Origin of the sequence: Pseudomonas sp. Fl4BN1 (assembly GCF_009908285.1) — a bacterium.
GTDB lineage: Bacteria > Pseudomonadota > Gammaproteobacteria > Pseudomonadales > Pseudomonadaceae > Aquipseudomonas.
On record NZ_JAAARM010000032.1, the window covers coordinates 1 to 57,671 of the forward strand.

Below are 57,671 nucleotides of genomic sequence, written 5' to 3' on the forward strand. Positions count from 1 at the left end.
GCCCACCCCGGTCGCCACGGGCAGCGGTGTAGAACATGTCGAAGATCTTCGCTCGTTCGTCCTCGGGGATTCCCGGACCTTCATCGCTGACGGCAAAGCTCAACGCCTGCTCATCGGCACTGACCTTGAGTTGCAGGCGGCCCTGGGGCGGTGAGAAACGTGCGGCATTCTCCAGCACATTGACCAGGGCCTGCTCGATCAAAGCCGCGTGCACATAAAGCAATGGCAGGTTTGGCGGTAGCTCGGTGCTCACCTGCAACGGTGCCAGCACCGCACGCAGGCGGTTCAGGGCACTGCCGACGATGTCCCCCGGCGCGACCCAGTCGCGGGCCAGCTTCAACGCACCATGGCCAAGCCGGGTCATGTCCAGCAGGTTCTGGATATAGCGATCCAAGCGTTCGGCCTCATCGCGAGTGCCTTCGAGCAGTTCACGACGGTCCTCCAGAGGAATCGCCTCCCCCAGCGCCAGCAAGCTGTCGATACTGCCGCGCATCGAAGTCAGTGGCGTGCGCAGGTCGTGGGACACCGAAGCTAGCAAGGCGCTACGCAATTGCTCAGTTTCACCGTGCAGCCGCGCCGCCTCCAGGTCTTCGGCCAGACGTGCCCGGGCCAACGCCTGGGCCAGTGGCTGGCTGAGTGCGGTGAGCAGGCGCCGACGCTGGCCGCTGAACTCTTCGCCTTCCCTAGGGCAGACCCCCAGCAAGCCCAGGGGGCCATCATCCACCGACAAAGGCCACCACCACCAACGACCCAAAGGCAAAGTCCCGGTGCCAAGCCCCGCAGGCTGATCATGCTGCCAGGCCCAGTCGGCCGCGGCACGCTCGGCCTCGGAAAACTGCGGCGAGCTGCCGGTTTCAACTTTCCAGCCGCCCTGCGCGTCACGATTGAGCAGGCAAATACGCAGTTCATCACGACCATTCAAATGCTGGGCCGCGGCACTGATCACTGCTTGGCGGTCGGTGGCAGCGGTGAGCTTGCGCGACAGGTCCAGCAGTTCGTTGGTTTCCTCCTGGGTATCGCGCAGGGCCTGCAACTGCCGACGCTGACGCGCAGCCAAATTGCCGGTAAGCGCGGCCATAAGCAGGAAGAACAACAGGGTCAGTACATCTTCTTCGCGCTGAATGGCGAAGGAGAAACTCGGCGGGATAAACAGAAAGTCATAGCTCAAGAACGACAACGCAGCACAGACCAGAGACGGTCCGAGGCTACTGCGCACTGCCACCAGCAACACCGCGGCAAGAAACACCAGGGAGATGTTCGGCAACGGCAGGACACTGGCCACGCCCCAAGCCAGGGCACTGGCCAGCACCGTTGCCACCAACGCCAGGGCATAGTCGAACCATACCAGCGAACGCTTGGCCCGCAAGCCCGGCTGATGAGGCTGCGGCTCGCTGTCCAGGACGTTGATTTCCAAGCCATCGGCATTGCGCAGCAAGCGCGCCGCCAGGCCGCCACCCAACCAGCGCCGACGCCAGCCGCGACTGGACTGACCCACCAGCAACAGGCTGGCGCGACGCTCAGCAGCATGCCGGATCAGGGTCTTGGCCACCTCACCGGCCCGTAGCAGGACCACCTCCCCGCCCAGGCGCTCGGCCAGTTGCTGGGCCGCCTGCAAGCGCAAGCGCGACTGCTCATCACGCACGCTCCCGTTGTCTACGTGGACCAGGCTCCAGGGCAGGTGCCGGCGCTGTGCCACTCGGCTGGCATGGCGCACCAGGCGTTCGGCCTGGGCATCGCCATCGATCCCCACCAGCAAACGCCCGCGCACCGCCGGCGCCGCCTGCCCCAACTGGCGATAGCCCAGGGCCAGATCGTTATCCACCTGGGCCGCAGCGGCCTGCATCGCCAACTCGCGCAGAGCGGTGAGATTGGTCTGGGTGAAAAAAGCATCGATGGCCGCCCGCGCCTGCTCCGGCACATAGACCTTGCCGTCGCGCAGCCGCTCCAGTAATTCGCGCGGTGGCAAGTCCACCAGCAGCAGTTCATAGGCTTCCTGCAGCACCCAGTCGGGCAACGTCTCGCGCACCTGGACCCCAGTGATACCGCGCACCTGATCGTTGAAGCTCTCCAGGTGCTGGACATTGACTGTGGTGAACACGTCGACTCCCGCCGCCAGCAGCTCCTGAATATCCTGCCAGCGCTTGGCATGCCGGCTGCCCGGTGCATTGCTGTGAGCCAGTTCATCCACCAGCACCAACTTGGGCTTGGCCTTGAGCAGACCGTCCAGGTCCATCTCTTCCAGCATCACCCCGCGGTACTCCGAACGCACCAGGGGTTGCTGCGGCAGCCCCCCCAGCAGCGCCTCGGTCTCGGCACGGCCATGGGTTTCCACGACCCCGGCGAGCACCTTGACCCCTTGGCGCAATTGCGTATGGGCAGCCTGGAGCATGGCGTACGTCTTGCCGACACCGGGAGCGGCACCGAGGAAGACCTTGAGCCGGCCACGGCCATCCCGAGGCAGATCAGCGAGCAGCGCGTCGGCGCGGCCGGAATCACTCATGGGTTATCTCTCTGCAACAAAATATTCAGTTCAATTCGCACTTTAGCTGCTGCGACAGGCCATGCGCTCCGTTGAAGGAAACGCCATTCTTGAGGGCCGCAAAAGCCGCATTGGCCTTATCGCAGCCTCGCAGACCCAGCACCGGCTACAGACGCTCCAGGGCCATATTCAGGGACAGTACGTTGACCACCGGCGGCCCTACCAGCGGACGCTCGACATGGGCCTGAACCAGTGCCTCCAACTTGGCTGGCGGCAGATTGCGCGCCGCCGCGACACGCGCCAGTTGATAGTCAATTGCTTCGGGTGGCAAGTGCGGATCAAGACCACTGCCCGAGGTGGTCAGCAATGCCAGGGGCACCGCTCCTTGCCCCGGAACCTGGAGCTTGTTGGCATCGTCAATCACCCGTGTTGCCAGCGCCGGGTTGCTCGGCGCCAGGTTGCTGGCGGCGCTGGAAACCGTGGCAAAGGCACCCGCCGATGGACGCGGATGGAACCAGGCATCACCGACAAAATCCTGGGCGATCAGTGCCGAGCCGCGCACCTTGCCGTCGGCATCACGCACCAGGCTGCCATTGGCCTGGTCCGCAAACGCCAACTGGGCCACTCCGGTGACCACCAGCGGATAGGCCACACCGGTGATCAGGGTCATCAATACAATCAGGCTCAAGGCCGGACGCAATACGCTAGACATCTCTCAATCCTCGATTCGTTCAATCCCGGCAGGAACCAGCATGGACGCCTTCATCGGCGAGCCGGCTCCTGCAAGAGGGGCTTTACACCAGATGCAGCGCGGTCAACAGCATGTCGATCAGCTTGATCCCGACAAAGGGCACGACTATCCCGCCCACGCCGTAGATCAGCAGGTTGCGCCGCAGCAAGTGGGCGGCGCTCGCCGCCTGGACCCGGACCCCGCGCAGAGCCAGGGGGATCAGCACCACAATGATCAGGGCGTTGAACACGATCGCCGAGAGGATCGCGCTCTGCGGGCTGGTCAGGTGCATGATGTTGAGCACGCCAAGCTGTGGATAAATCACCGCGAACAGCGCCGGCAGAATGGCGAAATACTTGGCCACGTCGTTGGCGATGGAGAACGTGGTCAGGGCACCGCGGGTCACCAGCAGCTCCTTGCCGATCTGCACCACATCCAGCAGCTTGGTCGGGTCGCTGTCCAGGTCAACCATATTGGCCGCCTCGCGAGCCGCCTGGGTGCCGTCGTTCATCGCCATGCCGACGTCGGCCTGGGCCAGTGCCGGGGCATCGTTGGCGCCATCACCACACATGGCCACCAGACGCCCGTCGTTCTGCTCATGACGGATACGCGCCAGTTTCTTTTCCGGTGTGGCTTCGGCCAGCACATCATCGACCCCGGCTTCGGCAGCAATGGCGGCGGCGGTCAGCGGGTTGTCGCCGGTCACCATGACGGTGCGGATCCCCAGTTTGCGCAACTCGGCAAAACGCTCGCGGATACCTGGCTTGACCACGTCCTTGAGGTGAATGGCGCCGAGCATCCGGCCTTCGGCGCAGACCAATAATGGGGTGCCACCGCTCTGGGCGATCTTGTCGATTTCCCGGGACAGGGCCGGGGCCAGGTCACTGCGCTTCAGACCGACGAAGTTCAGCACTGAATCCACCGCGCCCTTGCGATAGATCCGGCCCTGGTAGTCAACGCCGGAAAGACGGGTTTCCGCGCTGAAGGGCACTGCAGTCAACACCGCACTGCCCGGTTCAGGCTGTGGATAAAGTTCGCGCAGGTACTCGACGATGGATTTGCCCTCAGCGGTATCGTCCGCCAGGGAGGCTAGCAGTGCCGCCTCGGCCAGTTCCTTGGCGCTGACACCCGGGGCCGGATGAATGGCGCTGCAGCGGCGATTGCCGAACGTGATAGTGCCGGTCTTGTCCAGCAGCAGCACATGCACGTCGCCCGCGGCCTCTACCGCGCGACCGGACTTGGCGATTACATTCAGGCGCACCAGGCGATCCATCCCGGCAATCCCGATGGCCGACAGCAGACCGCCGATGGTGGTGGGAATCAGGGTCACCAGCAACGCCACCAGGAACACCAGCGGCAGGCTGCCGTTGGCGAAGTGGGCGAAGGGCTGCAGGGTTACCACTACCAGCAGGAAGATCAGGGTCAGACCGATCAGCAGGATATCCAGGGCCACTTCGTTCGGCGTCTTCTGCCGCTTGGCGCCCTCCACCAGGGCGATCATGCGATCCAGGGTCGACTCACCAGGGTTACTGGTGATGCGCACCAACAACCAGTCGGAGACCAGACGGGTATTGCCGGTGACCGCCGAGCGATCACCACCGGACTCACGAATCACCGGCGCCGACTCACCGGTGATTGCCGCCTCGTTGACGGCGGCAATGCCTTCGATGACCTCGCCATCTCCGGGAATCATCTCCCCGGCCTCGACCCGCACCACATCACCTTTGCGCAGGTTGGCCGCAGGCACCATTTGATAGCTACCGTCGGCGGTCCTGCGGCGAGCGCTCAAGCCTTCGCTACCAGCCTTGAGGCTGTCGGCACGGGCCTTGCCACGACCTTCTGCAAGAGCCTCGGCAAAGTTGGCGAAGAGCACGGTGAACCACAGCCACAGGGCGATCTGTGCGGCGACGAAAGTCGGTACCGCAGGGTCCGGAATGAAACACAGCACGGTGGTCAGGATCGCCGTCAACTCGACCACCAGCATCACCGGCGAGCGCTGCAACTGGCGCGGGTCGAGCTTGACGAATGCCTGGATCAGCGCCGGGCGCCACAAGGCCGAGATCGCAGTGCTCGAGGCCTCGCCATGTGTGTGTTTGCCCTTGGTGGCCGCGTCAACGGCCTTGTTGGAGGCAGGAACATGCATATTCATCATCAGGTCCTCAGAAGCCCATGCTCAGTTGTTCGGCAATAGGGCCCAACGCCAGGGTCGGCAGGAAGGTCAGGCCACCCACCAGCAAAATGGTCACGGTCAGCAAAGCCACGAACAATGGACCGTGGGTGGGGAAGCTGTTCTGGCCGATAGGTGCGATCTTCTTCAGCCCCAGGCTGCCAGCCAGGGCCAGCACCGGCAGAATGTAGCCGAAGCGTCCAATCAGCATGCCCAGGCCCAGCATCAGGTTGTGGAACGGGGTGTTGGCACTGAAGCCGCCAAACGCCGAGCCGTTGTTGGCACTGGCCGAGGTGTAGGCATACAACAGCTGGCTGAAGCCGTGAGGTCCCGGGTTGCTGATGGCACCTGCAGGGCCAGGCAAGCTGGCGGCCAGGGCGCCCAGGACCAGAACGCCGATCGGCATTACCATCAGGGTCACCACCAGCAGTTGCACCTCCTTGGCCTGGAGCTTCTTGCCCAGGTACTCCGGAGTGCGGCCGATCATCAACCCGGCCAGGAACACCGCGATCAACACGTTCAGCAGCATGCCGTAGAGGCCAGCGCCAACCCCCCCGAAGATCACTTCACCGACCATCATATTGATCAGCGCCACCATGCCGCTCAGAGGGTTCAGGCTGTCGTGCATGCCGTTTACCGAACCATTGGAAGCTGCGGTGGTAGTGACCGACCAGAGCACCGTGGCGGTAGTACCAAAGCGTGTTTCCTTGCCCTCCAGCGGCGCCGTCTGTTCCACCGCGGCATTCTGCAGCGCCGGGTTCGGCTGGTACTCCGCCCACAGCGAGGTAGCGCCACCAATCAGGAACAAGGCAAACATGCAGGCAATGATCGCGCGGCTCTGGCGCAAGTCCTTGACGTAGTGACCGAAGGTGAACACCAGGGCCACCGGAATCAGGATGATCGACACCAACTCGAACAAATTGCTCCAGGCCGTCGGGTTCTCGAACGGGTGCGCCGAGTTAGCGCCGAAGAAACCGCCACCGTTGGTACCCAGTTGCTTGATCGCAATCTGGCTGGCCGCCGGGCCCAGGGGAATCACCTGGTCATTGCCTTGCACAGTCAGCGCATCCACGTAGTGGGCAAAGGTCTGGGGCACACCCTGCCAGACCAGGAACAGAGCCAGCAGCAGGCACAGCGGCAACAGGCCATAGAGGGTGGCGCGGGTCATGTCGACCCAGAAGTTGCCCAGGGTACGCGCCGAACGGCGGCCGATACCCCGGCACAGGGCAACCAGCACAGCCAGGCCGGTGGCGGCACTGACGAAGTTTTGCACAGTCAGCCCAACCATCTGGCTGAGGTAGCTCAGGGAAGCCTCGCCGCTGTAGGACTGCCAGTTGGTATTGGTAACGAAGCTAACGGCAGTGTTGAACGCCAGGGTCCATTCCTGCCCTGGAAGATTCTGCGGGTTGAGGGGCAAGTGGTCTTGAAAAAGGAGGATAGCGAACAGCAGGACAAATCCGGCCAGGTTGAAGACCAGCAAAGCCAGGGTGTACTTCTGCCAGCTCTGCTCCACCTGCGGGTCGACACCGGAAATCCGATAACAGATGCGCTCCACTGGCCCCAGTATCGGGCTCAGCCAGGTGCGCTGACCTTCCATCACCTTGTAGTAGAAACGTCCAAGCCAGGGCGCGGGCAACAGCACCAGCGCAAAGAAGGCAAGGATCAGCCAATAGTCATAACTGTGCATAGCCGCAGCTCCTAGTTCCGATCCGCGCGCAACAGCGCAACCAGTAGATAAACGAACAGGCCCACTGCTAGCAGCAGCGACACCGCGTCCAGAATGTTCATGGAATGTCTCCGAGGTACGGCGCTTGCCGCGAATGCAGACATTGTCCGCAGGGTGCCTGTAAAGGAACGAGATCGACGGGGTGGGCGACTCATAAAGAAAGCGTAAAGACTGGCTTTATGCGGCGTTTACGCGGGCGGCGATAGGACGGGGCCAGGGATGCGAACGGCCGCCCTGCCCTAATGGGAGGCGCAGCCATGCACCAGGTTGAACGCCATCAGCGGTAAAAAGCCGGGAAACATCCTCGATACGACAGCTTTCTGGACTTTACGACGGTCGCCGCAAGACTGGCATGGCCACTGCACGGGCCAGTCCCGAGCACTTCCAACCGTTCAGGGAGCAACCAATGAACACACAACTCAAGCCCACCTTGGGCACGCTGCATTTATGGGGCATCGCGGTCGGCCTGGTGATCTCCGGGGAATATTTCGGCTGGAGCTATGGCTGGGGCGTGGCCGGAACCTTGGGCTTTCTCGTGACCTCATTACTGGTCGCGACTATGTATACCTGCTTTATATTCAGTTTCACCGAGCTGACCACAGCGATTCCTCATGCAGGAGGTCCCTTTGCCTACAGCCGTCGCGCCTTCGGTGAAAAAGGAGGATTGATTGCCGGGTTGGCGACCCTGATCGAATTCGTCTTCGCACCACCGGCCATCGCCCTGGCCATTGGTGCCTACCTGAATGTGCAATTCCCGGCGTTGGACCCAAAGCATGCTGCGGTTGGTGCGTACATCGTCTTCATGGGCCTGAATATTCTCGGGGTAAAACTGGCGGCCACCTTCGAACTGGTGGTCTGCATATTGGCGGTGGCTGAACTCCTGGTGTTCATGGGCGTTGTGGCCCCAGCGTTCAGTTTCAGCAATTTCGCCCTCAATGGCTGGGCTGGAGCTGACACCTTCGGCGCCCCAGCAATTGCCGGGATGTTTGCGGCCATCCCCTTCGCCATCTGGTTCTTCCTGGCTATCGAAGGTGCGGCCATGGCCGCCGAGGAAGCCAAGGACCCCAAGCGCACCATCCCCAAAGCCTACATCAGCGGCATCCTGACCTTGGTGCTGCTGGCGATGGGGGTAATGTTCTTCGCCGGCGGCGTGGGCGACTGGCGTACCCTGTCGAACATCAACGATCCATTGCCCCAGGCGATGAAAGCCGTGGTCGGCGACAGTTCCGGCTGGCTGCACATGCTGGTGTGGATCGGTCTGTTTGGCCTGGTGGCCAGCTTCCACGGAATCATCCTCGGCTACTCACGGCAGTTCTTCGCCCTGGCCCGAGCCGGTTACCTGCCGACCTACTTGGCCAAGCTGTCGCGCTTTCAGACACCGCACCGGGCGATCATCGCCGGCGGCCTGATCGGCATAGCCGCGATCTACTCCGATGGCCTGATCAACCTTGGCGGCATGACCCTCACCGCAGCGATGATCACCATGGCCGTGTTCGGGGCGATCGTGATGTACATCATGAGCATGCTCAGCCTGTTCAAACTGCGTAAGGCAGAGCCGAATCTGCTGCGCACCTTCCGCGCCCCTGGCTATCCACTGGTACCAGCCATCGCACTGACGCTGGCAGTTGTGTGCCTGGTGGCCATGGCCTGGTTCAACGCCCTGATCGGCTTGATCTTCCTCGGATTCATGCTGCTCGGTTTTATCTACTTCCAGCTCACCGGGCAATTGCGCGCCAATGCTCCGGCGGATGCCATGCTCACCGGTCTTTAGGCTGCGACCGCGCCCAGAAGACCGATCAGGCATACAATGGAACCAGTGCGAAGCGCTTTAACTCAAAGCGTTACAGGCAGTGCCGGGGGCGAACCTCCGCCCTCGGAAAACTGCCGATTAAGGAGAGCCCTATGCCCTGGTATGCCTGGCTGATTCTGGTGGTTGCTATCGGTTCGATCGTCGGCGGCTTGATGATGCTGCGCGACACAGCCAACAAGGTCGAGCTGACCGATGAGCAACGTAAGCGCGTGGCCGAACGCAATGCGGAAATGGATGCCAAGGAAACCCAGGACCGTTAACCTCTCCAGCCCCTTCACCCATTGATGAAGGGGCTGTTTGAGGCGTTACTTTTCCCACTCGGCCTTGGCGATGTGCAAACCGTGCTGACCTTTGTAGGCTGCCCGTTCCGGCGGGCTCCAACCCTCGAGCAATGACGCCTCAAGGCGATAGACTTCTACGCCCAGCGGGCGGCACACGCTTAATGGGTCCTGAGCCTCTGGGCCCCACATTGGCAAGGACAGATCCCCTCCCGGGCAGGTCGACAACGCACAAAGCAGGTCGATTTCGGCAAAAAACTCCAGGTAATCACCCTTCTCTGCCGGGCAGGCCTTCATGAAATACATGTCGTCATGGTTAAGGCCCGTGCACTGGAAAATGTTCAAGACGTCGTGCACATCGAATTCGGTGAGACCGTGGGGCAGGACAGCCCGCGTCAGGTTGGAATGGCAGTGATGATGAAAATCCTCGCCCGTAAGCATGCGGTTCACATAGGGGTCGCAACGGGTGCCCAAAAGATCATGCAACCGCCCACCGTGCTCGTCGATACCGTAATGCGCCAGGCTGTCATCAGTGATCGTCACCAGCGGTCGCAGAAAGGGTAGATTCGACCAGAGCCGATCGTAGGTACTGACATGTGCTCCCTGCAACTGCCGGGTACGAGCGGCCCACAGTCGCTCTCGCGGGTCATTGGCATTCCAGACGTTGAAGTCTCCCACTTGCGGCCCCTCCGGAGTGGTCACTCGAAACACATGCCCCGCCGGCACCGTCCAGGCACGACCAGTACGAATCGGTACTTCGAATTGCTCAATCAATATGCGCTGTGCCTGGTTGGCGCGGATGCGTTCATAAAAAGCCGTATCCACCTGTAGTGCCGAACCTTTGCTGACCTGATAAGCCGCTGGATAGTCTTTGTACATGGGTATCGCCCTCGCTCAGTGACGGAAGGATTGGCTGAGTATGTTCAACAACAAGCGCTCGGAGTCGTCCAGATAAAGCTCCATGGCCTCGCCAGCGGAGATTTTGTCTCCCTCTACCAGCGACTCATGGATCTGCCGGTCACGCATCAGCCAGGGAGCCTGGAACAGCGCTTCATCTGGCGCGACACAAAACACCAGACGCAACTGCGCCACTACATTGGTGAAGAACTCATCGAACAGTCGCGAATCCAGCAGCGCCACTACATATTGGTGAAAGCGCAACCCATGGGTACCGACGGCGCGCCAGTCTTCACGCTCTCTGGCCAACTCGGCCGCCTCGATAGCATCAAGCATGCGGTCCGACTGGTACTCACGCAGCGGTCTTGCATTGAGAATCGCCTGCAACTCCAAGGTGCGGCGCACTCGGAACAGATCGCGGACGTCATCACTGCCAAGACAACGAACTACCACACCTTTATGGCGTACATAGGAAGTAAGCCCTTCCTGCCCCAAGCGGTGCAACGCTTCACGAATGGTGTTGCGAGAAGCGTTATAGGTGCTGACCAACACACTCTCTACCAGAGGCATCCCAGGTAATAGCCGGCCACCGATAATGTCAGCACGCAGCTCCAACGTAATATGATCCGCAAGGGATAAACCATTGCTCATGGAAGCTCCTGAGGATTGTTCAACAACTGTTGAGTAAGCAGTAACCACTTATCGTGCCAGCTTCCAAATGACCACTCATGGCATGAAAACCTGTCTGAAAGCTGTAACCAGGTTCCAAAGCACGCTCAGAAGTTGGACGTAACCCAATGAACATTGGTTAAAATAGTGGTCTAGTTGCGGAGGTTTCTCAGATGCGTTATTCAGCAGACCACAAAGCCCAGACACATAAACGCATTATCAAAGAAGCTTCGAAACGTTTTCGTCGTGATGGAATAGGTGCAACGGGCTTACAACCACTGATGAAAGCCTTGGGCCTGACTCATGGAGGTTTTTACTCCCACTTCAAATCCAAGGAGGAGTTAGTAGAAAAGGCGCTTTCAGTGGCGGCCGATGACCTGGACACCCATTGCGCCAAGCTATTTGCACAAGAGCATCCTTTGGCGGCGTTTATCGACAACTACCTTTCCGAGTGGCACCAGAGCTCACCTGATCAAGGTTGCCCACTGCCAACAATGAGCTCGGAACTAGGTCAACGAGGCCAACCCAGTCCCACTACCGATGCGGTCCTCACCGCCCGAGTGACGCAGGTAGCGGCAACCCTGGAAGGCGAAAACAAAAGTCAGCGCAGCCTGTTGATCATGTCGACTCTGGTCGGCGCCTTGATGCTCTCGCGCAGCGTGGAAAGCCCAGAGTTAAGCGTGCAGATACTGGAGGTCGTTCGTGAGGGCTTGAAAGACCAGGAACGGGCGTAAGGCACCCGCCCCAAGTGCATGCCTTACTTGTAGCGTGCAGCAGCGCTACTCCTCGACAAGTTGGGCCCCAACGCCAGACGCGCCGCTACCAGCGCTTGCCAGTCCGCCGCGTCGGGCAGTGAAGGTAGGGTGATCAATTCCCCCTGATCAAAGCCACTTAAAGAAGCATCGACCATCTCTCCAACCTCCATCACCATCTCAGGTGGAATAGTTGTCGCATCCAGGCCTGATCGCTCCCAGATCTCGGTACGAGTAATCCCCGGCAGGACCGCCTGAACCTGGACGCCGCAGCCCTTCAACTCAGCCTGCAGCGACTGCGTCAAGCTGAGCACATAAGCCTTGGTGGCACTGTAAGTCGCATTGAAGCGCTCCGGGATCAAGGCTACAACCGAAGCAATATTAATGATTGCTCCTCGTTCTGCAGCCGAAAAACTAGTGGCGGCTGCTCCAGCCAGACGGGTCAAGGCCACCACATTGAGCTGAATCATGCGTTCCATCTGATCCAGATCAGCACCAGCCAAAGGTCCGTTTGCAGCTACCCCGGCATTGTTCAGCAGTAAACTAATGCTCGAGTCCTCGCGCAAGCGTTGCTCGACCTGCAGCAGATCATCCTTGAGCGTCAGATCAGCTTTAAGCACCTCGACTTGCACCTGATACTTATCGCTCAGGACCTTGGCTGCCGTCTGCAAACGTGCTTCATCGCGGGCTACCAACAACAAATCAAAACCTCGCGCTGCCAACCGCTCAGCGTAAACCGCACCGATACCGGATGAAGCACCAGTTATCAACGCCGTACCTTGTGATCGAATCGGACTCATAGCTGTACTCCTGACGGTGCATGCAAGTAATGGACGCTCTCTGATTTGAAAAACAGAGACACAACAAAATATTACGATAATAATATTTCATGAGTTCATGAAAAAAATCTATCTCGTCGATACACGCTCACTTTCAGGCTACAGGGTTACGAAACATAAAAGGCCGGTCAAAGACCGGCCTTCATCGCGACGAGCACAGATCAGTTGACCGTCAGCTTGTCTCGATTGCGCTCCAAAATAGTCTTGCCGATACCTTTAACCTCCAACAACTCATCGATCGAAGCGAAAGGACCGTTCTCTTCGCGATAGGTAATTATTGCCTTGGCCTTAGCCTCGCCAATTCCAAAGAGCTCTCGCTGCAACGAAGACACGTCGGCAGTATTCAGGTTGACCTTGCTTGTTTGAACAGTTGAATGCTCTGCCACTACTGGCGGGGTTACCTCTGTTTTAGTGACCTGCACCGCATGGGTGGCAAGCGAGAGGCTGGCTAGAAAGGCAAAGATCAGTGAGGAAAAATAAGGGTTACGCATAATGACGCTCCATAACATCGATAAGGAAGGCAGCGTTCCGAAGCTGCCTTCCAAACCTAGGTGATGCAGGGGGCAAGTCAAAGGCAGGAGGGTTACCGGTTGTGTAGATTCAAGGTTCCAATCGGCGTTGCTGGTAGATCCAATCGACAATTTCGCTGTCTGGCGTATAGCCACTTACCGTTTCACGAAGTAATTGACGAACCTTCGAATAATCATCCAACTCAAGCGCCGTAAGGAGTTCGTTCAATTTTTCCTTGAGCGTATCCCAGGGCAGATGGTCTTCATTAGCACTCATAATCATGGGATGCCGAGTAGCCACTACGTTGTCACCAATCAGCAACTCTTCGTAAAGCTTTTCACCAGGCCGCAGGCCAGTGAACTCGATGGATATATCGCCATGAGGGTTCTTTTCTGAACGCACGCTCAGCCCGGAAAGATGAATCATCTTTTCTGCCAACTCAATAATCTTTACCGGCTCCCCCATGTCCAGTACGAACACATCACCGCCCTGGCCCATCGAACCGGCCTGAATGACCAACTGTGCAGCTTCCGGAATGGTCATAAAGTAACGTGTAATCTTGGGATGAGTGACGGTCAACGGCCCACCAGACTTTATCTGCTTATGGAACAGTGGGATTACCGAACCCGAGGAGCCTAATACATTACCAAAACGGACCATGGTAAACCGGGTTTTATTAACCCGAGATATGCTTGACGAATCATTGAAAAATACAGGTGTCAACTCTTTACTCAAGGCCTGCAGCGTGAGCTCTGCCAAACGCTTGGTGCTCCCCATTACATTTGTTGGTCTAACAGCCTTATCAGTGGAGATCAGCACAAAGTTAGCAACACCCGATTGCAATGCAGCTTGCGCAGTATTAAGCGTACCCATGACATTATTAAGTACGCCCTCAGCAATATTATGTTCCACCATAGGCACGTGCTTATAAGCAGCCGCATGATAAACAGTATCAACACGCCAAGAATTCATAACAGACAATAGCTTATCGTAGTTACGCACCGAACCTAAAATCGGCAACAGCCTGACCGCTCGAGACTCTCTCGAAAGCCGCTGTTCAAGCTCGGACAAGATACTGTAAAGATTGAACTCACTATGATCGAGTAATATTAAAGTAGTGGGACCCAAGTTCAGAATTTGCCGACACAACTCAGAGCCAATAGACCCTCCAGCCCCCGTCACCAGAACAGTTTGACCTTTAATACAGTGGGCGAGCAGATCTCCTTGAGCAGGCACGGAATCTCGCCCAAGCAGATCGGCGATATCTACTTCCTGAATGTCATCTACCTTTACCCGGCCACTGGCGAGATCCATAAAGCCTGGAACGCTTCGGACATGAAGAGGAAAACCCTCCAAATAACCTAATATCTCTCTACGTCGACTACGAGTGGACGAAGGGATCGCAAGAAGAATTTCTTCTGCGTCAGTTTCGTCAATCATCTGCTGCAAATGTTTGGGTTTGTAGACCTGGATCCCCGCAATCATTCGATCTGCGATACTGCTGTCATCATCGATAAACGCAACCGGACGCATCATGCGTCCTAATCGCAATGCTGCAACCAGCTGATTACCAGCAGCCCCCGCACCATAGATGGCGACTTTAGGCAAACCATCGTCTCGATTGGCAAACGGTACGTGCTGGGCAGTGGTGAACCAATCACCCAGAAAGTACTGCCGCATGACCAGCCTGAGACCTCCGATCAGTACCATGCTCAACCACCAGTAGTTGAACACGATTGAGCGAGGCACTACGGTCTGATGATTGCTATACAGATAGACAATCAATGCAAGAACCAAAGAAGACAGCGTCACCGCTTTTACTATGGCAATGAGGGCATCGTTGCCAAAGTAACGCATGACCGCACGATACATTCCAAACCGAATGAACAGAGGAATAGCAACAATTGGCGCACTGGCAAATAGCCAGAAGTGCACAACGAAGGGGTTATTCAGGTCATCAAACCCTAGCCTGACGACAAACGACATCCACAACGCGACCCACACCAGCAAAATATCGGTGATCACCTGCAGAATTCTTTTTTGTCTGCGTGGAAGCCTCAACAGGCACGTTCGTATTTTATCCATAATCCCTTTTCGAACCTCGAACCCTAGCCTCAACCTTTCTTGCACACCACTCGGCAGCTTCTGGCGTTGGGATAAATTAGCCAGCCTGTTCCAACTCACCAGCATGAAACCTGAAAGCAAGGAAAAGCAAAGGTACATAAGCCAGCATTAGACCAATAGTACCATCCAGGCCGAGCAGCCCAACGCATATGGCTATGGGAAACAACCAAAGTACATTGATCGCCAGCACTGCAAGGGTCACTGGTAAATGCCGACCAAACTGACGAGATGCAAATTGATAAGCATGACTGCGATGCGCTTCATACACTTTATCCCCTCGTAACAATCTACGAGCCAGAGTAAAGGTCGCATCAACAATGAACACACCAAGAAGAATCAGCCAGATCCAAAAAAATCTTGGAGAAGTCCAGGCCGCTTGAATTGAGAACACTCCCAGCACAAGCCCGAGAAACCCACTTCCCGCGTCACCCATGAAGATACGTGCCGGAGGAAAATTCCAGTAGAGGAAACCTAGTACTGCCATCGCCAATAGCAATGGAGCCCAAATCAACGATGTGTCTCCCGCTAACCAATAGATGACACATGCGCCAAAGCAGGCACTGACCGCCTGTACACTGGCTAACCCATCAATACCGTCCATGAAGTTGTATAAATTGAGCATCCAGACTAGATAGAAAATGGCAAAAACATGCCCCGCCCATGAAAAATTGAAGTCAATCTCAAACAAACGAACAGGTGGAAAGCCACTCAGGCAAACCAGTACCCAAATCGCTGCAATGAAGTGAGCAAGCAGCCTCCAGCGCGCAGCAATGTGCCCATGATCATCAAGAAAGCCAACTACAGCAGTTAACGCTCCAGCACCCCACAGAGCCCAGATATAAGGCCAAGGAATATCAACAAAAAGGCTTAGAATCGGGGCGATTGCAAGAAAGCTTAGGACAATTGCCACCCCTCCTCCCCTTGGAGTAGGTATGGAGTGGGAGCTGCGACTATTGGGGATGTCCATCAAACTGCGTGCTAATGCATAACGACGCAGAACCCAAGTTAACAGAAGCGAAATACCGACCACTGTCAGCATCAACCACCAGATCGCCATGGACATTCTAATTCCTAAAACCGAATGAGAGAGCAAGCACTACAGGCATCGATCTCATTAAACAATAAAAACAATCTATTGATGCAATCTTCAAGAGGCACAAAAAATCAGACCTGCTCGTCAAGAAAATATTTAGCTGTAGCATCGAAAGCTGCATCGACCGCGATCGGTGGGGTCCAACTTAACAACTCACGATTCTTGGAAATATCAACCTGAAGCGACCCACACAATCGCTGGGAGAGTGATCTTTTACCAAAAAAATTTGCACAAACCGTCAAAAAAACACTTGGCACGGGCAACAAACGAGCAGGTTTTCGCAGCGCGCGCGCCATTCGCTGCAACAACTCTGTTGTTGAGAGGTCGTCACCATCACTGACCAAAAACTTCTGATTTGCTGCTTTAGGGTGCGCGATACAAACAATTATCAGATCAACCAAGTTACCCAACGCCACTAAACTACGGCGATTGTGTATTGCACCAAAAGGTAAAGGTATACCCTTATGCAACCAGCGCATCATATTCAAGAAGTTGGCCTTCACGCCAGGACCGTAAACTAGCGTTGGGCGAATGATCACGACCTCCATTCCAGTTTGAGCGGCAATGATCATCAGTCCATTTTCCGCTTCCATCTTGGAGATGCCGTAAGGGTCCACCGGTGCAGGGGCTGCATCAGCGGTGTAGGGAACATCGAGAGATGTCTCCTCTCCGTTGACCTTGATGGAGCTGATAAATACGAAACGACGTACACCTTTTTGCGCAGCTTGCCTCGCTAGATTTAGAGTCCCTTCTACGTTAACTTTTCGAAATGAGGCAAGAGGATCAACAGAGGAGTCATTCATTACATGCACACGGGCGGCTGCATGTATTACAACATCACAACCCACTAAAATATGCATCCAATCCGTGGTACCGTCGATCTGATCAATCTGCGCAACACTAGTAGTTACTGGCAACCCATAGATATGCTTTCGTACCGCAACCACCAACTCGTGTGCTGTGATCTTGGACAAACAGTCATGGACAGCTCTCCCTACAAAACCGGATGCCCCCGTCAAAAGTATCCTGCCCATTTCCTATGCGAACCTTTTCAAACCGGCGCTACAGAGTGGTATCTGAAACACTCAAAAAGACATTATGCACTTGTAGAGCTCAGATGAGCCATCTCGCTATCAAGTAATACTCGGCATAACACTAAAACTAAAAATAAAAGCCACTCCATCAATAGTCGACAGAGGAGAAAACATTTCCAAAAGGCACAACTAAAAAAATGTAACTCGACCAGCACGAACACCGTAACGCTGAAGGAGTGTCAATCAGACCTCGACGTTCATTCAACCAAAAAACCCAAAACCCAAAACCCAAAAAATCTCCTATTGCTTATCACAAAGAAGATTCGTTAAATTTTCTCAATGGAGCACAGCGAAACCATACCGAAAGCCATATCCTCATAAATACCAAAACATTATAGTTTTCTACATCCAAAATTCAAAAGTCGCTTCCCTCCTCCTCATTAACGCGATCCCTAAGCTCTTTACCCGGCTTGAAATGAGGAACGAATTTTCCGTCCAGGCTAACTGACTGACCCGTCTTTGGGTTCCGTCCTACCCGAGGAGCACGATAGTGAAGCGAAAAACTACCAAACCCTCGAATCTCAATCCGATCGCCAGTAGCCAGACACTGAGACATTTGCTCAAGCATCGTCTTGATGGCCAACTCGACATCCTTGGATGAGAGCAGCCCTTGATGGGTGACAATTCGTTCGATCAACTCCGACTTCGTCATATTTTTCCCTTCTTTTTCAAGCAGCTAGGTCAGTGCTCAAAAGGTTTTAGCATGCTCTGAAGGTTTTGAACAGCCCAAGTGCCGACTTGCCAGCACAAACCTCTTTTCCATTACCAGAGGCACGACGGCAAAAAGCTCAAACCCGTCTTATCGACACATGACGAGCATCGTTCTAGTCAAGTAACCGGCCGGATTCCAACCAAAAGGGTAATCACCCTCCTCTTCCTTGGCATCACTAGACTTGGTAATGACCTTATAACCAGCAGCCTTACACTCGCGCTCAGCACGCTTGTAACATTTATCCCAACCTGCCCCCAACCCGGAACAATCGATCTCTATGCCACTGACCCCACGAACCACGTGAGTCTTTACGTTGGTCGTACACCCAGCCAGGAGAAGAACCAAAACAACTACAACTAGCCTGGTCATACTCTTCCTTATGGCAGCCCCTGCTGCTCAAACACCGTACCTGTTAAACAAAGCCTAGACCTTAATATGTAATTGGCTCGCTTACTAAAGAGACAACTCATTGCAGACGTTGGTTTCCCTCCACACCAGCATCAGCCCTGACAATTTCAAGACACAAAAAAGGGCGACCTAAGTCGCCCTTTTCTTATGGTCTAACAGAACTTAGTTCTGTTTTTCCATCTGTGCGCGCAGCAGGTCGCCCAGAGTGGTAGGACCAGCAGCGATATCCGAAGCAGCTGGCTTGTCGCGCAGGCTCTGGATAGCTTCTTTCTCGTCTTCAACGTCTTTCGACTTGATCGAGAGCTGGATTACACGGCTCTTACGGTCAACGCTGATGATCTTGGCTTCAACTTCTTCGCCTTCTTTCAGAACGTTGCGCGCATCTTCGATGCGGTCACGGCTGATTTCGGAGGCTTTCAGAGTAGCTTCGATGTCGTTAGCCAGGGTGATGATGGCGCCTTTGGCGTCAACTTCTTTTACAACACCCTTAACGATTGCGCCTTTATCGTTCTCTTGTACGTACTCGGAGAACGGATCGCTTTCCAGCTGCTTGATACCCAGGGAGATACGCTCACGCTCTGGATCAACAGACAGGATAACGGTGTCCAGCTCGTCGCCCTTCTTGAAACGACGTACGGCTTCTTCGCCCACTTCGTTCCAGGAGATGTCGGACAGGTGAACCAGGCCGTCGATGCCGCCGTCCAGACCAATGAAGATACCGAAATCGGTGATCGACTTGATGGTGCCGGAGATTTTATCGCCCTTGTTGAACTGGCCAGAGAAGTCTTCCCATGGGTTGGACTTGCACTGCTTGATGCCGAGGGAGATACGACGACGCTCTTCGTCGATGTCCAGAACCATAACTTCCACTTCGTCGCCGACTTGTACGACTTTCGAAGGATGGATGTTTTTGTTGGTCCAGTCCATTTCCGAAACGTGTACCAGACCTTCAACGCCTTCTTCCAGCTCAGCAAAGCAGCCGTAGTCGGTCAGGTTGGTTACGCGCGCGGTAACGCGGGTGCTTTCTGGGTAACGAGCTTTGATAGCAACCCATGGATCTTCACCCAGCTGCTTCAGGCCCAGGGAAACACGATTGCGCTCGCGATCGTACTTCAGAACCTTGACATCGATCTCGTCGCCAACGTTGACGATTTCGGAAGGATGCTTGATGCGCTTCCAAGCCATGTCGGTGATGTGCAGCAGGCCATCGACGCCACCCAGATCGACGAATGCGCCGTAATCGGTGAGGTTCTTGACGATACCTTTGACTTGCTGACCTTCCTGCAGGGATTCCAGCAGAGCTTCACGCTCAGCGGAGTTCTCGGCTTCAAGGACACTACGGCGGGAAACGACAACGTTGTTGCGCTTCTGGTCGAGTTTGATGACTTTAAACTCGAGCTCTTTGCCTTCCAGGTGCGTGGTGTCGCGCACTGGACGGACGTCAACCAGAGAACCTGGCAGGAACGCACGGATGCCGTTAACGTCGACAGTGAAGCCGCCCTTAACCTTACCGTTGATAACGCCCTTAACCACTTCTTCAGCTGCGAAGGCTGCTTCCAGAACGATCCAGCATTCAGCGCGCTTGGCTTTTTCACGGGAGAGCTTGGTTTCACCAAAGCCGTCTTCAACCGAATCCAGAGCAACGTGAACTTCATCACCAACATTGATGGACAGTTCGCCAGCATCGTTGTAGAACTGCTCAAGCGGGATAAGTGCTTCAGACTTCAGACCAGCGTGAACGGTTACCCAACGCGCTTGGTAGTCGATGTCGACGATAACACCGGTGATGATGGAGCCTGCCTGAAGGTTCAGGGTTTTTAGGCTTTCTTCAAAGAGTTCCGCAAAGCTTTCGCTCATTTTAATTCCTGTTGATAAGGGCGAAGAATACGCCCATCTGCCACATCCCAGACGATGTGGGTTACGTTCATATAAAAGAAAAATCGCAGGACTATGACTGGTCCCCCGCGACCCTCCTTATTCACCCGGCAATATCGCGAATGGCGATCTCACTCAAGATGTGTTGCAACACCTGATCGATGGACAACTCCGTGGAATCCAGCTGTATGGCGTCAGCCGCCGGCTTGAGCGGGGCTACCGCTCGCTGGGTATCGCGCTCATCACGCGCACGAATCTCATCTAGCAGACTCGACAGACTAACACCATCGACTTTTCCCTTCAACTGCAAGTAGCGCCGCCGGGCACGCTCTTCGGCGCTGGCAGTCAGGAAGATCTTCAATGGCGCATCGGGAAATACCACCGTCCCCATGTCGCGACCATCCGCAACCAGGCCCGGCGGCTCCTGGAATGCGCGCTGGCGCTGCAACAAGGCATCACGCACAGCCGGCAGAGCCGCTACCTGGGAAGCCCAGGCGCCAACCTGTTCATTACGCAGGTCGTCAGTCACATCATCGCCTTCCAGAATGATCCGTTGCGGATGATTTTCAGTGGCACCAAGGAACTGTACATCCAGGTGAGCCGCCAGCAGCTTCAGCGACTCTTCGTTAGTCAGATCAACACCATGATTGCGCGCAGAAAAAGCCAGCAACCGGTACAGAGCCCCGGAATCCAGCAGGCACCAACCCAGATGCTTGGCCAGCTTGCCAGCAATGGTGCCTTTGCCCGAACCACTTGGCCCATCGATGGTGATCACAGGCGCCTTGATATTCACGACTGAGCCTCTTGTGCGACACGAATCCCCACCTGCGCGCACAACGCGAGGAAGTTCGGGAACGAGGTAGCGACGTTCGCACAGTCATGGATACGAATCGGCGCATTGGCACGCAGCGAGGCAACACTGAATGCCATGGCGATACGGTGATCGCCGTGACCATGAACCTCACCACCACCAATCTGGCCGCCATCAATGATGATGCCGTCTGGAGTCGGCTCGCACTTGACCCCCAAGGTCAGCAAACCATCAGCCATTACCTGGATACGATCAGACTCCTTGACCCGCAGCTCTTCCGCGCCACGCAGCACAGTACGCCCTTCGGCGCAGGCGGCGGCCACGAACAGCACGGGGAATTCGTCGATCGCCAGAGGCACCAGCTCCTCAGGAATCTCGATACCCTTGAGCTTGGCGGCACGCACGTGCAAATCAGCAACCGGCTCACCGCCGACTTCGCGCTGATTTTCCAGACGAATATCCGCCCCCATCAAACGCAGGATATCGATCACGCCGGTCCGGGTCGGGTTGATCCCGACATGCTCCAGCACCAACTCTGAACCTTCAGCGATCGAAGCCGCCACCAGGAAGAATGCAGCGGAGGAAATATCCGCCGGCACTTCAATATGGGTCGCCTTAAGCTTGCCGCCCGACTCAACCGAGGCGGTGGCGCCGTCGACGCTGACCGAATAGCCGAAACCACGCAGCATGCGCTCAGTATGGTCGCGGGTCGGCGCCGGCTCGGTGACAGTGGTCTTGCCCTCAGCGTACAAGCCAGCCAGCAGCAGGCAAGACTTAACCTGGGCGCTGGCCATCGGCAAGGTGTAAGTCAGCCCTTTGAGCTTGTGACCGCCACGGATCACCATCGGTGGACGACCTTCGGCCGCAGTCTCGATCACCGCGCCCATTTCCCGCAGCGGGTTGGCCACACGATTCATCGGACGCTTGGACAGCGAGTGGTCCCCCGTCAGCGTACTGTCGAAACTCTGCGCAGCCAGCAGACCGGAGAGCAAGCGCATCGAAGTACCGGAGTTACCCAGATAGATCGGACCCGGCGCCGGCTTCAGGCCGTGCAGACCAACACCATGAATAGTAACACGCCCGTGATGCGGGCCCTCGATGACCACCCCCATGTCGCGAAACGCCTGCAGCGTCGCCAGAGCATCTTCACCCTCGAGAAACCCTTCGACTTCGGTGGTGCCTTCAGCCAGGGAGCCAAGCATGATCGAACGGTGGGAAATCGACTTGTCGCCCGGTACACGAATCCGCCCAGACAGGCGGCCACCAGGATTTGCCAGGAAAATCAGATCGTTGGAGTTCATAGCGTCCACATAGGCCCGGCGGGCCAGGATTTTACCGAAATGCTCGCGGGCAACCCGGGCGCGAGTGAATACGCCCAACAACTGATGCCCGTCCCCTGCATCGACCGCGTCGCGCAAGGCGTCGAGGTCGTTGCGAAATGTATCGAGTGTGCGCAGTACCGCCTCGCGATTGGCGAGGAAGATGTCGTGCCACATGACCGGGTCGCTGCCGGCGATTCTCGTGAAATCGCGGAACCCGCCCGCAGCGTAACGAAAGATATCGAGATTTTCACTGCGCTTGGCCAGGGAATCGACCAGGCCGAATGCCAGCAGGTGCGGCAAGTGGCTGGTCGCCGCCAGGACTTCGTCGTGACGCTCGACCTGCATGTGCTCGACATCTGCTCCCAGCTCGCACCAGAGCTTGTCGACAAGGTCCAGTGCAGCAGGATCGGTCTGCTCCAGAGGCGTCAGGATCACCTTGTGCCGACGGAACAGCTGCGCATTGGAGGCTTCAACGCCACTCTGCTCGGAACCGGCAATAGGATGCCCCGGAACAAAACGCGCAGGCATACCGCCAAAAGCCTCTTTCGCAGCCCGCACCACATTGCCCTTGGCACTGCCGACATCGGTCAGCACCGCCTGCCCCAGATCCATGCCAGCCAATAAGGCCAGCAGTTTCTCCATGGCCAGGATCGGCACCGCCAGCTGGATCACATCGGCTCCCTGGCAAGCCAGGGCCAGGTCCTCTTCACAGCGATCCACCACCCCCAGCTCCACCGCCAACTGGCGGGACTGCGGGTCCAGATCGACACCAACCACTTCGCGGCACACGCCACTTTCACGCAAACCCTTGGCGAAGGAGCCGCCAATCAATCCCAGGCCGATCACCACCAGGCGACCGATCATAGGCACAGCAGATTGCATTGGAATGACATCAACCACGAGCCAGAACCTTGGCCAAAGCCTCAAGGAAACGAGTGTTTTCCGCCGGCAAGCCGATGGTAATGCGCAAATGGTTCGGCATGCCGTAGTTGGCCACCGGACGCACGATCACACCTTCACGCAACAAGCCCTGGAATACCGGCGCAGCCTCACGCCCCAGATCCACGGCAATGAAGTTGCCCTTGGAAGGAATCCAGCTCAGGCCCAGGCCACGCAAACCCGCTTCCAGTTGCTGCATGCCGGCTTCGTTCAAACGACGGCTCTCTGCCAGATAATCCACATCCTGCAGCGCGGCACAGGCCGCTGCCAAAGCCAGGCTATTGACGTTGAAAGGCTGGCGCACACGGTTCAGCACATCGGCCACCACCGGGGTCGAAAGCCCATAGCCGACCCGCAGGGCCGCCAGGCCATAAGCCTTGGAGAAGGTCCGCGAGACCAGCAGGTTCGGGTAGGCCGCCAGGAAATCCAGCCCATCCGGCAGGTCGCTGCCTTCGGCGTACTCGATATAGGCCTCGTCCAGCACTACCAGCACGTGGGCCGGCACATCCTGCAGAAACTCGTCCAGCGCCTCGGCGCCGAACCAGGTACCGGTCGGGTTGTTCGGGTTGGCGATGAACACCACGCGGGTCTGCTCATCGATCGCCTTGAGCATGGCCGGCAGGTCGTGCCCCCAGCTGTTGGCCGGAACCACGCGAGCCTGGGCACCGACGGCCTGGGTAACGATGGGATAGACGGCAAAGGCGTGCTCACTGAACACCGCATTCAAGCCAGGCGCCAGATAGGCGCGAGCCACCAGCTCCAGGATGTCGTTGGAACCGTTGCCCAGGGTCACCTGGTTGATTTCCACGCCGCAGCGCTCGGCCAGCAGGGACTTGAGGGCAAAACCGTTGCCATCCGGATAACGGGTCAGCTCGGCCAGCTCGTCGCGGATCGCCGCCAGGGCCTTGGGGCTGGCGCCCAGCGGGTTTTCATTGCTCGCCAGCTTGACGATAGTGGCCGGATCGATGTCCAGCTCACGGGCCAGTTCGTCCACGGGCTTACCCGGAACGTAAGGCGAGAGTTGTTGCACGCCTGGTTGTGCCAGTGCGAGGAAGTCACCACTCATTGTTAAAGCCTCAGAGAACCGCTTTCGGGTAGGAACCCAGCACCTTGAGTGCCACTGCTTCCTGACTGATCTTCTCCAGCACGCTCTTGACCAGCGGGTCACGGTGATGGCCGACGAAATCGATGAAGAACACATAGGTCCATTTGCCACTGCGCGAAGGCCGGGTTTCAATTCGCGTCAGGTCGATGCCATTGTCATGGAACGGCACCAGCAACTCATGCAGCGCACCAGGCTTGTTGCTCATGGAGACAATGATCGAAGTCTTGTCGTCGCCGGTTGGCGGCACTTCCTGGCTACCGATCATCAAAAAGCGCGTGGAGTTGTCCGGACGATCCTCGATCTTCTCGGCCAGGCGCGTCAGACCATACAAGCCCGCAGCCATGTCGCCGGCAATGGCCGCCGAATTCCACTCACCCTTGACCCGCTTGGCCGCTTCGGCGTTGCTGGACACCGCCACCCGCTCGACATTCGGGTAGTGCGCGTCCAGCCACTTGCGGCACTGGGCCAGGGACTGAGCGTGGGAATAGATACGACTGATGCTGTCAGTCTTGGTGTTCTCACCTACCAACAGGTGGTGGTGAATCCGCAGCTCAACTTCGCCACAGATCACCATATCGTGCTCGAGGAAGCTATCAAGGGTGTGGTTGACCGCACCCTCGGTGGAGTTTTCCACCGGCACCACGCCGAAGTTCACCGCCCCGGCAGCGACCTCACGGAACACTTCGTCGATCGCTGCCATTGGCTTGCTGATCACCGCATGTCCGAAGTGCTTCATGGCCGCAGCCTGGGTGAAGGTACCTTCAGGGCCGAGGTAAGCCACTTTCAGCGGCTGCTCCAGAGCCAGGCACGAAGACATGATCTCGCGGAACAAACGCGCCATCTCTTCATTACCCAGAGGCCCCTGGTTACGCTCCATCACGCGCTTGAGCACTTGGGCTTCACGCTCCGGACGATAGAACACCGGCACTTCGCCTTCTGCCAGGGTGGCCATCTTGACCCGGGCAACTTCCTGGGCGCACCGCGCACGCTCACTGATCAGCTCCAGGACCTTCTCGTCCAGGGCGTCAATGCGCAGGCGCAGGGCCTTGAGTTCTTGCTCAGACATCAGCCGTGTTCCTTCTCGAACTCTGCCATGTAGGCCACCAGCGCGTTGACTGCATTGATGTCCACAGCGTTGTAGATAGAGGCACGCATACCCCCCACTGAACGGTGACCCTTGAGGTTCAGCAGGCCACGAGCCTCAGCGCCGGCCAGGAACGGCTTGTCCAGGCGGTCGTCCGCCAGACGGAACGGTACGTTCATCCACGAGCGGTCAGGCTTGTTGATCGGGTTGCTGTACAGGCCGCTGGCGTCGATGAAGTCGTACAGGGTGCGCTGCTTGACATCATTGAGCTTGGCGATGGCTTCTACACCACCCTGCTCCTTGAGCCACTCGAACACCAGGCCGGACAGGTACCAGGCCAGGGTCGGCGGGGTGTTGTACATCGAGCCATTATCTGCCGCGACCTTGTAGTCGAGCATGGTCGGGCACAGCGAACGGGCATGTCCCAGCAAGTCTTCGCGAATGATGTTTACCAGGATACCGCTGGGGCCGATATTCTTCTGCGCGCCGGCGTAGATCATACCGAAGCGAGAGATATCCACAGGGCGCGACAGAATGTCGGAAGACATGTCGGCCACCAAGGGAACATCACCGGTTTGCGGAACCCAGTTGAACTCCAGGCCGCCGATGGTTTCGTTCGGCGCGTAGTGCACGTAGGCGGCGTCTTTCGACAACTGCCATTCGTTCTGGCCAGGAATTGCAAAGTAGTCGTACGGCTTGGAGGTAGCGGCCACATTGACCTGCCCATAGCGGGAGGCTTCTTCGATGGCTTTCTGCGACCAGATACCGGTATCGATATAGTCGGCCTTGCCGCCTTCAGGCAGCAGGTTCAGTGGAATCTGGGCAAACTGCTGGCTGGCGCCGCCTTGCAGAAACAGCACTTTATAGTTCGAGGGGATATTCAGCAGGTCACGCAGATCCTGCTCGGCCTTGGTGGCAATGGAGACGAACTCATCACTGCGATGACTCATCTCCATGACCGACAGGCCCTTGCCATGCCAATCCAGCAATTCGGCCTGGGCACGCAACAGGACAGCTTCAGGTAGCGCAGCGGGACCTGCGCAGAAGTTATAGGCTCGTTTGCTCACATCCACTCTCGCTATGCATTCACGGTAGCGGACAGAGCAAACACTCTGCCCTGCTACGATTTATTTAGTCTTTCGACTCTTCTTCGCCTGCGGCGTCTGCCTGTTGGCCATCGGCTGCCTCATCCAGCTCGGCAGCCACATCCAGCGCGGCCCCGTCGAACTCAGCACCGTCTTCACCTTCGAACTCTTCGCCGTCGATTTCCGACGGTTCCTGCACACGCTCCAGGCCCACCAGGGTTTCATCGCTGGCCAGCTTGATCAGGGTTACGCCCTGAGTGTTACGACCCAGGCTCGACACTTCATCGACACGGGTACGAACCAGAGTGCCCTGATCGGAAATCAGCATGATTTCCTCACCGTCCAACACCTGCACGGCACCTACCAGGCGACCGTTACGATCGTTGCTGACCATGGCGATAACGCCCTGACCGCCACGCTTGTACTCAGGGAACTCGGTGATCGCCGTACGCTTGCCATAGCCACGCGCCGAAGCGGTAAGGATCTGGCTGCCTTCTTCCGGAATCAGCATGGAGATCAGCTTCTGGCCCTCTGGCAGACGCATGCCGCGAACACCGCGCGCAGTACGACCCATGGCACGAACATCAGACTCTTTGAAGCGAGTGACCTTGCCACCATCGGAGAACAGCATGACTTCACGCTCGCCATCGGTAATCGCGGCAGAAATCAGTACGTCGCCCTCATCCAGCTCCAATGCGATCAGACCCACACTGCGCTGACGACTGAAGGATTCCAGCGGTGTTTTCTTCACGGTGCCGTTGGCGGTCGCCATGAAGATGTAGTGACCTTCGGTGTATTCCTCGACCGGCAGCATGGTGGTGATGTATTCACCCTCATCCAGCGGCAGCAGGTTAACCAGCGGACGACCACGAGCAGCACGGGAAGCCTCAGGAATTTCATAGGTCTTCAGCCAGTACACCTTGCCTTTGCTGGAGAACAGCAGCAGCGTGGTGTGGCTGTTAGCTACTAGCAGGTGAGCGATGTAGTCCTCATCCTTGACGCCGGTAGCCGACTTGCCTTTACCGCCACGACGCTGAGCCTGGTACGCAGCCAGTGGCTGGGTCTTGGCATAACCACCGTGAGAGATGGTCACCACGCGCTCTTCTTCCGGGATCATGTCACCCAGGGTCAAGTCGAGACGGGCATCGAGAATCTCGGTGCGACGCACATCACCGTATTCGGCACGGATCACTTCCAGTTCTTCGCGGATCACTTCCATCAGGCGCGTGGCGCTGCTGAGGATACGGATCAGCTCGCCGATCTGGTTGAGAATCTCCTGGTACTCGGCCAGCAGTTTTTCGTGTTCAAGACCGGTCAGGCGGTGCAGGCGCAGTTCCAGAATGGCTTGCGCCTGCTCTGGCGACAGGAAGTACTTGCCGTCGCGCATGCCGTATTGCGGATCGAGGTTCTCCGGACGGCAGGAATCGGCGCCCGCACGTTCAACCATGGTCACCACCGCACTGGATTCCCAAGGCGTGCTGATCAACGCTTCCTTGGCTTCCGATGGTGTTGGCGACGCTTTGATCAGAGCAATAACCGGATCGATGTTGGACAGGGCAACGGCCTGGCCTTCGAGAATGTGGCCACGCTCACGAGCCTTGCGCAGCTCGAACACAGTACGACGGGTAACCACTTCGCGACGGTGACGGACGAAGGCTTCCAGCAGATCCTTGAGATTGAGGATCCGTGGACGACCGTCGATCAACGCAACGATGTTGATACCGAACACTGCCTGCAGCTGGGTCTGGGCATAGAGGTTGTTGAGGATCACCTCCGGCACTTCACCACGACGCAGCTCGATGACTACGCGCATACCGTCTTTGTCCGACTCGTCGCGCAGCTCAGTGATGCCTTCGAGCTTCTTCTCTTTTACCAGCTCGGCAATCTTCTCGATCAAGCGCGCCTTGTTCAGCTGGTACGGCAGCTCGGTGATGACGATCTGCTGGCGGCCACCGACTTTGTCGATGTCTTCGATGATCGAACGGGCGCGCATGTAGATGCGACCACGGCCCGTACGATAGGCCTCGATGATGCCTTCACGACCATTGATGATTGCCGCGGTCGGGAAGTCCGGGCCGGGGATGTATTGCATCAACTCATCGACGGTCAGCTCGGGATTGTCGATCAGCGCCAGGCAACCATCGATGACTTCACCGAGGTTGTGCGGCGGAATGTTGGTCGCCATACCCACGGCAATACCGCTGGAACCGTTGACCAGCAGGTTGGGGATCTTGGTCGGCATGACCGCCGGGATCATCTCGGTGCCGTCGTAGTTCGGCACCCAGTCCACGGTTTCTTTGTGCAGGTCAGCCAGCAGCTCGTGCGCCAGCTTGGTCATGCGCACTTCGGTGTATCGCATGGCCGCCGCGTTGTCGCCGTCGACCGAACCAAAGTTACCCTGGCCGTCTACCAGCAGGTAGCGCAGGGAGAATGGCTGAGCCATACGAACGATGGTGTCGTACACCGCGGTATCACCGTGGGGGTGATACTTACCGATCACGTCACCGACAACACGGGCAGATTTCTTGTACGGCTTGTTCCAGTCATTACCGAGCTCGCTCATCGCGAACAGCACACGCCGGTGCACGGGCTTCAAGCCATCGCGCGCATCAGGCAGTGCCCGCCCGACGATTACGCTCATCGCGTAGTCGAGATAGGACTGTTTCAGCTCGTCTTCGATATTGACCGGGAGGATTTCTTTGGCCAGTTCGCCCATGAGAAGCCTGATTCCTTTTTCTGGTGAAACTTCGTCACATCCATATGGGACGAACGAAGCTCGCCGCTGCAGGCCTAGTGCCCTGCACCGACTTACGACAAATCAACAAGTTGTGCCATGGATTTGCGCAGTAAAGACGGCCGCATCGGACCGCCTTGGAAACCGCCGGATGTTATCACAATCGCCGCCACGCACCTATCCCTCTGACGGGCATGGAACATAGTTAGTTGACCGGTGACAGCCTGATAAGGGACGAGAGAGGCTCAGAGGACAAATTCGCACGCATTCAGGTGTTTTTTACTGACCAGGCGGCGTTCGTTGGAAGCCATCGTCGATGACCTCAATGCAAGCGCTTGCGGCACATCAACTGCGCTATTTTTGCCGTATCCGGACGCTCGACTATGCCCTTTTCAGTGACGATCGCGTCGATCAGGTCCGCGGGCGTGACATCGAACACCGGATTGAACACATCGACTTCGGCCCCCACGCGCTTGCCAGCGAGCTCCAGCAATTCCTTGCCATCGCGCTCCTCGATAGGAATGTCCTCGCCGCTGGCCAGGCTCAGGTCGATGGTCGAACTGGACGCCACCACCATAAAGCGCACGCCGTGGTGCATGGCATTGACCGCCAGCTGATAGGTCCCGATCTTGTTCGCCACATCACCATTGGCGGTGATCCGATCGGCTCCGACGATCACCCAGGTCACCCCTTTGGTCTTCATGATATGCGCCGCGGCGGAGTCAGCATTCAAGGTCAGTGCAATGCCCTCATTGGCCAACTCCCAAGCCGTCAAGCGCGCCCCCTGCAACCAGGGCCGGGTTTCGTCGACATAGACCCGCTCCACCATGCCTTCAAGCCAGGCCGCACGAATCACCCCCAGCGCAGTGCCAAAACCGCCGGTGGCCAAGGCACCGGTATTGCAATGGGTCAACAGGGCCTGGGGATTGCCTTGGTGCCTGCGGATCAGGTCCACACCCAACTGAGCCATGGTCAGATTGGCTTCACGATCACTTTCATGGATTGCCAGCGCCTCAACCTCAAGGGCCGCCACCGGGTCGGCGTTATCCTTGACCCGCCCCAGGCGCTCGCGCATGCGATTCAAGGCCCAGAACAGATTGACCGCAGTAGGACGCGAGTCCGCCAGCAAAGCGAAGTCCTCCTCCAGGGCCGCAACCCAGTCACCACCCGCAGCAAAACGTGCGCGCGCAGCCAGCACTAGCCCATATGCTGCACTGATGCCAATGGCCGGGGCACCGCGCACCACCATTGAGCGGATCGCCTCTGCGACTCCGGCAACTTCATCGTAGGCAACCCAGGTTTCTTCAAAGGGTAAAATCCGCTGATCGAGCAGATACAGAGTGTTATCCCGCCAATCAATGGCCTTGACCTTCTCCGCAGCCAACAGACGATCGCGCATCCTTCACCCCGTACTCATGAACAAAAGCCGCCGATTATAGCGATCCCCCTGCGAAGACGCTCGGGTATACTTCGCCATCCTCTATATGACGCCCTGGACCGATATTCGATGCCAAACCGTGATGCTGCGCTCGACCTGCTCCTGTTACCGACCTGGTTGGTACCGGTGGAGCCGGCCGGCGTTGTCCTCAAGGAACATGGCCTGGGCATCCGCGACGGCCGTATCGCGTTCATTGGCCCACGGACCGAGGCCTTGAAACAGCCAGCCAGCGAAGTCCGCGAATTGCCTGGCATGCTGCTCAGCCCAGGATTGATCAACGCCCACGGGCATGCGGCCATGACCCTGTTTCGTGGCCTGGCCGATGATCTGCCACTGATGAACTGGTTGGAAAATCATATCTGGCCCGCCGAGGCCAAGTGGGTAGATGAAGCCTTCGTCCGTGATGGCACCGACCTTGCCATCGCCGAACAGATCAAAGGTGGCATCAGCTGCTTCGCTGACATGTACTTCTTTCCGAAGGTTGCCAGTGAGCGAGTCCACAACAGCGACATTCGTGCACAGATCGCCATACCGATCCTCGACTTCCCGATTCCCGGCGCGCATGACGCCGACGAAGCCATTCGCCAGGGCGTGGAGCTGTTCGGCGACCTCAAGCTTCATCCTCGAATCAAGATCACTTTCGGCCCTCATGCACCCTACACCGTCTGTGACGAGAATCTGGAGAAAATTCGCGTCATCGCTGAAGAACTCGACGCCTCGATTCACATGCATGTGCATGAAACAGCATTCGAAGTGCAGCAGTCCCTGGAGCAGCACGGCGAACGACCGCTGGCCCGCCTGGCCCGCCTGGGTCTCTTGGGTCCGCGCTTCCAGGCCGTTCATATGACCCAAATCAGCGATGACGACCTGGCTTTACTGGTAGAAACCAACACCAGCGTCATTCACTGCCCGGAATCCAACTTGAAACTGGCCAGCGGCTTCTGCCCGGTGGAGCGCCTTTGGCAAGCGGGAGTCAACGTCGCCGTGGGCACCGACGGCGCGGCCAGCAACAATGACCTGGACCTGCTGGGGGAAACCCGCACCGCGGCCCTCCTGGCCAAGGCCGTAGCCGGCTCGGCAACAGCCCTGGACGCTCATCGTGCCTTGCGCATGGCTACCCTCAATGGAGCCCGGGCCATGGGCCTGGATAACCAAGTGGGCTCCCTGGAAATCGGCAAGGCTGCGGACCTGGTGGCCTTCGACTTGTCCGGACTGGCCCAGCAACCGATTTACGACCCGGTGTCGCAACTGATCTACGCCACCGGCCGCGACTGCGTAACGCATCTATGGGTCGCCGGCAAGCAACTGCTGGATGACCGGCGTCTGACTCGCCTGGATGAACAGCAGCTCGGCGAAACCGCCCGCCGCTGGGGCCAGCGCATCAGCGGCCACACCCACTAACCCGGGCCTTGAGCTGAAGCTTGAGGCTGTACACAGAATTTTTTAGCTTTGGAGTACTACCCATGAGCAACGTCGACCACGCTGAAATCGCCAAATTCGAAGCCCTGGCCCATCGCTGGTGGGACCGCGAAAGCGAGTTCAAGCCCCTGCACGACATCAATCCATTGCGGGTCAACTGGATCGAGGAGCGGGTCAGCCTGGCCGGCAAGAAGGTGCTCGACGTTGGTTGCGGCGGCGGCATCCTCAGCGAGGCCATGGCCCAACGCGGCGCCACCGTTACCGGCATCGACATGGGTGAGGCCCCCCTGGCAGTGGCACAGCTGCACCAACTGGAATCCGGCGTGAACGTCGAATACCGGCAGATCACCGCCGAAGCCTTGGCCGAGGAAATGCCCGAACAGTTCGACGTGGTCACTTGCCTGGAAATGCTCGAACACGTCCCCGACCCTTCGTCGGTAATCCGCGCCTGCTTCCGCATGGTCAAGCCAGGCGGCCAGGTGTTCTTCTCCACCATCAACCGCAACCCAAAGGCTTACCTGTTCGCCATTATCGGTGCGGAATACATCATGAAGCTGCTTCCTCGCGGCACCCATGACTTCAAGAAGTTCATCCGCCCTTCGGAGCTTGGCGCCTGGAGCCGTTCCGCCGGCCTGAGCGTCAAGGACATCATCGGCCTGACCTACAACCCACTGACCAAACACTACAAGCTGGCTGCGGACGTGGACGTCAACTACATGATCCAGACGCTGCGAGAGGAGTGAGACATGGCTATCAGAGCCGTTCTTTTCGACATGGATGGCACCCTGCTCGACACCGCGCCTGATTTCATCGCCGTGTGCCAAGGCATGCGACGTGATCGCGGCCTGCCGCCGATCGCCGACCAGCATATTCGCGACGAAGTCTCCGGCGGCGCCCGAGCCATGGTCGCCGTGACCTTTTCCATGGACCCGGAATCCCCGGGGTTCGAGGCATTGCGCCTGGAGTTTCTCGAGCGCTACCTGAAGCATTGCGCGGTGCACAGCAAGCTTTTCGACGGCATGGCCGAGCTACTGGCTGATATCGAAAAGGCCAATCTGATCTGGGGCGTGGTGACCAACAAACCCCTGCGTTTCGCCGAGCCGATCATGCAGCAACTCGGGCTGGCCGAGCGTTCGGCGCTGCTGATCTGCCCCGACCATGTGAAAAACAGCAAGCCCGACCCCGAACCACTGATCCTGGCGTGCCAGATGCTCAAGCTGGACCCGTCCAGCGTTCTGTTCGTCGGTGATGACCTACGGGATATCGAGTCCGGTCGGGACGCCGGAACCAAGACCGCCGCCGTGACCTACGGCTATATCCATCCGGACGACAACCCCCGGCATTGGGGTGCCGACGTAGTGGTCAATCATCCGCTGGAACTGCGCCAGGTTCTGGATAACGCATTGTGCAGCTGCTAAGCAGTGGCATTTCCGACTAAACGCCGGGGACGTTCCAATTTATATTGAGGCCTTTTATGTTTGATTATTCCGCGCGCCCCGAACTGCTCAAGGATCGGGTCATTCTGGTCACCGGAGCCGGTCGCGGCATCGGCGCTGCTGCCGCCAAGACCTTTGCCGCCCATGGCGCCACGGTGCTCCTGCTAGGCAAGACCGAAGCCAACCTGACCGAGGTCTACGATGCCATCGAGGCGGCGGGCCATCCACAGCCTGCGGTGATTCCGTTCAACCTGGAAACCGCCCTGCCACACCAGTACGACGAACTGGCAGCGATGATCGAAACCGAGTTCGGCCACCTCGACGGCCTGCTGCACAACGCCTCGATCATCGGTCCGCGCACACCGCTGGAGCAGCTCTCAGGGGAGAACTTTATGCGGGTGATGCAAATCAATGTCAACGCCATGTTCATGCTGACCAGCACCCTGCTGCCCTTGCTCAAGCTATCCCAGGACGCTTCGGTGGTTTTCACTTCCAGCAGCGTTGGGCGCAAGGGCCGGGCCTATTGGGGCGCCTACGGTGTATCCAAATTCGCCACCGAGGGGCTGATGCAAACCCTGGCCGACGAGCTAGATACTGTGGCCCCGGTCCGCGCCAATAGCATCAACCCTGGCGCCACTCGGACCAGTATGCGGGCCCAGGCCTACCCCGGCGAGAACCCCAGCAACAACCCCACACCTGAAGAGATCATGCCGGTCTACCTGTATCTGATGGGACCGGACAGCACCGGGATCAATGGCCAGGCCTTCGACGCGCAGTAACCCCTTCCGTTCGTCGCGACGGAATACCGTCGCGATGCCCGAAAAAGAACTTATCCCCAAGCTTTCCAAGCCAAACAAATGCCGGTCGCAACTGATTGACCCTCAGAATAAAAACCCAAACCACTGAATTAGAACGAATTTTATTTATCTGAACCGAATGGCACGAGTTTCGCTCTAACACCACTCAATACACCGTGCATTGGCGCAGTGAAAAACAGCTTGCGTCGAGGGCTTTATCGCCATCAGCGAAGCGGCATAAAATGTGCGCGATTGTCCTACGGGGCTGATGGAACAGTATGACGCGCAGCCCTGAGCCGCCCTCACCCAAGCAGTAAGACCGTACACCGTGCTCAGGGGGCTCACACTCAGATGAAAACACCGACCCAGACCAACGCAATTGACTTCGACAGCGCCAAATTGCAGCGCCTGGGCTTTGGCCAGCAGTCGCCACTGATCAGACAGCCCGTCAGCCTCGGACAATTGCGCCAGCAGATGGGACTGCAGTTGCAGACCAGCCTTGAGCCACAGCGCATCCTCGGCCTGTTCTTTCGTGAGGTTCAACGCTTGGTACCGCTCGACGCACTGTTCTACAAGCACGCGCCGAGTGATCTGCGTCTGGAGTTCGGTCAACGCGGACACCACTCCATCAGCTATCGCCTCAGCCACGAAGGCGAACCGATGGGTGAACTGGTCTTCCGTCGCAACCAACGTTTCAGCGATTCAGAACAGGGTTATCTGGAGTCACTGCTGTCAACCCTGCTGTACCCAATGCGCAACGCGCTCTTGTACCGTGCCGCCACTCGCAGCGCCCTGCGCGACCCACTGACCGACACTGGCAACCGCATTGCCATGGATCAGACCCTGGAACGGGAAATCGAAATGGCCCAGCGTCACCTGCATCCGCTGTCGCTGCTGATGCTGGACATTGACCACTTCAAGCGCATCAACGATAACCACGGCCACAGCGCTGGCGACGAAGTACTCAAAGCAGTTGCCGCCTCGATCAAGGAACAGTTGCGCAACGTCGATATGGTGTTTCGTTTTGGCGGGGAAGAGTTCCTGATCCTGCTTTCCAACACCGGCCGCGACGCTGCAGCGATGGTTGGCGAACGCCTGCGGCATGCCACCCAGGCCCGGGAGTACTGGGCTGATGGCAACTTGATCGAACTTACGGTGAGCCTGGGCTGCTCGACCCTTTTGCCGGGGGAATCTTCGGAGAGTCTGTTGCGTCGCGCCGACAGCGCACTGTATGTAGCCAAGCGCGAGGGGCGCAATCGCCTGGCAATGGCGGGTTAGACACCGAACCCCGCCTCAGCAGATCATTCACGGGCAACCCACCGACACAAACGTCAACCGCTTGAGGCAATCGAGCAGCCCGCAAACCCCAGCCCTATCCCTCAGCCAACGCCAGGCGCTCGCGGGTCACGGTGGTCTTTTCCTGTTGCATGCAGCGCTCCAGGAACAGGTACATATAGTCATAGCTCTTGCAGATGGCCTGGCGCAATTCGGCCTGCAAGGCCTTGCTCGGGCTCAACCCAGCCAGGGTAACGATGATTTCCAGCGCTTCCCAGGGATGTGCATCATCGTACTGCGCATGCATCTTCAGCCATTTCATGGCGCGCTTGCGGTCTTCTTCCGGAAATGACGCGGCATAAATGCCATTGGAGCACACCAGGGCCGACCATTCGCCCGTCGCCCCTTCGATTGCGTAATTGGTGGCTGCGATGGCCACGATCAGCGAGTCCGCCGAACTGGTGTGCCAGCACCAATGGCTCAGTGCGTGCAACTCTGGCGCTACCTGCTGTGCCTGCAGGTCTTCCAGGGTCACGCCATGAGCCCGACTCCAATGCACCCAGTAATCCGCATGATTGAGCTCAACCCGAATATTGCGCATCAACCAGCGGCGCGCCATGTCCTCGCCGGGATGACGGGCAAAGCGGGTCTTCGTCAGGTTTTGTGCCATGTACAGGGCAAATTGCTCAACCACCGGCCAGCCGCCGATCAAGTACTGACGCATGACTTTGGCGCTGAGCTTGTTATCGCGCATGCGCTGGTACAGCTCATGCTCGACCACGCGGCGCTTGCTCTCGCTGCAGTCCTGGATCAGTTGCTGGGTCCAGGCGGGGTAACTGGCAGCTTCCATGAGCGGGCCGGTTCGGCTGAATGTGTCGATCACTGTCGGGCTCCTTTTGATTGTGATGTACGGATCCAAAAGAGGTTTCAACGGAACGTGCCGGGCGCCTTGAATAACAGGGGCTGTGGTCGCACGGGTCGACACTGCAGACTGTCACAGGTGAACAATTGCGGGCGTTCAATAATGTAGCCTTGAGCATAATCCACACCGATCTCAAGCAAGGCCTGCTCGATCTGCGGCGTTTCAACAAACTCGGCAATCGTGCGCTTACCCATGACATGCCCGATGTGGTTGATCACCTCGACCATGGCGCGGTTAATCGGGTCGTCCAGCATATCCTTTACGAAACTTCCATCGATCTTGAGGAAGTCTACAGGCAAATGTTTGAGATAAGCGAACGACGACATTCCTGCACAAAAGTCATCCAGAGAGAAACGACAACCTAAACCCTTGAGTTCATTTATAAAACGGATTGCACTGCCCAAGTTGGCGATTGCACTGGTTTCAGTAATTTCAAAACAGATCATCTTCGGCGGCACGCCATAGGCGACAAACTGCTCCCTCAGGAAGCCGAGGAACTCATCATCGCCAATGGTGATGCCTGAGAGGTTGATCGCACACGTCGCCATCGGCCCTTCGCGACCCTCTTCGATGCACTGGGCGATGATCTTGAATACGTTTTGTACCACCCAGCGATCCAGGGACGTCATCAAGCCGTAACGCTCAGCCGCCGGAATGAAGCTGTCCGGCAAGATCATCCTGCCGGCCTCGTCATGCAGGCGCAGAAGAATCTCGACATGGCCACCATCGTGTTCGACGTGGCCCAAGGCAGTAATTTCCTGGGAATAGAGACAAAAGCGGTTTTCCTCGAGGGCCATGTGCAGGCGCTGGACCCAGGCCATCTCGCCAAACCGCAGGGAAAGCTCGGAGTCGTCGGCATGATAAACCTGAACCCGGTTGCGGCCTTTTTCCTTGGCCATGTAGCAGGCCATATCCGCCGCTCGCAGCGAAGCCTCGAGGGTGGTTGGAGTCTGGGCGACATGCACCAGGCCAATACTCACGGTGGTCACGAAGGGCCGGCCCTTCCAGACAAAATGCAGGTTCTGCACCGTTTGGCGCAGCCCTTCGGCAATCTTCTCAGCCGCCTCCGGCGAGCAGTTCTCCAAGAGAATGCCGAACTCGTCCCCCCCCAGTCGGGCCAGAGTGTCGCCTTCACGTAACCCCGACTGCAGCAGCGCACAAATATGCCGCAGCAACTCGTCCCCGGCGGCATGGCCGCAAGTGTCGTTGACCAGCTTGAACTGGTCCAGGTCCAGGAACATCAACGCATGCCTGGCTGGCTGGCGCACCAGACTGTGCAGGGCTTGCTCCAGGCGGAACTCGAACTCCCGGCGATTGGCCAGGCCAGTCAAGGCATCGTGGGTCGCCTGCCAGGATAGATTGGCAATGTATTGCCGCTCTTGGGTCATGTCATGCAGTACCAGCACCGTGCCACTGACTTTCCCCGCATTGCGGATCGGTGCACCTACCAAGGTCACCGACACCGTGCTGCCATCCAACCGCTGGATCAGCTTGGAATGCTCGCTGCCACCGCTGAGCTGGCCGCTGAGGATGTGCTCAATCAAGGTGAAACCGTCGGCCTGGGCGTTTTCATCCAACAGATTGAACAGAGCCGCCAGGGGCAGCCCCACGGCCTGCTCGGCCTTCCAGCGAGTCAGCTCTTCAGCCGCCGGGTTCATGTAGGCGATAGCACCCTCGACATCGGTGGTGATCACCCCGTCGCCAATGGACTGCAAGGTGATCTGCGCGCGCTCCTTCTCCAGTTGCAAGGCATCGGCAAAGGCATGGCGCTGGGCCAGCAACTTGTGGGTACGCAGCAAGGCCAAGGCAATCAGGATCAGCGCTGTGGCCAGGTTGGTCACCAGCAATAGTCGCAGGATGACTCGCGAGCCTTCGCCCAAGGCATCGCTGAACGCCTTGGCGGCCGGAGTAACACCGTCGTTGATGGCAAATATCTGGTTTTTCCAACGCTGCACATCGGCTTCGCTGGCACTGTTGCTACTGATCCCCTGATGCATCTCCCGAGCCACGGTATCCAGTTGCAGCAGGTAGCCATCCCCCACGGTCCAGAGGTCGATGGCTTTTTCCAGGTAGCTGAAATGACGGAAATTAAGGTACAGCCAGATCAGGCTAGAAACGTCATCCGGGTGGTTGCCGCCCTTGAGGATGCCCTGGCGCGCAGCGTCCAGATCCGGTGGCCGACGATCCAGGGCCACTCGCAGCTCATGGCCGCCCTGAGGCACGGCAATTGCGTTCTGGTACTTGAGGAAAGCCCCCTCATCGCGACTGTCGGCATACAGGTTGAGGTAGTAGATGGCGTCTTTCTGGCCTTTGGACCACAGGCTTTCACCGGCAACATAGCCGCGTACTGCCGACAGGACATACAAGCTGAGGCCGCCCAACAGCGCTTGAAATAACACCACGGCAATAAAGGGCCAGACGATGCCCAACAACCGCGGCGTTGCGAAAGTCCGCTTTTGCTTCATGAGGGTCCTTGCTTCAGCACTGCCAAATGAACAACCCAGTAGTCCCGCCTCAGACAGCACAGATTAGGCTAATTTCCGCAGATCCGGCGCAAGGTGAATACCGGCCGGATCAGCCCCGTAGGAGGAAACTGCCACCGTCTCATGCTGAAGCGGTTATTCCACCAGGAAATTCAAGCACTAAGCACAGAAAGCCGAGGAAAACTCAAGACTATCGAACCTGCTGCAAATGCCCGTACAGCTTGGCGTAAAGACCACCATCGGCAATCAACTGCTGGTGGTCGCCATCTTCGGCAATCTGTCCACCATCGAACACCAAAACCCGATCAGCCTGTTTTACCGCCGACAGGCGATGAGCAATGATCAGCGTAGTCCGCCCACGCAGAAAACGCGTCAATGCCTGATGCAGGTTGTATTCGGTGGCCGCATCCAGGGCGGACGTGGCTTCATCGAGGATCACCACCTTGGGCTCGGCCAGGACCATTCGCGCAATCGCCAGGCGCTGGCGCTGTCCGCCTGAAAGGCGCACGCCGGAACGGCCAACCACGGTGTCCAGGCCCTGAGGCAACGCCCTGACCGTGGCGTCCAACTGAGCAATTTCCAGGGCCTGCCAGCAAGCGCCATCATCGCGCTCACGGCCCATGGTCAGGTTGGCGCGAACAGTGTCGTTGAACAGTGCCGGATGCTGCAGCACCACGGCGACGTTTTCCCGCACCGTTTCCAAGCCGATCTCCTGCTGGGTCGCACCACCAAAACGGATCACCCCGGTCTGCGGCGTGTACAACCCCAGCAACAGCTGCACCAGGGTGCTCTTGCCACCGCCACTGGCGCCGACAATCGCCACCTTCTCGCCAGGAGCAATGGACAGGTTCATGTTGTCCAGCACTCGCTCGTCGCCGTAACCGAAGCTCAGCCCACGCACTTCGATACCAACGGTGTCTCGCCCCTGGAAGGGATCCACGCCACCGGGGTATTGCGGCTCATCGGCCCGCGCCAGCAACTCGTTGATCCGAGTCAGGGCTCCACCCGCCGCGTAATAGGCGTATTGCAGATTCAACAACTGCTCCACCGGACCGATCATGAACCACAGGTAACTGAACACGGCGAGCATCTGGCCGATCGACAGATCGGAGAACAGCACCGTGAGCATGGCGGCGGCGCGAAAAATATCGATGCCGAACTGGAACAGCAAGCCACTGGCCCGTCCCGAAGCGTCGCTTTTCCACTGCGAGGCCACTGCGTAATCCCGCACCTCCTCGGCACGCTGTCCCAGGCGCCCAAGAAAGTAGCCCTGGCGATTGCCGGCACGAACTTCCTGAATAGCCTCCAAGGTCTCGGTCAACGCCTGGGTAAACCGCGAAGTGCTGTCGTTTTCCAGCTTCTTCAGGTGCTTGACCCGCTTGCCCAACTGCACCGTGGCAAAGATCACCAGGGGGTTGAACAGCAGAATCAGCAAAGCCAGCTTCCAGTGCATCCACATCAGGATGCCCGCGGTCCCCACCAGGGTCAGCATGGCGACCAGGAAGCGGCTCAGGGTTTCACCAACGAATTTGTCCACCGTGTCCAGGTCAGTGACCAGGTGAGTGGTGACCGTGCCGCCCCCCAGGCTTTCGTACTCACCCAGGGAGATACGCTTGAGTCGCTCGATCAGGCGCACGCGGATCCGATAGACGATGTCCTTGGCCAGGCCGGCGAACAACCGCGCCTGAATCACGTTGAACACCAAGGCTGCGCTTCGCAGGATCAACGTCAGCAGCAGCATCAGTCCGATATAGCCGGCGGCCTGGTGCCAACCCTCAGGCAGAAAGCGGTTCATCACTTGCAGTGCAGCGTCGCCTCGGCCCAGCAACACTTCGTCCACCAGCAAGGGCAACAGCAGCGGGATAGGTACACTGCACAGGGTAGCCAGCACGGCTACGCCGTTGGCGATCCACAGTGACTTCCGGTGATGCAGGGCCAGGCGGCGAATTTCTGTCCAGCTCAGACGATCAACCCGTTTGCCAGGAGCATTTGAATCAACCGGGTCAGGCACAGGCAGCACGCTCCAGCCAACGGCCGAGCAACGGTGACAGCTCACCGAGTGGCTGATAGCCGTTGGTCAGCAACGCCAGTTGGCCATTGCGCTCCGCCAGCAAGGTCGGAAACCCAGCGATACCCAGGTCCTGGACCCAGGTAAAGTCCGCCGCGGTGGCGGCGTGCTGCTCGGCCCGATCGAAAGCTTCGGCGAACTCGATGCGCGGCACCCCGGCTTGTTCAGCCAACTCCACCAACACACTGGCCAGCGTGACATCACGGCCTTCGACATAGAACGCCCGCTGGATCAGTCCCAGCAGTTTCCAGGCACAGTCAGATGCCAGACCACGAGCGGTAACGATGGCTCGACAGGCCGGCTCGGTGTCATAGACAAACCCATCGGGCAAGGCGCCGTCGAAGGTGAATGGTTGACCGGTGGCCTGATGCACGGCCTGCCAATGCTCAAGGATATAGCGCCGGGTGTTGGGTTCCAGGGCCGCACCACTCCCCGTGCGCAAGCCGCCCACCACCAGATGCAATTCAACGCCGGCAGCCTGCGCCTGATCTGCCAGGGCCTGGGCCACGGGCGCGAAGCCCCAGCACCATGAACACATCGGGTCCATCACATAGAGCAGGCGGGCAGACATGGCTCAGGCCTCGGTGGATGATTGCTTGTAGTTGAAACCAATCGGGTGCGGCATGTTGCGAGCCTTGGCCAATTCGATCTGTTTCTGCCGGTCGACGGCACTGCGGCGAGTCTTTTCGCTCAGCGTGTCCCAGCAGTGGGGGCAACTGATACCCGGCACATAGTGCTCGGACGCGCGCTCTTCGACGCTCACCGGAGTACGGCAGGCATGACATTGATCGTAGTCGCCTTCGCTCAGGTCGTGGCGCACGGTGACCCGGTTATCGAAAACAAAACAGTCGCCCTGCCATTTGCTCTCTTGCTGCGGCACTTCCTCAAGGTACTTGAGAATGCCGCCCTTGAGATGGAAGACCTCTTCGAACCCCTCGCCGAGCATGTAGCTCGAGGCTTTTTCGCAACGGATACCGCCGGTGCAGAACATGGCCACTTTCTTGTGCTTGCTCGGGTCGAAGTGGGCTTTGATGTAGTCCGGGAACTCGCGAAAACTGGTGGTTTTCGGGTCGATCGCACCTTCGAAGGTACCGATGGACACCTCGTAGTCGTTACGGGTATCGATCAACAGCACTTCCGGGTCGTTGATCAGGGCATTCCAGTCCTGCGGCTCGACATAGGTCCCGACCTTCTTGTTGGGGTCGACACCAGGTACGCCCAGAGTGACGATCTCTTTCTTCAGCTTGACCTTGGTGCGGTAGAACGGCTGATCGTCGCAGTACGACTCTTTGTGATCGATGTCGAGCATGCGCGGGTCGTTCTTCAGCCAGGCCAGCAGCCCATCGATGCCTTCTCGGCTGCCGGATACCGTGCCGTTGATGCCTTCTTCGGCGATCAGCAAGGTACCTTTGATGCCGTTGTCGAGCATCGCCTGCAACAGCGGTTCGCGCAGGTTTACGTAATCTTCGAGGGTGACGAACTTATACAGTGCCGCCACGACAATCGGTTGTGTCATGGGTAATCTCCAGGTGGCTACCCTCGCAAAGGGTGAACCGGATGCAAAAAAAACGCGCCGGCTTGAGCGGCGCGTTGCGGATTCTAACAAAAAAACCGCGGTTAATGCTTACTGCCACCAGCGCAGGTCGGCGAGGCCGGGGCTACACCGATCTTCGACCACTCCTCAGGCGTGTAAGTGTGCAACGCCAACGCATGGAACTGGCCCATCAGCTCACCCAGAGTGGCGTAGACCTTCTGGTGGCGCTTGACGCTGTTGAGGCCGGCAAACTGCTCGCTGACCAGCACCGCTTTATAGTGGGTTTCCTGGCCACGGCTGTGCATGTGGCTTTCATCCAGCACTTGCAGGTGCTCGGGCTGCAATGCACCCAGCGCCGATTCGATACGTTGTTGCATGGTCATTGCGGGCTCCGCTTACTTCTTCTTCGCAGGTGCTGCTTTTGGCTCGAGTTCGGCCGTCATGTCAGCCAGCAGTTTGTTCACCACCGGTACTGCGCTTTCCAGCTTGGCCTGGGTCATCTGCGCCGATTGCTGGGTTAGCTGAGGCATTTTTTCCAGGACTTTCTTGCCCAGTGGCGACTGATAGAACGCCACCAGGTCCTTGAGCTCGGATTCGCTGAAGTTGCTGGTGTAGAGCTTGACCATGTCCGGCTTCAACTTGTTCCAGCCAATGGCCTGGTCCAGGGCGGCGTTGGCCTTGGCCTGGTAGGTTTCCAGCAGGGCACGCTTGGATTCCGGGGCTTTGGTCTGCTCGAAACGCTGGGCGAACATTTGCTGAACTTGCATGTACACCGGAGTACCGAGCTTGTCCGCATGGGCCAGGGTCAGGAAGGACTCGGCACTGGCGTTGTGGCTGGCGGTATCGGCAAGAACTTGGCCGCTGGCACAGACCAGAACAACCGCGGTACAGATGGCACGAAAACGGGTCATCGAGTTTCCTTTTCTAGCAGGCGAGGTAAAACCCCAAGGGCGACCATTCTGCGCCTATTAATCCGCGTCCCTCAACCCCACACCCGGACACCCTTGGGTTTTGCTCAAGTACAGGACGGAAAAACACCTTTCAGGGAACCCGAGCCACGGATCACGGCCTAAACTGGCCAGTCAGACTTGGAGGATTGCCACGATGAATCGAATCGAAACTGACAGCCTGGGCCAGGTTGAAGTCCCTGAAGAGGCCTACTGGGGTGCACAAACCCAACGTTCTCTGGTCAATTTCGCCATCGGCAATGAACGCATGCCACTGTCGGTGCTACATGCCCTGGCGCTGATCAAGAAAGCCGCCGCCCGGGTCAACGACCGCAATGGCGACGTACCCGCCGACATCGCCCGCCTGATCGAGCAGGCCGCCGACGAAGTACTGGCAGGCCAGCATGACGACCAGTTCCCCCTGGTGGTGTGGCAGACCGGCAGCGGCACCCAGAGCAACATGAACGTCAATGAAGTACTCGCCGGGCGCGCCAATGAGTTGGCGGGCAACCCCCGGGGCGGCAAGGCGCCGGTGCACCCCAACGATCACGTCAACCGCTCGCAAAGCTCCAACGACTGCTTCCCGACCGCCATGCACATCGCCGCAGCCCAGGCGGTGCAGTTCCAGCTGTTGCCGGCGATCATCGAGCTGTCCGGCGGCCTGTCCGAATTGGCGGCCCGGCACATGAAGCTGGTGAAGACCGGACGTACCCACATGATGGATGCCACGCCCATCACCTTTGGCCAGGAAGTCTCCGCCTTCATCGCCCAGTTGGGCTACGCCGAGCGGGCCATCCGCAGCGCCTTGCCCGCAGTCTGCGAGCTGGCACAAGGCGGTACCGCCGTGGGCACCGGGCTCAATTCGCCACACGGCTTCGGTGAAGCCGTTGCCGCCGAACTGGCAGCGCTCTCAGGCTTGCCCTTCGTCACCGCGCCCAACAAATTCGCCGCCCTCGCCGGTCACGAGCCACTGACCACGCTCTCCGGCGCACTGAAAACCCTCGCCGTGGGCCTGATGAAAATCGCCAACGACCTGCGCCTGCTGGGTTCGGGGCCGCGAGCCGGCCTGGCGGAAGTCAAGCTGCCGGCCAACGAGCCAGGCAGCTCAATCATGCCCGGCAAGGTCAACCCGACCCAGTGCGAAGCCTTGTCGATGCTGGCTTGCCAGGTCATGGGCAACGACGTGGCAATTGGTTTTGCCGCCAGCCAGGGCCATCTGCAGTTGAATGTGTTCAAGCCGGTGATCATTCACAACCTGCTGCAGTCGATCCGCCTGCTGGCCGATGGTTGCCGCAACTTCCAGGAGCATTGCATCGCCGGACTGGAGCCCGATCCTGTGCAAATGGCCGAGCACCTGGAGCGGGGACTGATGCTGGTAACGGCACTCAACACCCATATTGGCTATGACAAAGCCGCCGAGATTGCCAAGAAAGCCTATGCCGAGAACCTGACCCTGCGGGAAGCGGCGCTGGAGCTGGGCTACCTGACCGATGAACAGTTCGATGCCTGGGTCCGACCGGAAAACATGCTGGAGGCAGGAAAACAGAGCTAAGACGGCAACTCATCTACTGATGATCCAGCGCCTGGCAAAGCTCCACCGGCCTGCAGGCGCTGGCTTGCCAGCGAAGCTCAGCCCACGCTAATACGCTGACGTCGAGCCCTGAGGCCGGCCATCAACGACGGCCCCAGCGCCGTCAGCGCCGAACCCAGTACCACCAGCAGCGCCCCGCCATAACCCAACCCATTGATCTCTTCAGCTTGTACATACTCCGGCCAGAGCCAGGCAGCCCAGGCCACTGCGGCAAAAGTCACCAGGGGGGTTATTGCCAGGGTCGCACTGACTCGTGACGCCTCCCAATGGGCCAGGGCCTCGGCAAAGGCGCCATAGGCGATCAAGGTATTCAGGCAGCAAGCCAGCAACAGCCAGCCCTGCAAGGGACTCAGCTCCAAGGCTTCCAGTGGATGGACCCACGGGGTGAGCAGCAGTGCACAGAACAGGTAGATCACCATCATCACCTGCAGCGAGTTCCATACACTCAGCAGTTGTTTCTGCCCCAGAGCATAAAAGGTCCAGACCGCAGAGGCGGCCAGGATGGTCAACACCCCGGCGGTGTAATCACTGAGTGAAGTCAGTAATTCGGTCAGGCGCTGATTGAAGAACAACCCGAAACCGACCAGCAACACCAACAGTCCCAGGCCCTGCCCCAGGCTGAATCGCTCCTTGAATACAAACACACTGGCGATCAGCAGCAGGATCGGGCCCATCTGCACCACCAGTTGCGCAGTACCCGGACTCAGCAGGTTCAGGCCCATCAGGTACAACACGTAGTTGCCCACCAAGCCACAGACCGCGATCGGCACCAGCCAGGCGCCCTGTGGACCAAGCAAGCGCCAGCGCGGTAGGCGCCCCACCGCCGTGAGGTAGAGCAGCAGGCAACCGCCGGACACCAGCAAGCGAAACCAAGTCACGGTGACCGGGTCCATCACCAGCAGCACTTGCTTGAGCTTGATCGGCAGGATGCCCCACAACAGTGCAGTCAGTAAGGCGAGGAACAGGCCATAAACCCAGCGACCGGATGAAACGTGCATGCGAACCCCACAAAGCCCTACCAGCGAGACTCACATTCTAGGCCCCGGCCTGAGGCCAACACAGAGACAGTTGGCGACGAAGCGCAATCAGGATTGTGCAGGTCGCAAAACGCAAACCGGCCCCGTCCGGGGCCGGCTCAGCCGCACAGTTCCACGAACCTAGCGCACCGCCTCAAACAATCCTGTCGCGCCCATGCCTCCGCCCACACACATGGTGACAATGCCGTAACGCAGATTGCGCCGCTGTAACTCACGCACCAGATGCCCTACCTGGCGTGATCCGGTCATGCCAAACGGGTGACCAATGGAGATCGAGCCACCATTGACGTTGTACTTGGCGTTATCGATCTCGAGCCGGTCACGGGCGTACAAGCACTGGGAAGCAAAGGCTTCGTTGAGTTCCCAGAGGTCGATGTCATCCACCCTCAGGCCCTTGGCCTGGAGCAACTTGGGCACCGAGAACACCGGGCCGATGCCCATCTCGTCCGGCTCGCAACCGGCCACGGTAAAACCGCGAAAAAACGCCTTGGGCTTAAGCCCCAGGGCCAGCGCCCGCTCCAGGCTCATCACCAGGGTCATCGAAGCGCCGTCGGACAGCTGCGAGGAGTTGCCCGCCGTAACCGAACCGTCGTCGGCAAACACCGGCTTCAGGGCTGCGAGGTTATCCAGGGTGGTATCGGGGCGGTTGCAGTCATCACGATCCACCACGCCATCCAGTATCTGCACCTGGCCGCTCTGCTTGTCCTCGACCTTGTACTTGACCGTCATCGGCACGATCTCGTCATTGAACAGGCCGGCAGCCTGGGCTTGGGCAGTACGCTGCTGGCTTTGCAGGGAATACCGGTCCTGAGCCTCGCGGCTGACCCCATAACGCCGAGCGACGACCTCGGCGGTCTGCCCCATGGGGAAGTAGATGCCCGGCACCTGCTCCTTGAGCAGCGGGTTGATCAGGTTGTCGGTATTGACGCTCTTCATGGTCAGGCTGATGGACTCGACCCCACCGGCGACGATGATGTCGCTGCAGCCAGAAGCAATCTGGTTGGCGGCAATGGCGATCGCCTGCAGGCCCGAGGAACAGAAGCGGTTGAGAGTCATGCCCGCGGTGCCGGTGCCCAGTGCCGAGAGCACCGCTACGTTGCGACCGATATTGAAACCCTGGGCGCCCTCATTGGACCCGGCGCCGACGATGCAGTCCTCGACACTGGCCGGGTCAATGCCATTGCGGCTCAGCAGCGCATTGACGCAGTGAGCGGCCATGTCATCCGGGCGGGTCTGATTGAACTTGCCCCGAAAGGACTTGGCCAGGCCAGTCCGTACGCTGTCGACGATCACCACTTCACGCATGACGCACCTCATTGTTGTTGTCGGCTGGAAGGAGCATCGAGCATAAATGCCCTTGCTTGCCGACCGCGACAATCATTCACTCGGCATATGCGTGACCATCGGCCTACTTCTTATCTTTTTTATCGTGCTTGTCGGAACGTTCGAACGCCGCCTCCAAGGCCCGGTTGATGGTGCGCAGGACCTTGACCCGGGCCCAGCGCTTGTCATTGGCCTCGACCAGGGTCCAGGGCGAGACTTCGGTGCTGGTGCGATCCACCATGTCACCGACGGCAGCCCGGTAGTCGTCCCACTTGTCGCGGTTGCGCCAATCGTCCTCGGTGATCTTGAAGCGCTTGAAGGGAATGGCCTCCCGGGCCTGGAAGCGCTCCAACTGCGTATCCTTGTCGATGGCCAACCAGAACTTCAGCACGATCACCCGGGCGTCGGCCAATTGCTCTTCGAAGTCGTTGATCTCGCTATAGGCCCGCAGCCAGTCAGCTGGCTGGCAAAACCCCTCGATCCGCTCCACCAACACCCGGCCATACCAGGACCGGTCGAAGATGGTGAACTTGCCCCGCGCCGGAATATGCCGCCAGAAGCGCCAGAGATAAGGTTGCGCACGCTCTTCTTCAGTGGGCGCGGCGATCGGCACGATGCTGTACTGACGCGGGTCCAGCGCCGCGGCGACCCGGCGGATGGCGCCGCCCTTGCCGGCCGCGTCATTGCCTTCGAAGACCGCCACCAAGGCGTGCTTGCGCATGCGCTTGTCCCGCAGCAAGCCAGCCAGGCGCGCCTGCTCGGTGATCAGTTGTTCCTCGTAGTCGTCCTTGTCCAGGTGCTGGGTCATGTCCAGGCTGTCCAGCAGGCTGCGCTGGTCGACTGCCGCCGTCAGCGGCGCTGCATTGACCTGGGCGGGCCTCAACGGTTGGCGGTTCAGGGCATTTTGCAGCCCCTCCAGCAAAATCCGTCCCACGGTGAGGCTACGATAATACGGGTCAACCCCCTCGATCACATGCCAGGGGGCGTAGTCGCGGCTGGTGCGGCGCAGCACGCGCTCGCCGTACTTGACGAACTTGTCGTAGGTTTCCGACTGCTGCCAGTCCAGCGGGCTGATGCGCCAACTGTGCAGCGGGTCATCTTGCAGGGCCTTGAGACGGGCCTTCATCTGTTTCTTGGACAGGTGAAACCAGAACTTGAAGATCAGTGCTCCTTCATCACAGAGCATCTTTTCCAGGCGCTCGGCACCATTGATCGCCTGATCCAGCCGCGGGTCCTTGATCTCGCCATGCACCCGGCTCTGGAGCATCTGGCTGTACCAGTTGCCGAAAAACACCCCCATGCGGCCTTTGGCCGGAAGCATCCGCCAGTAGCGCCAGGCCGGTGGTCGCGACAGCTCCTCATCGGTCTGCTGGTCAAAGGTGCGCACTTCGATCAGTCGCGGGTCCATCCACTCGTTGAGCAGTTTGACTGTCTCGCCCTTGCCCGCGCCCTCGATACCGTTGATCAGCACAATCACTGGAAACGTCGCTTTCTGACGCAGCTCGAACTGCGCTTCGAGCAGCGCCTCGCGCAAGGCTGGCACTTCGGCGTCGTAGGTTTCTTTGTCGATGGCGTGACCGATTTCAGCGGATTCGAACATGGGTGGCTTCCTTCCAAGAATTTCCCAAGACTAGCGGATCGACCTCCACCTAGGAAAACAAATCCCCAACCGATGTCGGCTTGCTATGGATCAAGCATCAGCATGGCGATCGGCTAGAATGGCCGCCTTGTGGTTGACGAGCCGAACATGACACCTGAACTGCCCCACGCCCAGCTCGACTGGGACGACCAAGGACGCCCGCGTTCGCGGGTCTTCGATGACGTGTATTTTTCCAGTGAGTCGGGCCTGGATGAAACCCGCCATGTGTTCATCGAACAGAACCGCCTGCGGGAGCGTTTTGCTGCGCTGCCAGCGGGCGGGCGCTTTGTCATCGGTGAAACCGGCTTCGGCACCGGGCTGAACTTTCTCTGTGCCTGGCAGTTGTTCCAGCAACAGGCGCCCGCCGATGCACGCCTGCATTTCGTCAGTGTCGAAAAGTACCCCTTGAGCCACGCCGACCTACAGCGTGCCCTGGCGCTGTGGCCGGAACTGACGGCGCTGGTGCAAGACTTGCTCAAACACTACGTGGCCGTACACGGCGGTTTTCAGCGCATCACCCTGGAAGGCGGCCGGGTCACCCTGACGTTGCTGATCGGCGACGCACTGGAGCAGTTGCCGCAACTGGATGCGCAGATCGATGCCTGGTTTCTCGACGGCTTTGCCCCAGCGAAAAACCCTGACATGTGGACCCCTGAACTGTTCGCCGAGCTGGCGCGCCTGGCCGCGCCGGGTTCCACCATCAGCACCTTCACCAGCACCGGCTGGGTGCGCCGCCTGTTGAACGCGGCGGGCTTCAAGATGAAGCGCACCCCGGGTATCGGTCATAAGTGGGAAGTGCTGCGAGGCGAATTCCTCGGCTGGCCCGAAGAGGCCCCGACCCCGGCCAGGATCAAGCCCTGGTTTGCCCGCCCGGCGCTGCAGGCAAAAACTGCCCTGGTGATCGGCGGTGGGCTGGCCGGTTGCGCCAGCGCTGCAAGCCTGGCGGCTCGCGGTTGGCAGGTGCAATTGCTGGAACGTCACTCGCAACTGGCCGAGGAAGCCTCGGGCAATCCTCAGGGCGTGCTCTACCTCAAGCTCTCGGCCCACGGCACCGCGCTGTCGCAGATGATCCTCAGCGGCTTTGGCTACACCCGCCGCCAGTTGGAGCATCTGCAGCGCGGTGTGGATTGGGACGGTTGCGGCGTGCTGCAACTGGCGTTCAATACCAAGGAGGCCGAACGCCAGGCGCAGTTGGCCGAGGCCTTCCCTGCCGACTTGTTGCATGTGCTGGATCAACCCGCGGCCCAGGCCCGGGCGGGCATCGGCCTGGAGCACGGCGGCCTGTTCTATCCCGAAGGTGGCTGGGTGCATCCGCCAGCCCTGTGCCAATGGCAGGCCAGCCATCCACAGATCCGGGTCCTGACGCACCGGAACGCGCTGGAGTTGCGCCGAGTCGAGCAACAGTGGCAAGCCTGGGATGGCGAGCAGATGCTGGCCTGTGCGGCAGTGGTGATCCTCGCCGGTGCCGCCGAGATCAAGCGCTTCCCGGCCAGTGCCGAGCTGCCCCTCAAACGCATTCGCGGGCAGATCACTCGCCTGCCACAGACAGAGCAAAGCCAGAGCCTGGCGACAGTGGTCTGCGCCGAAGGTTATGTCGCCCCGCCGCGACTGGGAGAACACACCCTGGGTGCCAGTTTCGACTTCAAGAGCGAAGACCTGACCCCCACCGCAGCTGAACACGCCGGCAACCTGGAGATGCTGCGGGAAATCTCCAACGACCTGCTCCAGCGGCTGAACGCCGAGCACCTGCCCCTGGAACAGCTGCAAGGTCGTGCGGCCTTTCGCTGTACCAGCCCGGACTACCTGCCCATCGTCGGCCCCCTGGCCGATCAGGCAGCGTTCGCCGAGACCTACGCCGCCTTGGGTAAAGATGCGCGCCAGGTACCGGACCAGCCCTGCCCCTGGCTCGATGGGCTGTACATCAACAGTGGCCACGGCTCTCGCGGGCTGATCACTGCCCCCTTGTCCGGCGAGCTGTTGGCCGCCTGGCTGGAAAACGAACCCCTGCCGCTGCCCAGGAGCGTGGCCGAAGCCTGCCATCCGAACCGCTTTGCCCTGCGCCGGCTGATTCGCGGCAAGGCTTGATCCAGAGCCGCGGCGTTCAGCCTTGAATGCCGCCGATGGTCGCCCGAGAAGCTGACAAACCAAGCCTCTGATGCCGGCACCGCACGCCGATTTATAACCTGTCGATTTAAAAGACCCGAGTCATGCACAGGTCAGTGTCCAGGTAGCCACCATTTTGACGGCGCAGCGGACCAGCCAGAACATGTGTTCATCGAAGCCAACGAGCGTGCCGTGAAGGACAACGGCCGCCTGACCCTGGCCCCAGTGGGCTGCTGGCCTTCGGTTGCGACGCCACCCACGGCTACGAACGCACCCACATCGACAGCCTGGCGACACTCGGTCGCTTGCTCGGCGCCTAGATCCTCAGCCCAGCGGTTTTCGCCAGCGATGCGCAGCCAGCCCAGGTTTCCCTGGACCGTTTCAGCCATCAACTGCACGATGCACCGATGGAAAGCGACACCCGAGTGCCCTCGGTAGACAGCCTGCTGGGGCATAAATCCTGAACCTTGGCCCGGGGTTTGTGCACGTCGTGGCTGGCGGCACAGCCCCGGGCGCAGTAGCATCCTGGATTGTTTGCCGGAGGCCCCCATGCTGATTCCCCACGACCAACTTGAAGTCGACACACTGACCCGCCTGATCGAAGACTTCGTCACCCGCGAGGGCACCGACAACGGTGACGAAACCCCGCTGGAAACCCGGGTCCTGAGGGTCCGTCAGGCCCTGAGCAAGGGGCAGGCGGTGATCGTTTTCGATCCGGACAGCGAGCAGTGCCAACTGATGCTCAAGCACGACGTGCCCAAGGAGTTGTTCGACTGATCCGCCACCCGGCTCAGGCGCCTGGGCCGGGATGCTCAACCATTGGAAAAGCGCGGGCCAAACAGAATCACACTGGCCCCGATCACACACAGCAACAGCCCCAGCCAATCCGAGCCCAGGGGCCGTACCCGCTCCACCACCGCCAGCCAGCCAATAGACGCAACGATGTAGATGCCTCCGTAGGCGGCATAGGCGCGCCCGGCATATGTAGCTTCGACTTTGGTCAGCAACAGGGCGAACAGGGTCAGGCTGATCAGCGCGGGAGCAACCCACAGGGCACTCTTGCCCTGGCGCAACCACATCCAGAAAGCAAAACAGCCGGCGATTTCAAACAGCGCGGCGAGAAAGAACCACAGGTAATTGAGCATGCAAGGTCTCGTCAGGATTGCCAGATGCGGCAACCCTAACCACGCCTTGATTAGCGAGCAAGTCTAACCGGCGACAGGTTTGGCCTTGGCGCGCATCTTGTCGGCCATCAAGGTCATTTCATCGTACAGAGCCTGTGGGTTTTTCTGCTTCAGGGCCCAGGCCATACGCCCTTGCTCGTGGGGCAGGATCATGAACTGGCCGGCACCGACCTGGGCATGGATGTAGTCGGCAATCTCGGCGGCGGTAATCGGCGAGCTTTCCAGCAGCTTGCCCACCTGGGCCTTCATCGCTGGGGTCGGGCCACGGAAGGAGTCCAGCAGATTGGTCTGGAAGAATGACGGACAAACCACATGCACACCGATTTCCTGTTGCGCCAGCTCAATCAGCAGACTCTCGGAAAGCGCCACCACTCCGGCCTTGGCCACGTTGTAATTGCTCATGGCCGGGCCCTGCATCAAGGCGGCCATGGAGGCAATGTTGATGATCTTGCCCTTGCTCTGCTCCAGCAACGGCAGGAAAGCCTTGCAGCCCTTGACCACGCCCATCAGGTTGATCGCGATCTGCCAGTCCCAGTCCTCCAGGGACAATTCACTGAAGAACCCACCCGACGCCACGCCCGCATTGTTGACGATGATATCGATGCCGCCGAACTTGACCTCGCAGGCCTGGGCAAACGCCGTCAACTGGCTGTAATCGCGCACATCGCAACGCTGCACAAAACCGTCACCACCTGCCGCGCGCACCAATTTCAAGGTTTCCTGCAGTCCCGCCTCGCTGACATCGGACAAGGCCAGCCGCCAGCCTTCGCGAGCCCAGCGCAAAGCGATTTCGCGACCCAGGCCGGAGCCGGCGCCAGTGATCATCATGCGATTTTGCATAAGAGTTGCCTTGTTGTTCCGGGGAAGATGAGCCGCAGTGTAGCGAAGGGCCCTGCGCCACCCACGTACCATCAGAGTGCTGAATGCCCGAGGCAAACCGCTGCCTGGGTGAGCATTGGCGCGCCAACGAAGGGCAACGTTGCCCAACCGAAAGGAAATAATCCCGTAAGCGGAACGCTTTAAAAAAACTTGGAATTTTTACGCTAGGCGCCGAGTCGGATTTATTAAGCGCTTGGGCTTTCTCGATAAAGCCAAGTTGTCCTTGAACAACTGCGTTGTTCAACTCTATTCAAATAAGGAAACCACCATGGGCACCATTCTGATCGTGATTCTGATTTTGCTGCTGATTGGCGGCCTGCCGGTTTTCCCACACTCTAGAAGCTGGGGTTATGGCCCTTCGGGGATTATTGGCGTGGTCTTGGTGGTGCTTTTGGTGCTGTTGTTGCTTGGCAGAATCTAAATGGCTTGATACAGCCACTAGGGTGAATACAGGCCGCTTTCAATTGCACAACTCCAGCGGCCTATTCATAAATTAAAGTAACGATGGCATTGGCCTTGACATACCCCCCCGTTACCAACGCATCCGTTTGCACGTAGCGAGCGGTCAGAGGAATGGCGACCCGCTCTTCGTCCTGATTGGAGGGCACCGCAGTGAGGTTGCTACGGACCCCGAGCGGCTGCAGGACGCTGCTGCTGGTGTCGCCTTTGAACAACTGAATGCCCACACCCGTTGCCATATCGGCGCCTGTGCCGTTGAGCAAAATATCGGACTGCCGGTGTGGACTATCGATGAGATAAGCGACCTTCACCCCCTTGTCGCACTTGAGATCAATCAAGAAGGCCTTGGCACCCGAAGCACTGCCAATCTGGTTGAACGACTGCTGTCTGGCCGTGGGCAACAAGATGTTGTCTACAGGCCTGTCGGGACGGCAGCCAATGTTTTTTTGCGTGAGGGTAAAGTTACTGAGATTGATCAGGTTGCTTCTGAAGTCGGAGTACCAGACCTCCATTTTCAGGTTTTTCGTACTACCGGAGGTGATGGGTCCGGTTTTTATCAGCTCAAAGGTGAAATGGTGGGGAACATCAAACTTCTTGTTGAACTCGAAACCACGACTTAGCGGCTCGATTCTTCTCCTGCCGATATAGGTCCCTTCTGGGGACTTGGCCTCCGGAGGGCTAAACCAAAACACCCGAACGCCGACACCAGGAATACCGGTTGAAAATACATTGTTACCGGTGTCCGCGCCCGCGCCCATCAACTCCATGCTCATATTGAAAGACGTGATGGATCCGCACGTGACAATGACGCTTCCCCTGTTGATCTCTTCCTTGAAAATAGTGGTGCCTATAGGAGCATCACGGGGTATCGAGCGCTCCAAGAGCGTGTAAGGGGTTTCCTGAGCTGTTCCACTGCAGATTGCCGCCCAAGCTGTACCTTGCCATAGGGAACAAGCGCTCAACAGCGCAGCAGGCAATACCACTGCTCGTCCCAACCGAGTCATAAACTGCCTCTCTGCCCCATATTGCGCACAGGGTTATCAGGTTTATAGGTGGCGCTATGACACAACGCCGGGTTTGACCCACTAATCATGCTTATCTAAAAGCTCACCATCACGATGACCTAGGGCTCTGCTATCGTCCCTGCCGAAACGGTTATTGCCTTAGCGCCTCCCTCTGTACAGACACCTGACAAGCCAACTTCAACGGCTGGTGGTAGTCCTCTGTGCTGGAGATTCCAGCATCAATGCTGTAGGGCGCGATACAACTCTGCCTCTTCTCTTGCCCCCATCGGACCAACAACTGCCCCGTCCCCTCTAGCCCCCGCACAAAGGCCCGACCACTCTGCCCGACCTGAGTCAATGTCTCGCCAGTAGCAGTGAGGACTTGTGACCCCAAAGGGATACTCTCGCTATCGTCACGTACCAGCTTGAGTAGGATTGGCCGTCCAACTACTGTCGGATAACGCAGCATGACCACGGCTCCCGCCCGAGGAGCCACTTGTTGCGAGGTCATCTCCAGTTCCACATCTCTCGAAGTGCCCTTTGGATCCTGGACCACTTCGTTACGACGATAAGGCGTCAGTCCGGCGACCACCGCGTAGCCGTTATCGGCGACTCGCGCATTGGTACTGCTGAGCACCTGGGCGCCTTCGGCACCCGTCGCTTCGAGCACCGCGATGGTTTCACCCTGGTTCGCCGTGGCGTTCAGCCCGCCTGGATGCGCCACCAACGTGCCCTGCATGCCGAGGTTGGCCTGACGATAGTTTTCCCCGCGGCTGGCCCCGAGGTTATAGCTGGCATGGGCTGCGTCATAACGCAGGTTGCCGCCGTAGTTGTTGCTGCTCTGCCCCCCGTAGCTATCACGGGAGCCATACAGGCTGTAGCCAAGCTCGCCCTGGTCACCGGCACTGCCACTCAGGGAGTTGTTGATGCCGTAGTTGCGATTACCGTCGTAGCGGATCGACGAACTCAGGTAAGGCGAGTACCGGGTACGCCCCAGGGGCACGCTGAAGCTCAGCAGGTATTGATTATCCATGCGCCCGCTGCCACTGCGGGTACGACGGCGCTGAGGTTGAAACTGCCCCAGTTGAAACCGTTGGAATAGCCCACTTGATAGGTGATGTCGCGGCCCTGATCGCGGTTCCAGTAGTTCTGTGCCATACCGGAAAAAGCGAGGTAGCCAAGACGCTCACCCAGGGGTTGGTTGAGGTTCAATTGCACCCGGCTGCGTTGCTTGAACAGGTGGCTGGGTGTCTCGGTGCTGCGCAGGCGGGCAAACTCACCGAAGTTCAGATAGCCCTCGCTGGAAAACCGGTAGGCCGCCACGCTGAAGTTGGTGGAAGTGGTTTCAATAAGCTTGTTGTAAGTCACCCGCAGGCTTTGTCCGCTCATCTGCGCCTGACTGTCAGGCAGCGAATCGTTCAAGCCCGATGCCTGGGAATGAGTCACGTCAGCGGCCACAGCCCCCAGCGCAGTGCTCAAGGCGACGCCTCCCAACAAGGCTCGATAATCCTGCGCAACAATCCCGCCGCCATAACCTGTCAACAGGTTGGACAGACCGCGCTGATAACTGCCCTGAAGGAAGGTCGGAGGCGTGTCGAGACTCTGATCGCGATAGCGCCCGGCACTGAGGCTGAAACGCGAACTGTCGGGGCGCAGCAACTGCGCCACTGACGCGTAAGGCACGATAAAGCTCTTGGTCCGACCATCGGCCTCGGTGATGGTGACGTTGAGGTCACCGGCATAACCGGAGTGGTACAGGTCATCGATCGCAAATGGGCCAGGGGGCACCGTGGTTTCGTAGAGCAGGCTTTCACCCTGACGCACACTGACCTTGGCCGTAGTATCTGCAACGCCGCGCACCACAGGGGCAAAACCGCGCATGGAATCGGGCAGCATTCGCTCATCACTGCTCAACTGCACACCGGTGTAGGGCATGCTGTCGAAGAAGTTGCCGGGGGTGTAGAACTCCCCCAGGGTCAACTGCGCCTGGAGTGCCGTCATGTCCCGCTGTACATAGCTGCTCAGCGCGCTGTAATGGCTGCGTCGGCCGCTGGCGGACGAATCGTTGTAGGTGTAGGAACCGTTGTGCCGCAGGCGCCAATCCCCCAGATTGATTCCTCCATTGAGGCTGCTATAGAACTGTCGACTGGTCTGTCCACTGGAACGGTTGTCGTTCAAATTGCTGCTGTAACCGAGAAAAGCGGCATCGACCCCTGAGTCCCAGTCCTTGGGTGATACATAACCACGCTTGGTCTGGCTCAAGTACAGCTGGGAAATGGACAGATCAACCCGCAGCGCCGACATATCCACATCGAAACGGCTATGGGCTGGCAGATCATCAGGGCCCAGACATTCAGAGGAGAAGGCGCGCGCCGCTTGCTCCACGGGCAGCCTGGAAAAATCCAACCCCAACTGTTCCAGTACGCCTGGCGGCAGGCAGGGCTGTACCTTCAAGCCGTCAGTGGAAGTCCTGAACAAGATCTCCTGACGTCCCAGCCAGTTCTGGTTCAGGTAAAGGTCAAGCCGGTGAGTGCCCGGTGTCAGGGGGTTGCCGCGCTCAAACTGCGACAGGTCCACAGACTGTCCCCGACTATTGTCAAAGAACGCAGGGTTGAACTGGATCAGTTCCTCTGCCTCACTGACTGCACTCAGCAGTCCAGACAACAGTGTTGCACCTCCGAAAATGACTTCCGCACGCAGAGCAAAACGGCCGCACCTCATACGCAAGAGGCGGCTAAGCGATAAAAACGGTGGGGGTGACAAAGTGCTCACTACACCTTTCCAGACGTTAGGCACCATGCGCCAGAGCTGACGAAATCACGGCTGCCGTAGTAGCGCGAAGAAGAGAACAAAACGCCCGGAATGCCTCCTAGGGCTCAAGCGAGGTTTC

At 58.6% G+C, this 57,671-nt stretch carries 50 protein-coding genes and 1 pseudogene (1 of these 51 running past the window's edge); 13 read left to right on the top strand and 38 right to left on the bottom strand.

Annotated features, from left to right (window positions below; translation table 11 throughout):
- From GV818_RS26650 to kdpF, 5 genes are all read right to left on the bottom strand, one after another.
- Positions 1-2,500 (bottom strand): sensor histidine kinase (locus GV818_RS26650; RefSeq protein ID WP_161777953.1); only part of this gene is annotated, 2,500 nt, incomplete at its 3' end.
- A 145-nt stretch (positions 2,501-2,645) separates the two neighbouring features.
- Positions 2,646-3,191: a potassium-transporting ATPase subunit KdpC gene (kdpC, locus tag GV818_RS26655; protein WP_161777954.1), complete on the bottom strand. Its 546-nt coding sequence runs from the start codon at positions 3,189-3,191 to the stop codon at positions 2,646-2,648.
- Between the two features lie 82 nt (positions 3,192-3,273).
- Positions 3,274-5,358, bottom strand: a complete 2,085-nt coding sequence (gene kdpB / locus GV818_RS26660; RefSeq protein ID WP_161757056.1) for a potassium-transporting ATPase subunit KdpB — start codon at positions 5,356-5,358, stop codon at positions 3,274-3,276.
- A 10-nt stretch (positions 5,359-5,368) separates the two neighbouring features.
- Positions 5,369-7,063 carry a potassium-transporting ATPase subunit KdpA gene (gene kdpA / locus GV818_RS26665; RefSeq protein WP_161757057.1) on the bottom strand — a complete coding sequence of 565 codons (1,695 nt, stop codon included), beginning with the start codon at positions 7,061-7,063 and terminating at the stop codon, positions 5,369-5,371.
- 11 nt (positions 7,064-7,074) lie between these two features.
- Positions 7,075-7,164 (bottom strand): K(+)-transporting ATPase subunit F, encoded by a 90-nt coding sequence (gene kdpF / locus GV818_RS26670; protein ID WP_016964080.1) that lies wholly within the window; start codon positions 7,162-7,164, stop codon positions 7,075-7,077.
- Between the two features lie 344 nt (positions 7,165-7,508).
- Here kdpF and eat point away from each other — a divergent pair, with 344 nt between their 5' ends.
- The gene (gene eat / locus GV818_RS26675) at positions 7,509-8,873 is read left to right on the top strand and encodes an ethanolamine permease (RefSeq protein ID WP_161757058.1); all 1,365 of its coding nucleotides are present in this window, start codon (positions 7,509-7,511) and stop codon (positions 8,871-8,873) included.
- A 131-nt stretch (positions 8,874-9,004) separates the two neighbouring features.
- On the top strand, positions 9,005-9,172 hold the full coding sequence (locus tag GV818_RS26680) for a DUF2897 family protein (protein ID WP_161757059.1): 168 nt from the start codon (positions 9,005-9,007) through the stop codon (positions 9,170-9,172).
- 45 nt (positions 9,173-9,217) lie between these two features.
- Here the strand turns inward: GV818_RS26680 and GV818_RS26685 are convergent, their stop codons facing one another.
- Together GV818_RS26685 and GV818_RS26690 are read right to left on the bottom strand one after the other, a co-directional pair.
- Entirely contained in the window at positions 9,218-10,069 is an 852-nt protein-coding gene (locus GV818_RS26685; protein ID WP_161777955.1) for an urea carboxylase-associated family protein, read from the bottom strand.
- Positions 10,070-10,084: 15 nt separating this feature from the next.
- Entirely contained in the window at positions 10,085-10,738 is a 654-nt protein-coding gene (locus GV818_RS26690; RefSeq protein WP_161777956.1) for a GntR family transcriptional regulator, read from the bottom strand.
- A gap of 191 nt (positions 10,739-10,929) precedes the next feature.
- Between GV818_RS26690 and GV818_RS26695 the strand changes: the two genes are divergently transcribed.
- Positions 10,930-11,490, top strand: a complete 561-nt coding sequence (locus GV818_RS26695) for a TetR/AcrR family transcriptional regulator (protein ID WP_161777957.1) — start codon at positions 10,930-10,932, stop codon at positions 11,488-11,490.
- Between the two features lie 23 nt (positions 11,491-11,513).
- Here GV818_RS26695 and GV818_RS26700 read toward each other — a convergent pair whose 3' ends face one another.
- The 15 genes from GV818_RS26700 to mtnA form a co-directional block, all read right to left on the bottom strand.
- Positions 11,514-12,308, bottom strand: a complete 795-nt coding sequence (locus GV818_RS26700) for an SDR family NAD(P)-dependent oxidoreductase (RefSeq protein ID WP_161777958.1) — start codon at positions 12,306-12,308, stop codon at positions 11,514-11,516.
- Positions 12,309-12,508: 200 nt separating this feature from the next.
- Positions 12,509-12,838: a ComEA family DNA-binding protein gene (locus GV818_RS26705; protein WP_161757064.1), complete on the bottom strand. Its 330-nt coding sequence runs from the start codon at positions 12,836-12,838 to the stop codon at positions 12,509-12,511.
- A gap of 109 nt (positions 12,839-12,947) precedes the next feature.
- Positions 12,948-14,942, bottom strand: coding sequence for a polysaccharide biosynthesis protein (locus GV818_RS26710; protein ID WP_161777959.1), 1,995 nt, complete (start codon positions 14,940-14,942; stop codon positions 12,948-12,950).
- A 76-nt stretch (positions 14,943-15,018) separates the two neighbouring features.
- The gene (locus tag GV818_RS26715; protein ID WP_161777983.1) at positions 15,019-16,038 is read right to left on the bottom strand and encodes an MraY family glycosyltransferase; all 1,020 of its coding nucleotides are present in this window, start codon (positions 16,036-16,038) and stop codon (positions 15,019-15,021) included.
- A gap of 107 nt (positions 16,039-16,145) precedes the next feature.
- Positions 16,146-17,108, bottom strand: coding sequence for a UDP-glucose 4-epimerase family protein (locus GV818_RS26720; RefSeq protein ID WP_161777960.1), 963 nt, complete (start codon positions 17,106-17,108; stop codon positions 16,146-16,148).
- 415 nt (positions 17,109-17,523) lie between these two features.
- The gene (ihfB, locus tag GV818_RS26725; RefSeq protein WP_161757067.1) at positions 17,524-17,820 is read right to left on the bottom strand and encodes an integration host factor subunit beta; all 297 of its coding nucleotides are present in this window, start codon (positions 17,818-17,820) and stop codon (positions 17,524-17,526) included.
- Positions 17,821-17,967: 147 nt separating this feature from the next.
- A complete protein-coding gene (locus GV818_RS34595; protein WP_256679539.1) occupies positions 17,968-18,249 on the bottom strand; it encodes a hypothetical protein in 282 nt (93 codons plus the stop codon).
- 201 nt (positions 18,250-18,450) lie between these two features.
- Positions 18,451-20,145 carry a 30S ribosomal protein S1 gene (rpsA, locus tag GV818_RS26730; protein ID WP_007931318.1) on the bottom strand — a complete coding sequence of 565 codons (1,695 nt, stop codon included), beginning with the start codon at positions 20,143-20,145 and terminating at the stop codon, positions 18,451-18,453.
- Between the two features lie 121 nt (positions 20,146-20,266).
- Positions 20,267-20,956, bottom strand: coding sequence for a (d)CMP kinase (cmk, locus tag GV818_RS26735; RefSeq protein WP_161777961.1), 690 nt, complete (start codon positions 20,954-20,956; stop codon positions 20,267-20,269).
- Entirely contained in the window at positions 20,953-23,160 is a 2,208-nt protein-coding gene (locus GV818_RS26740) for a bifunctional prephenate dehydrogenase/3-phosphoshikimate 1-carboxyvinyltransferase (RefSeq protein WP_161777984.1), read from the bottom strand. Before GV818_RS26740 ends, cmk begins: the two co-directional genes overlap by 4 nt.
- Positions 23,161-23,188: 28 nt before the next feature.
- Complete coding sequence (hisC, locus tag GV818_RS26745) at positions 23,189-24,301, bottom strand: histidinol-phosphate transaminase (RefSeq protein WP_161777962.1); 1,113 nt, start codon at positions 24,299-24,301, stop codon at positions 23,189-23,191.
- A gap of 10 nt (positions 24,302-24,311) precedes the next feature.
- A complete protein-coding gene (gene pheA / locus GV818_RS26750) occupies positions 24,312-25,406 on the bottom strand; it encodes a prephenate dehydratase (RefSeq protein ID WP_161757070.1) in 1,095 nt (364 codons plus the stop codon).
- The gene (gene serC, locus GV818_RS26755; protein ID WP_161777963.1) at positions 25,406-26,491 is read right to left on the bottom strand and encodes a 3-phosphoserine/phosphohydroxythreonine transaminase; all 1,086 of its coding nucleotides are present in this window, start codon (positions 26,489-26,491) and stop codon (positions 25,406-25,408) included. The genes pheA and serC overlap by 1 nt, the downstream gene beginning before the upstream one ends.
- A gap of 64 nt (positions 26,492-26,555) precedes the next feature.
- Positions 26,556-29,225 carry a DNA gyrase subunit A gene (gyrA, locus tag GV818_RS26760; protein ID WP_161777964.1) on the bottom strand — a complete coding sequence of 890 codons (2,670 nt, stop codon included), beginning with the start codon at positions 29,223-29,225 and terminating at the stop codon, positions 26,556-26,558.
- A gap of 340 nt (positions 29,226-29,565) precedes the next feature.
- Complete coding sequence (gene mtnA, locus GV818_RS26765; protein ID WP_161757073.1) at positions 29,566-30,642, bottom strand: S-methyl-5-thioribose-1-phosphate isomerase; 1,077 nt, start codon at positions 30,640-30,642, stop codon at positions 29,566-29,568.
- A 108-nt stretch (positions 30,643-30,750) separates the two neighbouring features.
- Here mtnA and GV818_RS26770 point away from each other — a divergent pair, with 108 nt between their 5' ends.
- The 5 genes from GV818_RS26770 (at position 30,751) to GV818_RS26790 (ending at position 35,611) form a co-directional block, all read left to right on the top strand.
- Complete coding sequence (locus tag GV818_RS26770; protein ID WP_161777965.1) at positions 30,751-32,082, top strand: TRZ/ATZ family hydrolase; 1,332 nt, start codon at positions 30,751-30,753, stop codon at positions 32,080-32,082.
- A 62-nt stretch (positions 32,083-32,144) separates the two neighbouring features.
- Positions 32,145-32,843 (top strand): bifunctional 2-polyprenyl-6-hydroxyphenol methylase/3-demethylubiquinol 3-O-methyltransferase UbiG, encoded by a 699-nt coding sequence (ubiG, locus tag GV818_RS26775; RefSeq protein WP_161777966.1) that lies wholly within the window; start codon positions 32,145-32,147, stop codon positions 32,841-32,843.
- Between the two features lie 3 nt (positions 32,844-32,846).
- The gene (gene mupP, locus GV818_RS26780; RefSeq protein ID WP_161757076.1) at positions 32,847-33,518 is read left to right on the top strand and encodes an N-acetylmuramic acid 6-phosphate phosphatase MupP; all 672 of its coding nucleotides are present in this window, start codon (positions 32,847-32,849) and stop codon (positions 33,516-33,518) included.
- Positions 33,519-33,574: 56 nt separating this feature from the next.
- Positions 33,575-34,315, top strand: coding sequence for a YciK family oxidoreductase (locus tag GV818_RS26785; RefSeq protein ID WP_161757077.1), 741 nt, complete (start codon positions 33,575-33,577; stop codon positions 34,313-34,315).
- Between the two features lie 369 nt (positions 34,316-34,684).
- The gene (locus tag GV818_RS26790; RefSeq protein ID WP_161777967.1) at positions 34,685-35,611 is read left to right on the top strand and encodes a GGDEF domain-containing protein; all 927 of its coding nucleotides are present in this window, start codon (positions 34,685-34,687) and stop codon (positions 35,609-35,611) included.
- 94 nt (positions 35,612-35,705) lie between these two features.
- Here the strand turns inward: GV818_RS26790 and GV818_RS26795 are convergent, their stop codons facing one another.
- The 7 genes from GV818_RS26795 to GV818_RS26825 all read right to left on the bottom strand — a co-directional run bounded on the left by GV818_RS26795 (position 35,706) and on the right by GV818_RS26825 (position 43,526).
- On the bottom strand, positions 35,706-36,458 hold the full coding sequence (locus tag GV818_RS26795; RefSeq protein ID WP_178125128.1) for a TenA family transcriptional regulator: 753 nt from the start codon (positions 36,456-36,458) through the stop codon (positions 35,706-35,708).
- A gap of 77 nt (positions 36,459-36,535) precedes the next feature.
- Entirely contained in the window at positions 36,536-38,995 is a 2,460-nt protein-coding gene (locus tag GV818_RS26800; RefSeq protein ID WP_161757080.1) for an EAL domain-containing protein, read from the bottom strand.
- A gap of 208 nt (positions 38,996-39,203) precedes the next feature.
- On the bottom strand, positions 39,204-41,024 hold the full coding sequence (locus GV818_RS26805) for an ABC transporter ATP-binding protein (RefSeq protein WP_372242126.1): 1,821 nt from the start codon (positions 41,022-41,024) through the stop codon (positions 39,204-39,206).
- On the bottom strand, positions 41,017-41,619 hold the full coding sequence (locus GV818_RS26810; protein ID WP_178125130.1) for a DsbA family protein: 603 nt from the start codon (positions 41,617-41,619) through the stop codon (positions 41,017-41,019). The genes GV818_RS26805 and GV818_RS26810 overlap by 8 nt, the downstream gene beginning before the upstream one ends.
- A gap of 36 nt (positions 41,620-41,655) precedes the next feature.
- Positions 41,656-42,597, bottom strand: coding sequence for a rhodanese-related sulfurtransferase (locus GV818_RS26815; protein WP_161777969.1), 942 nt, complete (start codon positions 42,595-42,597; stop codon positions 41,656-41,658).
- Positions 42,598-42,698: 101 nt separating this feature from the next.
- Complete coding sequence (locus tag GV818_RS26820) at positions 42,699-42,998, bottom strand: BolA family protein (RefSeq protein WP_161757084.1); 300 nt, start codon at positions 42,996-42,998, stop codon at positions 42,699-42,701.
- A gap of 12 nt (positions 42,999-43,010) precedes the next feature.
- Positions 43,011-43,526 (bottom strand): DUF2059 domain-containing protein, encoded by a 516-nt coding sequence (locus GV818_RS26825; RefSeq protein WP_161757085.1) that lies wholly within the window; start codon positions 43,524-43,526, stop codon positions 43,011-43,013.
- Positions 43,527-43,719: 193 nt separating this feature from the next.
- Here GV818_RS26825 and GV818_RS26830 point away from each other — a divergent pair, with 193 nt between their 5' ends.
- A complete protein-coding gene (locus GV818_RS26830; protein ID WP_161777970.1) occupies positions 43,720-45,114 on the top strand; it encodes a class II fumarate hydratase in 1,395 nt (464 codons plus the stop codon).
- A 77-nt stretch (positions 45,115-45,191) separates the two neighbouring features.
- Here GV818_RS26830 and GV818_RS26835 read toward each other — a convergent pair whose 3' ends face one another.
- The 3 genes from GV818_RS26835 to pap all read right to left on the bottom strand — a co-directional run bounded on the left by GV818_RS26835 (position 45,192) and on the right by pap (position 49,113).
- Positions 45,192-46,151 carry a DMT family transporter gene (locus tag GV818_RS26835; protein WP_161757087.1) on the bottom strand — a complete coding sequence of 320 codons (960 nt, stop codon included), beginning with the start codon at positions 46,149-46,151 and terminating at the stop codon, positions 45,192-45,194.
- Positions 46,152-46,310: 159 nt separating this feature from the next.
- Entirely contained in the window at positions 46,311-47,495 is a 1,185-nt protein-coding gene (locus tag GV818_RS26840) for a thiolase family protein (protein WP_161757088.1), read from the bottom strand.
- 103 nt (positions 47,496-47,598) lie between these two features.
- The gene (pap, locus tag GV818_RS26845) at positions 47,599-49,113 is read right to left on the bottom strand and encodes a polyphosphate:AMP phosphotransferase (protein ID WP_161757089.1); all 1,515 of its coding nucleotides are present in this window, start codon (positions 49,111-49,113) and stop codon (positions 47,599-47,601) included.
- Positions 49,114-49,260: 147 nt separating this feature from the next.
- Here pap and mnmC point away from each other — a divergent pair, with 147 nt between their 5' ends.
- From mnmC to GV818_RS26860, 3 genes and pseudogenes are all read left to right on the top strand, one after another.
- A complete protein-coding gene (gene mnmC / locus GV818_RS26850) occupies positions 49,261-51,237 on the top strand; it encodes a bifunctional tRNA (5-methylaminomethyl-2-thiouridine)(34)-methyltransferase MnmD/FAD-dependent 5-carboxymethylaminomethyl-2-thiouridine(34) oxidoreductase MnmC (RefSeq protein ID WP_161777971.1) in 1,977 nt (658 codons plus the stop codon).
- Positions 51,238-51,479: 242 nt separating this feature from the next.
- A pseudogene (locus tag GV818_RS26855) lies at positions 51,480-51,719 on the top strand (osmoprotectant NAGGN system M42 family peptidase); the annotation flags it as partial.
- Between the two features lie 85 nt (positions 51,720-51,804).
- A complete protein-coding gene (locus tag GV818_RS26860; protein WP_025127101.1) occupies positions 51,805-52,032 on the top strand; it encodes a YheU family protein in 228 nt (75 codons plus the stop codon).
- Between the two features lie 35 nt (positions 52,033-52,067).
- Here the strand turns inward: GV818_RS26860 and GV818_RS26865 are convergent, their stop codons facing one another.
- Together GV818_RS26865 and GV818_RS26870 are read right to left on the bottom strand one after the other, a co-directional pair.
- On the bottom strand, positions 52,068-52,400 hold the full coding sequence (locus GV818_RS26865; RefSeq protein WP_161757091.1) for a YnfA family protein: 333 nt from the start codon (positions 52,398-52,400) through the stop codon (positions 52,068-52,070).
- 63 nt (positions 52,401-52,463) lie between these two features.
- The gene (locus GV818_RS26870; protein ID WP_161777972.1) at positions 52,464-53,279 is read right to left on the bottom strand and encodes an SDR family oxidoreductase; all 816 of its coding nucleotides are present in this window, start codon (positions 53,277-53,279) and stop codon (positions 52,464-52,466) included.
- 307 nt (positions 53,280-53,586) lie between these two features.
- On the opposite strand from GV818_RS26870, the gene GV818_RS26875 reads away from it, so the two are divergent.
- Positions 53,587-53,739, top strand: coding sequence for a DUF3309 family protein (locus GV818_RS26875; protein ID WP_007945780.1), 153 nt, complete (start codon positions 53,587-53,589; stop codon positions 53,737-53,739).
- 61 nt (positions 53,740-53,800) lie between these two features.
- Here the strand turns inward: GV818_RS26875 and GV818_RS26880 are convergent, their stop codons facing one another.
- The 4 genes from GV818_RS26880 to GV818_RS26895 all read right to left on the bottom strand — a co-directional run.
- Positions 53,801-54,781 carry a fimbrial protein gene (locus GV818_RS26880; RefSeq protein WP_161757093.1) on the bottom strand — a complete coding sequence of 327 codons (981 nt, stop codon included), beginning with the start codon at positions 54,779-54,781 and terminating at the stop codon, positions 53,801-53,803.
- A 151-nt stretch (positions 54,782-54,932) separates the two neighbouring features.
- Positions 54,933-55,814 carry a fimbria/pilus outer membrane usher protein gene (locus GV818_RS26885; RefSeq protein WP_161777973.1) on the bottom strand — a complete coding sequence of 294 codons (882 nt, stop codon included), beginning with the start codon at positions 55,812-55,814 and terminating at the stop codon, positions 54,933-54,935.
- Positions 55,793-57,445 carry a fimbria/pilus outer membrane usher protein gene (locus GV818_RS26890; RefSeq protein ID WP_161777974.1) on the bottom strand — a complete coding sequence of 551 codons (1,653 nt, stop codon included), beginning with the start codon at positions 57,443-57,445 and terminating at the stop codon, positions 55,793-55,795. The genes GV818_RS26885 and GV818_RS26890 overlap by 22 nt, the downstream gene beginning before the upstream one ends.
- A 205-nt stretch (positions 57,446-57,650) precedes the next feature.
- Positions 57,651-57,671, bottom strand: partial view of a fimbrial biogenesis chaperone gene (locus GV818_RS26895; protein ID WP_161777975.1) — the 3' end only. 720 nt of this gene lie beyond the right edge of the window; the window shows 21 of its 741 coding nt (coding positions 721-741); its start codon lies off the right edge, out of view; it ends in the stop codon at positions 57,651-57,653.

Coding starts and splice junctions, on each gene's coding strand:
- GV818_RS26810 (WP_178125130.1), bottom strand. CDS start 41,619: ATGTGTTCATGGTGCTGGGGCTTCGCGCCCGTGGCCCAGGCCCTGGCA.
- GV818_RS26790 (WP_161777967.1), top strand. CDS start 34,685: ATGAAAACACCGACCCAGACCAACGCAATTGACTTCGACAGCGCCAAA.
- kdpB (WP_161757056.1), bottom strand. CDS start 5,358: ATGAATATGCATGTTCCTGCCTCCAACAAGGCCGTTGACGCGGCCACC.
- GV818_RS34595 (WP_256679539.1), bottom strand. CDS start 18,249: ATGACCAGGCTAGTTGTAGTTGTTTTGGTTCTTCTCCTGGCTGGGTGT.
- GV818_RS26700 (WP_161777958.1), bottom strand. CDS start 12,308: ATGAGTCCGATTCGATCACAAGGTACGGCGTTGATAACTGGTGCTTCA.
- GV818_RS26720 (WP_161777960.1), bottom strand. CDS start 17,108: ATGGGCAGGATACTTTTGACGGGGGCATCCGGTTTTGTAGGGAGAGCT.
- GV818_RS26680 (WP_161757059.1), top strand. CDS start 9,005: ATGCCCTGGTATGCCTGGCTGATTCTGGTGGTTGCTATCGGTTCGATC.
- GV818_RS26830 (WP_161777970.1), top strand. CDS start 43,720: ATGAATCGAATCGAAACTGACAGCCTGGGCCAGGTTGAAGTCCCTGAA.
- pheA (WP_161757070.1), bottom strand. CDS start 25,406: ATGTCTGAGCAAGAACTCAAGGCCCTGCGCCTGCGCATTGACGCCCTG.
- GV818_RS26840 (WP_161757088.1), bottom strand. CDS start 47,495: ATGCGTGAAGTGGTGATCGTCGACAGCGTACGGACTGGCCTGGCCAAG.
- GV818_RS26835 (WP_161757087.1), bottom strand. CDS start 46,151: ATGCACGTTTCATCCGGTCGCTGGGTTTATGGCCTGTTCCTCGCCTTA.
- GV818_RS26815 (WP_161777969.1), bottom strand. CDS start 42,597: ATGACACAACCGATTGTCGTGGCGGCACTGTATAAGTTCGTCACCCTC.
- GV818_RS26785 (WP_161757077.1), top strand. CDS start 33,575: ATGTTTGATTATTCCGCGCGCCCCGAACTGCTCAAGGATCGGGTCATT.
- kdpC (WP_161777954.1), bottom strand. CDS start 3,191: ATGTCTAGCGTATTGCGTCCGGCCTTGAGCCTGATTGTATTGATGACC.
- GV818_RS26875 (WP_007945780.1), top strand. CDS start 53,587: ATGGGCACCATTCTGATCGTGATTCTGATTTTGCTGCTGATTGGCGGC.
- GV818_RS26820 (WP_161757084.1), bottom strand. CDS start 42,998: ATGACCATGCAACAACGTATCGAATCGGCGCTGGGTGCATTGCAGCCC.
- GV818_RS26795 (WP_178125128.1), bottom strand. CDS start 36,458: ATGGAAGCTGCCAGTTACCCCGCCTGGACCCAGCAACTGATCCAGGAC.
- GV818_RS26800 (WP_161757080.1), bottom strand. CDS start 38,995: ATGAAGCAAAAGCGGACTTTCGCAACGCCGCGGTTGTTGGGCATCGTC.
- rpsA (WP_007931318.1), bottom strand. CDS start 20,145: ATGAGCGAAAGCTTTGCGGAACTCTTTGAAGAAAGCCTAAAAACCCTG.
- GV818_RS26740 (WP_161777984.1), bottom strand. CDS start 23,160: ATGATCGGTCGCCTGGTGGTGATCGGCCTGGGATTGATTGGCGGCTCC.
- GV818_RS26770 (WP_161777965.1), top strand. CDS start 30,751: ATGCCAAACCGTGATGCTGCGCTCGACCTGCTCCTGTTACCGACCTGG.
- GV818_RS26865 (WP_161757091.1), bottom strand. CDS start 52,400: ATGCTCAATTACCTGTGGTTCTTTCTCGCCGCGCTGTTTGAAATCGCC.
- GV818_RS26710 (WP_161777959.1), bottom strand. CDS start 14,942: ATGGATAAAATACGAACGTGCCTGTTGAGGCTTCCACGCAGACAAAAA.
- pap (WP_161757089.1), bottom strand. CDS start 49,113: ATGTTCGAATCCGCTGAAATCGGTCACGCCATCGACAAAGAAACCTAC.
- GV818_RS26880 (WP_161757093.1), bottom strand. CDS start 54,781: ATGACTCGGTTGGGACGAGCAGTGGTATTGCCTGCTGCGCTGTTGAGC.
- mtnA (WP_161757073.1), bottom strand. CDS start 30,642: ATGCGCGATCGTCTGTTGGCTGCGGAGAAGGTCAAGGCCATTGATTGG.
- gyrA (WP_161777964.1), bottom strand. CDS start 29,225: ATGGGCGAACTGGCCAAAGAAATCCTCCCGGTCAATATCGAAGACGAG.
- ubiG (WP_161777966.1), top strand. CDS start 32,145: ATGAGCAACGTCGACCACGCTGAAATCGCCAAATTCGAAGCCCTGGCC.
- mupP (WP_161757076.1), top strand. CDS start 32,847: ATGGCTATCAGAGCCGTTCTTTTCGACATGGATGGCACCCTGCTCGAC.
- kdpF (WP_016964080.1), bottom strand. CDS start 7,164: ATGAACATTCTGGACGCGGTGTCGCTGCTGCTAGCAGTGGGCCTGTTC.
- GV818_RS26885 (WP_161777973.1), bottom strand. CDS start 55,814: ATGGATAATCAATACCTGCTGAGCTTCAGCGTGCCCCTGGGGCGTACC.
- GV818_RS26685 (WP_161777955.1), bottom strand. CDS start 10,069: ATGTACAAAGACTATCCAGCGGCTTATCAGGTCAGCAAAGGTTCGGCA.
- GV818_RS26860 (WP_025127101.1), top strand. CDS start 51,805: ATGCTGATTCCCCACGACCAACTTGAAGTCGACACACTGACCCGCCTG.
- GV818_RS26705 (WP_161757064.1), bottom strand. CDS start 12,838: ATGCGTAACCCTTATTTTTCCTCACTGATCTTTGCCTTTCTAGCCAGC.
- kdpA (WP_161757057.1), bottom strand. CDS start 7,063: ATGCACAGTTATGACTATTGGCTGATCCTTGCCTTCTTTGCGCTGGTG.
- mnmC (WP_161777971.1), top strand. CDS start 49,261: ATGACACCTGAACTGCCCCACGCCCAGCTCGACTGGGACGACCAAGGA.
- hisC (WP_161777962.1), bottom strand. CDS start 24,301: ATGAGTGGTGACTTCCTCGCACTGGCACAACCAGGCGTGCAACAACTC.
- GV818_RS26695 (WP_161777957.1), top strand. CDS start 10,930: ATGCGTTATTCAGCAGACCACAAAGCCCAGACACATAAACGCATTATC.
- GV818_RS26715 (WP_161777983.1), bottom strand. CDS start 16,038: ATGGCGATCTGGTGGTTGATGCTGACAGTGGTCGGTATTTCGCTTCTG.
- GV818_RS26690 (WP_161777956.1), bottom strand. CDS start 10,738: ATGAGCAATGGTTTATCCCTTGCGGATCATATTACGTTGGAGCTGCGT.
- GV818_RS26825 (WP_161757085.1), bottom strand. CDS start 43,526: ATGACCCGTTTTCGTGCCATCTGTACCGCGGTTGTTCTGGTCTGTGCC.
- ihfB (WP_161757067.1), bottom strand. CDS start 17,820: ATGACGAAGTCGGAGTTGATCGAACGAATTGTCACCCATCAAGGGCTG.
- GV818_RS26870 (WP_161777972.1), bottom strand. CDS start 53,279: ATGCAAAATCGCATGATGATCACTGGCGCCGGCTCCGGCCTGGGTCGC.
- eat (WP_161757058.1), top strand. CDS start 7,509: ATGAACACACAACTCAAGCCCACCTTGGGCACGCTGCATTTATGGGGC.